This is a genomic window from Pseudomonas sp. JQ36, from assembly GCF_053851495.1.
Genome location: NZ_CM132642.1, coordinates 2570102 through 2625917 on the forward strand (window position 1 = coordinate 2570102; position 55816 = coordinate 2625917).

The window sequence follows — 55816 nt, forward strand, 5'->3', positions numbered from 1 at the left end:
ATTACCCACCACCGATTGCCGTGCTTGATCGTGCGCAGGCGTTGAGTTTTTCGGCACTGCAACTGTTTGCCGAACGCGCCCTGGCCGCGCACGAGGGCTTCGAATTGAGTGACTCCGAGCTGCCCGACGCAATTGAAATCTGTCGGCGTCTGGACGGCATTCCACTGGCGCTGGAGCTGGCGGCGGCGCAGGTCGGAGAACTCGGCCTGCAGGGTTTGCTCAGCCAGCTGCAAGGGCGTCTGCCGGTATTGGCGGCCGGCAATCAGAGCAGCGTGGAGCGCCATCAGACGCTGCGTGCCACGCTGGACTGGAGCTTCAACCTGCTCACCGATTGCGAACAGACCTGCCTGCGTCGACTCGGTGTGTTTCGGGGTGGCTTCACGCTGGAGTCCGCCGCTGCGGTGATCGGTGGACAGCACATTCAGCCCGGCGAGGTGTTCGGTTCGATCACACAACTGGTCGCCAAGTCGTTGCTCAACGTCGAAGTCGGTGACGAAGAGGTGTTCTATCGTTTGCTCGACACCACGCGCCGCTATGCCCTGGAAAAACTCGAGCAAGGCGCCGAACTCGCCGAAACCCGCGAACGCCACGCTGAACGCTGCCTGGCGCTGATGTATCAGGGGCAGACCGATTGGGAAACCACCTCAACCGCACTGTGGATCGAGCGCTACGCACGCGGTCTGGAAGACCTGCGTGCGGCGCTCGACTGGAGCCTGAACGGTGCAGGCCCCAACGATGTGGGGATTTATCTGGCCGCGACCTCGGCGCCCCTGTGGCAAGAGTTGTCGCTGCTCAAGGAATACGGCGGTTACGTGCGTCGGGCGCTGGCCCTGTTGGAAAACGCTGCCGAACCTTGCCCTCGGGTGAAGATCGCGCTGAAGCTGGCGCTCGGCAGCGCCTGCTACCACACTTGGGGTGGCACCCCGGAAACCATCGCGGCGTTCGTCGATGCCCATGCGCTGGCGCAAGAGTACGACGACGTGGCCGGCCAACTGCGTGCAGTGTCCGGGCACATGGCGGTCAACCTCAGCTGTGGCCACTATCGGTCGGCGCTGGAACAGAGCGAGCAGTTCGATCGACTCGGCCTGCACGGCGACCCGCAGCTGTCGCTGAGTACACATCGCCTGCGGGTGTTGGCGCTGCATTACGCCGGCGACCAGCAGCAGGCACGCCTGCATGCCGAGCAAGTGATTCAGCGCATGGCACAAAACGGCAACCCCAACCGCTTCACTCATGGCTTCGGCGTGCAGTACGACCAGAGCGTCGCCTCGCTGACGGTGCTTGCCCGGGTGTTGTGGCTGCAAGGTTTCCCTGAACAGGCCTGGCGTACGGCCAGGCAGGCACTGGACATCGCCGTGCAGATCAACCACGGCACCTCGATCTGCTACACCCTGGCGCTGGCCAGTTGCCTGATTGCTCATTACAACGGTGATCAGCAAAACGCCCGTGCTTTGCTGCAGCAGTTGCTGGAACAGGCGCAGAAGCACTCCGTATTGCTGTTCTATCGCTGGGCATGCCAGTACGCGCAGGTCCTCGACGCCGATGCTGCCGTGCCGATAGCGACCGAAGACAGCGGCCTGATCAGGGAGATCATGGTCACCCTGGACAGCAGTTTTGTTGATGACGCGTTGCTAGAGCGGGCACGCAGCGGAGCGGCAGGCTGGAGCACGGCGGAGATTCTGCGGGCTCGGGCCGATCGGATGTTGATTGAAGATTCGGCTTGCCCCGACAGCGACACCGGGCAGGCCGAAAAGGTCTTGCTCCAGGCACTGTCGATCGCGCAAACCCAGGGCGCCCTGGCCTGGGAACTGCGCAGCGCCACTTCGCTGGCGCAGTTGTGGCAACGGCAGAACCGCTACCGCGAAGCACTGGAGTTATTGAGCCCGATCTATCAACGCTTCACTGAGGGCTACACCACCCCGGACTTGCGCAAGGTGCGCTGGTTACTCGACGAGTTGGGCCGCCAGCTGCGTGCCTGAGACCCAACGACTGCGGCTGACGAAGCGCGCATGCCGACGCTCGTACTCGTTGGATTCACCGCTGCGTTCAAGTTGTTCGCGGGCGTAACGACGGGTGGTGTTGAGCATGCGATAGCGCAATCCGGCACTGCCCCGCTCCACCGCCAGCAAAGACTTCTGCGCCAACCGATCAATCATCAGGGCCAACGTCGACGGGGGTAATTGCGCGCAGCTGATGACGCCCATCGCCGCATCAATGGCAAACGCCGTTTTGAAAACCGACAGGCGTTGCAGCACCCGCTGCTCCTGCTCATTCAGCCGTTGATAGCTCCAGTCCAGCGCGGCTTTCAGGGTTTGATGGCGTGGCACGGCAGTACGCCGACCATGGCTGAGCAGCTGTAAACAATTGTCGAGTTGTGACTGCAAGCCGACCATCGCCAGCGCATCAATGTGCGCCGCCGCCAGTTCAATCGCCAGTGGCAGTCCATCCAGCCGCCGACAGATGTCGCGCACAGCATTGAGATCCTGTTCGCGCAGGGTAAAACCCTGCTGCCGGGCTCGGGCACAACTGACAAACAATTGCACGGCCGAATAGCTCATGGTCTCTTCGACACTGCCCAGCGCTGAGGATTTGGGAATGGCCAGAGGCGGCAAGGTCTGAACGGTCTCCTGACTGGCCTGCAATGCTTCGCGACTGGTCGCGAGAATCGACAACCGTGGCGCGGCCTCCAGTAAACGTTCAACCAGAGCCTTGCAGGCTTCACGCAGATGCTCGCAGTTATCCAGCACCAGCAAGCTGTGACGCGCTGCCAGCGTGACGAGATCGGTATCGAGGGTGTGCAACAGATAATCGAGCAGTGGCGTGGCGTCGTTGACTACCGCCAGATCCACCAGCCAGACCCCGTCGCGAAAATGCTGTAACAGCAACTCTGCAGCACGCAACGCCACCGTGGTTTTGCCAACCCCCGCAGGCCCCGTCACGGTCATCAATCGGCACAGTGGCAATTGCCGCACCATCGAGCCCATCACTGAATCGCGACCGGTCACCGGCGTCAGCCGCACAGGCAGGTTGTGTTGGGGTGCTTGCAGATTTTCCAGGGCCACGTGCTCGAAATTGTCGCCGTGCACGGGAGCAACGAAGCTGTAGCCACATTGCGGGACATTGACGATATAGCGTTGGCCGTTCTCACCGTCACCGAGCGCCCGGCGCAGGGCGGCAATGTGGACGCGAAGATTGATCTCTTCGACCACTGAAGTGGGCCAGACCCGTGCAATCAACTCTTCCTTTCCGACCACTCGGCCTGCGCGCTCGACCAGCACCTGCAGAATGTCCAGTGCACGCCCGCCCATACGCAGTTGCCGATCCCCGTCGAGGATCAGCCGTTGGCGCAAATGAAAGGCATAAGGCCCGAAATACAGGACTGACGCCGAGTACAAATCGTTGAGGCTGTTCATGCCAACTATCTTGGCAGCCTGCGATGACGGCACAACCTTCACACAGGGCGCAGCACGGACATCCGGGTGCGCACAACGGACAGAACCGCTCTAGCTGAACTGTTCGCGGTATTGCACAGGGGTAAGGCCAAGTTTTTCCGCGAACAACAGACGCATGTGCCGAACACTGCCAAAACCACTCTTGTAGGCCACGGTTTTCAAAGGCAGGTCAGTGGTTTCCAAAAGATTTCGTGCGCAGTCGATACGCGCACTTTGCAGGAACTCCATCGGCGTCATATTGATGTCGCGGACAAACGTCCGCGCGAAGTGCCGTGCACTCATGTTGGCCAATCCTGCCATGCGCTCGACACTGAACACTTCGTCGAGATGGTCCAGGACGTAATTCTGTACTCGGGTGATCGGTGTTTCCTGAGGCGCCACCGCCGCCATCAAGGGGCTGAACTGCGCCTGTCCGCCTTGACGTTTCATCACCACCAGCAGCACTTTGGCGACGTCCTGGGCCAACTTCTTGCCGTGATCCTGCGCCACCAGCGCCAGCGCCAGGTCGATGCCGGCCGTGACCCCGCCAGAGGTGATCAGATTGCGATCCTCAATAAAAATCTGGTCGGTGGCGACGCTCGCTTTTGGAAATGCCTTGATCAGGCGCTCGGTGTAATTCCAGTGAGTGGTCACCCGATAGCCATCGAGCAACCCGGCGTGGCCGAGTACGAAGGCGCCGGTGCAGATAGAACCATACCGCTCGGCACAGGGTACGGCCGCTTTCAGCCAAGCCAGCAACCCCGGGTGTTTTTCGTTGTAGGCCCCCGGCCCTCCTGGCACCAGCAGCAAGTCGTAGCGCTCAGTGGCTTGTTCGATATGCCGGTCGGTGTGTACCAGCACACCGTTGGACGCACGCAACGGCCCGCGCTCGGTGCCAAGCGTGGTCAGTTGATAGTGCAACTCCGGTTTCAGATAGCGATTGGCCACCGAAAACACCTCCAGCGGCCCGGCCATGTCGAGCAGCAGAAAGTCGGGGAACAACACCATTGCCACGGTTTTCATGGGATACACATCACTGATAATCAAAGGTAAACGGACAGGACAGGCTGAGCATTATGGCCAACTGCGGCACAGTCGTCGGAAAAAAATACGTGATCGAGCGCACACAACTGTCAACCAGAAACGGACAGTATTTCAATTTCCATCTACTTATTACCCCGCAGAGTAAACAGTAATCTTCTCCTCACTCGGACGAATTCACGTCCCCCAAGGAGATTTCATCATGCTGACTCTTCGCAAAGCCTCCGATCGTGGCCTCGCCAATCATGGCTGGTTGAAGTCGTTCCACACCTTTTCCTTTGCCAGCTACCGCGACCCGCGTGAACAGGGTTTTTCCGACCTGCTGGTGATCAACGATGACCGCGTTGCCGCCGGTAAAGGTTTCGGCCAGCACCCGCATCGCGACATGGAGATCTTTTCCTACGTGCTCGAAGGTGCGCTGGAACATAAAGACACGTTGGGCACCGGCTCGGTGATCCGCCCTGGCGACGTACAACTGATGAGCGCCGGCAGCGGCGTGGCGCACAGCGAGTTCAACCATTCGGCCACCAAACCCGTGCACTTTTTGCAAATCTGGATTGTGCCGGAGATCAGCGGCGCCAAACCGCGCTATCAGCAGGAGCACTTCAGTGCGCAGAAAAAACGCGGTCGTCTGCAATTGATCATCTCGCCGGACGGCAGCGATGGTTCGCTGACAGTGCGCCAGGATGCGCGGGTTTACGCCGGGTTGTTCGACGGCAAGGAAAGCGCCACCCTGAAACTGTCCGCCAACCGTTACGCCTACGTGCATGTGGCTCGCGGCAGTGTTGAACTCAACGGCCAGTTGCTGCAGGAAGGTGACGGCGTGCGGGTTCGCGAGGAACAGGCGTTGACCCTGAGCAATGGCGTGGATGCCGAAGTGCTGGTGTTTGACTTGCGTCCGCAAGAGCTGCCGCAAATGCCATGAGGCATGGGTTTCCAAATGCCAACAAAAACGGCCTTCAATTGAAGGCCGTTTTTTATTTTGGCAACACCGATGATGGCTGCTCGGCAGGCTTCGCTGCACCGACATCTTTGCCCGCCTGAACCACCGCCAATGTTGTTTGTATCGCTGCATACAGGTTGGCCTGACTGGCGAAATAGCCACCGACGACAATGCTGACCACACCAAACAGATGCACAGCCGTTGCCATCCAGACGTTGGCATTCACGGTACCCGCCTTTTTGAGTGCCTCTCTGGACTCGATGGCGATGCCTTGAATCACCGAGTCGTAGCGTTTATCCCGCTCGAAATGAATGCGCTCGTTCGCCTTGTCTCGCTCTGCCTGGGAGCAAAGGAACTCTCGAATATCGGCGTGCACTCGCTCTACCCGAGCATCCATCCTTGCCTCGATGGTCTCGATCCGGGCGTTGAATTCTTCACGGCTGATAGCGTTCATGATTTGTGTGTTACGACCTTTGCTCAATGTGTCGAAGCTTTGATATTGCTCGAATTCCCTGGCTTTCAATCCGATCCCCTTCCCTGGGTTACCGATACCTTCACTGGCGCACCGATTTCCTGGCGCTGCGAGTTGCATCAACCTTAAGGCTGGCGCTCCAAGCCCACAAGCCGGCAGATTCCGCTGTGGATGTAGGGCGTTTCGTCAGACGCTGTAGCTTGTCCAAAACGCTTTGAGCCGTCACTCATTCTCCAGTGCAAACGCCTCGACAATCTGCTCAATCACCGCCCTGACCCGTGCGGTGTGGCGCAAGTCCGCGTGGGTCACCAGCCACACCTCATACGGTTGCGGGCGATTGCGCTCAGGCCAAAGCCTGACCAGGCCATCGCGCTCGCCCATGTACAGCGGAATTTCTCCTACGCCCAGGCCAGCCGCAATCGAGCGGCGTACCAACAGACTGGAACTCAGGCTGGCGACAATCCGCCCGCGATGCAGCGGTTCGCAAACCAGCGTCATGTCTTTGTGCGCCTGCAAATACGGCTGGTAGACCACCAGGTCATGGCCTTCGAACGCCGTACCCTGCGGCGGGATGCCATGGGCGTCGATATACGCCTGTGAAGCGAACAATCCCACGGGCCAGCGTGCAATCCGCCGCGCGATCAGATCGGGATTGTCAGGCCGGGTATTGCGCACGGCGATGTCCGCCTCGCGCTTGGCCAGGCTAAGGATCTGGGTGGAGGCGTCCAGTTCAACGCGCACGTCCGGATGCTGCGCGTGCAGGCGGGTCATGGCCGGGATCAGGAAGTCGATGGCCAGTGAGTCGGTGGTGCTGACACGTACGTTGCCGGTCAGACGATCATCCAGGCCCTGAATCTGCCGCTCAAGTTCCAGCGCCGACTGCTCCATTTTTTCCACGCTTTTTAGCGCGGCTTCGCCGACTGCGGTCAGTGCGTAGCCGTCGGAGGTGCGCAGGAACAAGGTCGCGCTCAGGGACTTTTCCAGCGCCGTGATTCGTCGCCCGACGGTCGCCTGATCCACCCCCAGAACCCGCGCTGCGCCGCGTAATGTCGACTCCCTGCATACCGCGAGAAATACCCGCGCATCATCCCAGTTCATGCTGCCCGCCCCATGCAAATTTGCATCACTATAAAGCCAAATCGCTGCATTACCGCAGCAAAGATAGCCGATATTCTGAGCGCCATAGACCTTCCTCAGGATCGCTGTCATGCGTACATCAACCTCAGCCTTACCGATTTTCTCGGGACTCTGCGCCAGCCTGGTCGGCATTGGTCTGGCGCGTTTTGCCTACACACCGCTTATTCCCTCGCTGATTCAGGCGCAGTGGTTTTCTGCCAACGACGTGGTCTACCTCGGCGCAGCCAATCTGGTCGGCTATCTGATCGGCGCCCTGCTCGGCCGGCCGATCGCGCGGCAACTGGGCAATAAAAACGCCCTGCGACTGATGATGCTGCTGGTCACCGCAGCGTTTTTTGCTTGCGCATTTCCGTTGTCGGTGAGCTGGTTCTTTGGCTGGCGATTGCTGTCGGGGATTACCGGCGGCGCGATTATGGTGCTGGTGGCGGCGACTGTACTGCCCCACGTGCCGGCATCCCGCAAAGGGCTGGCCAGCGGTGCGATTTTTCTCGGTATCGGCCTGGGCATCGCCGCCTCCGGAACCATCGTCCCGCCCTTGTTGAATATGGGCCTGCACGCCACCTGGTTGGGACTGGGCGGATTGTCGTTGTTGCTGACCGCAATAAGTTGGTTTGGCTGGCCTGCTGATCTACCGCACCCGACCGCCATTCACGAAGGCGCGACGGTTGAGCCAACGCCCTCCGCCGTCTATTTGCTGTTCGGCCAATACGCATTCATGGCCGCAGGTCTGGTGCCGGCCATGGTGTTTCTGGTGGATTACGTGGCTCGCGGGCTTGGTGCCGGGGCGCAGATTGGTGCCCTGGTTTGGGTGATGTATGGCCTGGGCGCAATTGTCGGCCCGGTAAGTTACGGCTTTCTCGCGGATCGGCTTGGCGCGCGGATGGGCATCCGGCTGGTATTGGTGGTGCAGGCGATTGCGCTGGGACTGCTGGCGGTTTCCCACTCATTCATGGCGTTGGCCGTGCTGGCAGTGATCGTCGGTTCATTCCCGCCCGGCATCGTCCCTCTGGCCTTGGCCCGCGTGCATGAACTGGTGCCGGATCACCATCGCCAGCAAATCGCCTGGAGCCGTGCCACCGTATCGTTTGCCACGTTTCAGGCGCTGGCCGGATTTGCCTATTCGGCGCTGTTCAATGCCACGGGCGGTCAGCACGCAATGCTCTTCGTGATCGCCGCAGGGGCGATTGTCGTGGCGATTCTGTTGGAGCACGCCCTGAAATGGCTGCCCTCAGCGACTGAACCACGTGTCTGTGAAAATTGAAGGGAATCATTGCCTGCGGGGCGCGCTCCCATCTTCAGAACCTCAAGCAACAGGAATCGACATGACTTTGCCCAACGAAATGACCCGGATCGAAATCACTCAACCTGGTGGCCCGGACGTCTTGCAAGCCAAGCGTGTGCCCCTGCCCGTCGCTGCAGCCGGTGAAGTACTGATCCGCGTGCATGCCGCAGGGATCAATCGTCCCGACGCCCTGCAACGGGCCGGCAAGTATCCAATGAAGCCGGGGATGAATCCGATCCCCGGTCTGGAAGTGGCCGGCGAAGTGGTGGCGCTGGGTGCCGGTGTCAGTCAGTTTGCCGTCGGGGACAAGGTCTGCGCGCTGACCAACGGTGGCGGTTACGCCGAATACTGCAACGTCCCGGCCGGACAAACCCTGCCGATCCCCGATGGACTGGATTGGGTGCAGGCCGCCGCTATCCCGGAAACCTCCTTTACCGTGTGGGCCAACCTGTTCGGCCTCGGCGACGCACAGCGTGGTCAGCGCGTGCTGATCCACGGCGGCACCAGCGGCATCGGCACCACCGCACTGATGCTGTGCCGCGAATTCGGCATCGAAGCATTCGCCACCGCCGGCAGCGCCGATAAATGCGCAGCGATCAGCAAACTGGGTGGGCAGCCGATCAATTATCGCGAGCAGGATTTCGCCACGGTCATCGCCGAAAAAACTGCTGGCCAAGGCGTTAACGCGATTCTCGACATCATGGGCGCTTCGTACCTCAACGGTAATGTCAGCGCGCTGGCGATGGATGGCCGGCTGGTGATGCTGGGCTTTCTCGGTGGCGGCAAGGCCAACGACATCGACCTGCTGGCGATCATGGCCAAGCGTGCGGTGATCACTGGCTCATTGCTGCGTGCGCGAACCGCTGAGGAAAAGGCCGAAATTGCCGAGCAACTGCGCGAACACGTGTGGCCGGCGCTGGCCGCCGGACGCTGCCTGCCGATCATCGACAAGGTTTATTCGCTGAACGATGCGGCCCAGGCACATGCGCGCATGGAAGGTGGCGACCACATCGGCAAAATCGTTCTGCGCGTGGGCTGAGCCGCAGCATTTTGTAATCGTTGCGAGTAGACGGTGGTCGAAAAAGTCACGCGCAGACCGAGCCTTCTGGTAAAAAGCCTTCTTTGTCTGCGCTGTGGTGAACCGTTTAATGTTCCTGTCCTTCATGACCCGTTTGCGTCGTCGCCGTCTGGCGTTCGCCTGCATGGCTGCGCTGATCATTGGCGTGCCGACGAGTTGTGCGGTGCTCGAACACACCGAGCGCAAACTGCTGTTTCGCATCGAACCGGGCACGGCCGGCTGGTATCACGGCTTGCCGGGCAGCGTGCAGGAACTCGACTTGCAGCCCAAGAGCTTCAAGGCCGGGCAGAATATTCATGCCTGGTGGTGGCCCGCAGAACGACCGAACGCTCCAGCGATTCTCTATCTGCATGGCGTGCGCTGGAACCTCACCGGACAGCTGTTCCGCATCGAGCAGTTGCGCGCGGCCGGCTACTCGGTACTGGCCATCGACTACCGTGGTTTCGGCCAGAGCAAGGGCGATCTGCCTTCGGAAAGCAGCGTGTATGAAGACGCCCGCGTGGCGTGGGAGCGCTTCAAACTCCTGCAGCCCGACCCGAGCAAGCGCCTGATCTACGGCCACTCACTGGGTGGCGCCGTGGCTATTGATCTGGCCGCCGAACTCGGCCAGGACGCCGCACGGGACAAGACACCGCTGCCGGTCAAAGGTCTGGTGATCGAATCGACCTTCACCTCTCTCGCCGACGTGGCTGCCGCCGTGGCCAACACCTCGCTACCAGTGCGCTGGTTGCTGTCACAGAAATTCGACTCCATCGACAAGATCGCCGAGATTCACATGCCATTGCTGGTGGTGCACGGCATGGCCGACGCGTTCGTACCGCCGCGCTTCAGCGAACAGCTGTTCAACGCCGCCCAACAACCGAAACGACTGCTGTTGGTGCCGGGTGCCACCCATAACAACAGCATGGCGCTGGGCGGGCAGAATTATCGCAAGGCGCTTGATGCGCTGATGCAGTCCAAACCCGCGCCGCGCGTGGCCGGCCCCGCACTGGTGCGCAGCGCGCAGGATTCCTAGCGATAGCCGCGAGCCTGCAGATCGAACAGTCTGGCGTAGTGTCCGTTGGCGGCGATCAGGCTGTCGTGATCGCCCTGCTCCAGTATCCGTCCAGCCTCCAGCACCATGATCTGATCGGCGTTGCGCACACTGGAAAAGCGGTGGGAGATCAGCAAGGTCATGCGCCCTTCGGTGTGCTGGCTGAAATGCTCGAACACTGCCGCTTCCGCTGCCGGATCCAGCGCCGAGGTCGGTTCGTCGAGAATCAGGATGTCGGCATCGCGGCGCATGTACGCCCGGGACAAGGCAATCTTCTGCCATTGCCCACCGGACAACTCCTGACCGCCAGCGAACCATCGGCCTAGTTGCGTTGCATAGCCACGGTCGAGCCCTTCAATGAACGGCGCGGCCATGCCTTCGGTAGCCGCAGCCTGCCAGCGCGATTCATCGTTAAACGCCGAGGTATCGCCCACGCCAATGTTTTCGCCCACGGTGAACTGGTAGCGAATGTAGTCCTGAAAAATCACCCCGATACGCCGCCGCAAGGTGTTCTCTTCCCAATCCTGCAAATCACTGCCATCGAGCAGAATGCGTCCCTGATCGGGCCGATACAGGCGCGTCAGCAATTTGATCAGCGTGGTTTTGCCTGAGCCGTTCTCCCCCACCAGCGCCACGCTCTTGCCCGGCACCAGGTGCAGGTCAATGCCTTCCAGCGCCGCACGGTGGGCGCCCGGATACCGAAAACCGACGTTTTCAAAGCGCAGGCCATCGCCCGGTTGTGCGCCGACGGTGAGATGGCCGGAATCGGCGAGCACCGGTTCGGCCAGATATTCATACAGGTTGGACAGATACAGACCGTCTTCGTACAAGCCACTGATCGCGCTCAGACTGCTGCTGACCGCACTCTGCCCCTGCTTGAACAACACCAGGTACATGGTCATCTGACCAAGACTGATATTGCCGTGCACGGCATCGATCACCACCCAGGCATAAGCCAGATAGAACGCCCCGGTGCCGAGCAAGCCGAGACCGAAACCCCAGCCATCACGACGCAATGTCAGACGCCGATCCTCAGCGTAGAGCTTGGCAAAAGTGTCCCGATAACGCTGCAACAGCAACGGCGCAAAGCCGAACAGCTTGACCTCTTTGATGTAGGCCTCGTGGGACAGCAAGGTTTCAATGTAATTTTGCTGCCGACTCTCCGGGGCGCGGCGGGTGAACAGGCGGAAAGCGTCGCCGGAGAAATGCGCCTCGGCAAAGAACACCGGCAACGCGCCAATCACCAGCAACACCAGCGCCCACGGCGAAAAATGCACCAGCAGCACACCGAAGCTGATCAGCATGATCAGGTTCTGGATCAGCCCCAGCGACTTCATCACCAACGCCAGCGGCCGGGTCGAGGCTTCGCGGCGCACGCGCACAAGCTTGTCGTAGAACTCGGAGTTCTCGAACTGCACCAGCGACAGGGTCTGCGCTTTCTCCAAAATCAGCGTGTTGACCTTCTGCCCCAACTGCACCCGCAACAACGACTGCTGCACCGAGAGCGCCCGTTGCGTACCGGACAACAACGCCAACACCCCCGCCTCCATCAGCACATAACGCAACACCGGCCACAGCGGTGCAGCGCCCTGCTGCGCATGCAACTGCATCGCCGCCACCACCGCATCGACGATCCGCTGGCCCAGCCATGCGGCCAGCGCCGGCAGCACACCGGCAATCAGAGTGGCCAGCACCAGACCCAGAAACAAACCGCGAGATGTCGCCCAAACCAGTAGCAAGGCGCGCCGGGCCTGATCGAACAAAGCGTGGAAGCGGGAAATCAAAGGCATGGAACACAGAGCTCGACGGCGGATGGAGCGTGCCATGGTACTCCGCAGGTTTGATCCGTGCTGAAACTGCGCTTTTTCATGAGAAAAACATCTGGAAAAACTCTGGCCTTTGCAGCGTCCAAAGCTCTGCTATGTTTTAGCCGCCCTTAGCGGAACCTGGCGAAAATCGCCTCTCTCCGCGCCTACTGTCAGGAACCCCGCCATGCGAATCAATCCCTGCCTGATCTTCAACGGCAACTGCCGTGAGGCTTTCAATTGCGAGACTGACAAGTGACGCTGACTTTTCGTCAGGCATGAAAAAGCCCAACCTCTTCAGGTTGGGCTTTTTGGTTTATCGCTGGGCCAGCTCATGCCGCACGCATTGTTCGTAATAGGTCTGCTTGACCGCCGCAGGCTTGAGCTTCGACGTGCTGTTGTAAGTCTGCTCGGTAATCCCCATCGCCGTCATGCGCATCCACGGTTGCTGGAACTTGCGCACCTGCAACTGCTTGCGCGCGCCATACAACGAGATCCCCGACAGCTTCGACTGTTGTGCGCCGGCGGCGATGTCCGAGCCCCACGTACAGGCAAAACGATGGCTCTTGCTCAACTCCTTCGCTTCAATGGCCGAAGCGAAAGCAGCCAGGGAAAGCGTTGCAACGGTTATGACAATCGTCCGCATATAGCCAACCTAACCTTTTGAAAAAAGGCGAGTTTGCCGGGGAAGCCCAAGCCCGGGGGCCAGCAAATTGCCGCATTTGCGAGATTGATCCGGGCCTGCGACGCGATCAGCGACAGCTGCCTACCTCAACCCGCAGACGCTCGGCGCCCTCTTCCGAGCATTCGATAGTGACCGGCAAGAAGCGCTCGATCACCGCGATGTTGCTGTGCAGATGCTCGGTCATCCTTGGGGTGGTAAATGATCCACCGCCGGCCAGCGCCATCGGCAGCAGCAACTGATCGGCGAGGTGTTCTGCCACCGCTGCGTCACTGCGCAACCAGTCTGCCGCCTGATTGATTGCGCTATCAGCGACCTTCTCCGCCCGTAACAACACTTGGCCAAAGGCACTGAAAACTTCGGTGACGTGCTCGAACACGTACTCCAGCAACAACACATTACCGGGGCCACGCGCCGGATCGAGCGTGATCGGATGCAATGTTTCCGCTGCCCAGCGCAAGCGTTTGGCTACCTGATTCAATTCACGCTCGGCGACGCTCGGTGCGAGACCGGCCGTCAGCGCCAAGGCTTGCTGCGACAGCAGCGCCCCGCGCTCACACAGGTCCAGCGGCGTCAGTTGCGACGGCTGCACCGTGACGTCGATCTCACCGCCACCGGCCGGGACAAAGCCGTGACGCAGCAGATCCAGCTCAATGCCGGCACCCATGCGCCGCATCAACGGCAACCAGCTGCGCGTAAGGAAATCGACAGGCGGGGCCAACGGATTATGCGTACCGCCGCTGATCCGTACGCGACTTGTGCCCGGCGCCTGCAACAGCGCCGGCAGCAATGTCTGCAACACCAACGTGCAACTACCGGCCGTGCCGATCGCAAACCGGTAATCACCCGAACGAATCGTTCCCGGCTCAAAATACAGCTCCTGCGAGCCCAGTTCTGCTCCCGCGATCCGTGCGCCGCAGACTTCGGCAGCTGCCATCACTGCCGTCAAATGCTGTCGCAACAATCCCGGCCGACTGCGGCGGGCACGAATCTGTTTAATGCGAAACGCCTGGCCTGTCACCATCGACAGGCTCAGCGCGCTGCGCAATACCTGACCGCCGCCAATCGCGCCGTCCAGTTCAATCACTTGCGGTTCCATTTCAATCCTTACGCATACAGCCCGACGATGTCCCTGAGGTAGTCATCCAGTCGTCGCGAGTCTTCCTGAGTTCTGAGTAATGTGGGCGCATCGCGTTCGAGTTCGGCAGTGATGAACCTGTGCAGTGCCGGACGACGCGGGCCGTAGGCGCGCTCGTCGGCATTGCGTTTAAGTGCCAGCAGTTCGTCGACTTCAGCGAGCAGTGCGCGGTCGTCGACCGTGGTCAGCAGGTCGGCGAAGGTCATCGGTGGACGTCCACGCCCCTGATCGATCCAGCGTACCGCCAGCAACGGCCGCAGCACGTAGAAGTACTTCTTGAACCGCACGCTGTCGCCTTGCAGGTACTGGCGAAAGTTGTTTTTCGCCATCGACAGATAGTGGTTGCGGGCTGCCGGCGGGCTGTAGAACGCTTCGGCCAGCTCCCGCAGTTGCGCAACCTGCGCGCTTTCGCTGCGGTACACCAATGGCGAGTCGAGCCACTCCAGCAACGTCGGATTGGACTTGCGCAACAACCCGAGGGTCTTGCGCAGTTCCCAGCCGCTGACGTCCAGTTCATCGTCCAATGGCCGCTCGATCACCGCGCGCGGCGTGTCGACCTGAACGAACCACTGCGGTTTTTCCACGTACACGAACCGCACGTCGTAGTCGCTGTCGGTCGAGGCAAAGCCCCAGGCCCGACTGCCGGACTCACAGGCGTACAACACCGTGACATTGCGCTCGCGCTCTATACGCGCCAACTCTTCCAGTACCCGCGCACGCATCGTGGCGCACAGCGGGTGGCGTTCTGCAAATTCCATGACTGCTGATCCTTTTATCCTTTGACGCACACCACTTGCCGCAGGGTGTGCAGCACTTCCACCAACTCGCGCTGGGCGTGCATGACTTTGTCGATGTCCTTGTAGGCCATCGGAATTTCGTCGATCACCGCTTCATCCTTGCGGCACTCCACATGCGCCGTGGCGCGGATCTGGTCTTCGACGGTGAAAGTGTTCTTTGCCTTCGTTCGGCTCATGGTGCGGCCGGCGCCGTGGCTGCAGGAGCTGAACGACTCTTCGTTGCCCAGGCCGCGCACAATGAAACTCTTGGCGCCCATCGAACCCGGAATGATCCCGAGTTCACCTTTCTTCGCCGACACCGCACCTTTGCGGGTGACCAGGATTTCTTCGCCGAAATGCCGCTCTTTCTGCACGTAGTTGTGGTGGCAGTTGACCGCTTCCAGCGCCACCTCGAACGGCTTGCGAATGATCTGGCGCGTGGCCTGAATCACCGCGCGCATCATCAGTTCGCGGTTCTGTCTGGCGAAGTCTTGCGCCCAGCTCACCGCTTCCACGTAATCATCAAAGTGCTGGCTGCCTTCTTCGAAGTACGCCAGGTCACGATCCGGCAAGTTGGCGATGTGTTGCCGCATATCCGCCTGAGCCATCTGAATGAACAGGTTGCCAATGGCGTTGCCGACACCGCGAGAGCCACTGTGCAACATGAACCAGACCCGATTGGCTTCGTCCAGGCAGACTTCAATGAAGTGGTTGCCGCTGCCGAGCGTGCCCAGATGCCCACGGTTGTTGGTATTGGCCAGTTTCGGGTACTTGTCGGTGATCAGTTTGAAACGTGGCTGAAGCCCCGCCCAGGCCTGATCGGCTTGCTGCGGAATCTCGTCCCACGCGCCCTTGTCGCGCCGCGAACGGGTCGAACTGCGGCCATGGGGCACCGCTTTCTCGATGGCGCTGCGCAGGCCTTGCAGATTGTCCGGCAGGTCGGCTGCGGTCAGCGACGTGCGTGCGGCGATCATGCCGCAACCGATGTCCACACCGACGGCCGCAGGGATGATCGCGCCCACCGTCGGAATCACGCTGCCAATGGTCGAGCCCTTGCCCAGATGCACATCCGGCATCACCGCCAGATGCTTGAAGATGAATGGCATCTTTGCCGTGTTCATCAGCTGCTCGCGGGCCTCGTTTTCCACCGGGACGCCTTCGGTCCAGAGTTTGATCGGCTTGCCGTTGGCGACTTCGAGCAGTTGGTAAGTGTGTGCTTTCATTTCTCTATTCTTTATTCGTTGGCCGATGATTCGGCGTTGTTCCGTCATGTGCAGCGACAAAAAAACAGACACTGTGGCTCTGCCAGTCGAGCCCCCGTTGCCGGGGCGGGATTCGAACCCGCGTTCCGATGGAGTACCTGTTGCATTCGCTGCCCTCTTTTTCAATAAGGTGGCACGACAAAAGTTGATGACTGTTGCGCGTTGCCGCGCACCGGGGTTGACCGGTCTCAGATGTACAGCCATCAGGCATTCGTGCCGTCACACACGCTGACAAGGGTTTGATGAGACGTCTTGGATGTAGTCCCACCGGCATTCAGCGCCTGCGACAAATCAATTCATTGCATGTTCTCGATCGCTTCGACCCAGTGCTGCGCGCCGTAACGACCGCAGGTGAACTGCTCGACCACATCGAACACCGCATCGCTGAAACCACCGACATTCAGAATGTCATCGCGATCCGCTGCCTGCGTTGCATAACCCGGCTGGATATCGATGCACACCAGCCGCGCCTGCGGGTTGATCTGCTTGATTCGTTCCCATTGGCGCATGGTCTCGCTTGCTCCATGGCGTCGCGTATCGATCCAGGACTCGTTGTCCGATACCAGAATCAGCGTATCGACCTTGGCTTTGCTGTCCGCCAGTTTCTTCAGCGGCGCCGAGCAGTTGGTGCCTCCACCAAAGATACCGGCCAGTTTCTCCGCGTTGCTGATCACGCTGTCCCGTGGGTTGAGCTGGATGTCCACCACCTTCACTTCGAACGGCATCACCCGCGCCGCCGGCTGTTTGCGCAACACCGCTGCCGCGACCAGTGCCGCCACATCGATGCAACGCACTGCGGTGGTTGCACCCTGACGATAACCGGTCGCCGGGCTGCCCATTGAACCCGATACGTCCGGGCAAACCACCACCGCGCCTTCCAGCTTCGGCACGTTGGCCAGCGATAACTCAAGTGCGTCCTGCAATGCCTCGCGGATCTGCAGCGGCACGTTATCGCCAACCATCCGGTAGGCCGCCAGCAACTGGTACGGATAAACCCGCGCCTTGGCCACTTCTTGCGGATCTGCAAGTCGCGCTGCCACGTACTCGACGCAACCCGGTACCTCGAACGCGCCATGCCGCGCCAAGGTGTTGAGGTTGATGCGCAACCCCTGCCAGCCCATGTTGCAAGCCTGCGCCGCCCATTGCTCTTTGCTCAGGGTTTCGTTGCCGAGCAGTTGAAACGGTACTGCGGGTACTTCGTGACTCGCACCGCTGCGAAATGCCAACAAATCGCGGGTCAGTTGAGGCAATGCCTGCACATCCACCGGTTTGCCGATCAGCCAGGCGAAGAACGCTTCACGCCAAGCCTCAGCCGGTTTCGGATGAACCATCTTCACCACATCCGCCAGCGATGGCTGGTTGCCAATCGACGCTTGCAGCAGTTGACGTTCGGTCGCGCCGTTCAGCCAGTTCTGCACCAGACGCTTGGGTTGCGAACCAAGGGATTTGCGCCCGGTGGCGCCACTGCGCAGGATCTGCACGTAGTTGCGCAACATCTTGCCGCTGTCGATCACTTGTTCGAACACCTCAGGTACCAACGTCGAACGGTTCGCCGTCAACGCCGCCAGCAACAACGCCGGCATGTCTTTCATGTGGCCCTTTTGGCGAGCGTAGACAGCAGCCTTCGCCACGAAACGGCTGTCGAGTTCAGCCACCAGCTTCAACACTTGATCCAGCTGGCTTTCGGCGCTGGCGTAAAACGTCTGGTTCAGACAACCGGTGACCGCCAGTTGAGCCAGTTGATGCTTCGGGGTGTAGGCATATGCCGAGGCACCGGAGGCATTCAAAGTGTCGCAGGCTGGCAGCTGTTTCGATTGCGTGTTGAAGAGTTTGAAGTTGGCCATCGTGGCGTCTCGCTCTGTTGTCCTGTTCGTTGCGATAGGTATTGCAGCGCCTGTGCCAGTTTTTGAAAGGTACAGAATTTATTTTCTATCTTATTGATTTATATAGTTTTTTATTTTTTATCGATTTTTTTGAGCTGAACCGAAGACAAACCCCGCGTGAGAAACCTATCATTTGATATCGTCATTTATCTTTTGAGATAGGCATGCCCAACAAACGTACTGTCGCGATCGGTTTTATCGGCGCCACGCTGGATCGCGTTGGCAAGGGCGCCAATCGCTGGAGCCACTGGCGACCGAGCGTTGGCCTGTGCCAGCAACCGGAAGTGCTGATCCATCGCCTGGAACTGATTCACGGTATCGACGCACGCGACATCAGCCTCGCTGAACGGGTTCGCGCTGATATCCAGCAGATCTCGCCGGAAACCGAAGTCCACCTGCACCCCATGGCACTGCGCAATCCGTGGGATTTCGAAGAGGTCTACGGCGCGCTGCATGACTTCACGACGGCCTACAGCTTCGATACCGAGCACGAGGACTATCTGGTTCACATCACCACCGGCACTCACGTCGCGCAGATTTGCTGGTTCCTGCTGACCGAAGCACGCTATTTGCCGGCACGCCTGATCCAGACTTCCCCCGCCCGACGCAAAAGCGAAGATGAACAAGCCACCGGCACCCACGCCCTGATCGATCTCGACCTGTCGCGCTATGACCGCATCGCCTCGCGTTTCGCCAACAAACGCCTCGAAGGCCTGGAGTTCTTGAAGTCCGGCATCGCCACACGCAACGCGGCGTTCAACCGCTCCATCGAACAGATTGAACGGGTGGCTGTGCGTTCCAAGGCGCCTATGCTGCTGATCGGTCCGACCGGCGCCGGCAAATCGTTCCTCGCCCGACGCATCTACGAACTCAAGCGCAGCCGCCATCAAATGCAGGGCCGGTTTGTTGAGGTCAACTGCGCCACCCTGCGGGGCGACGGCGCGATGTCGGCTTTGTTTGGTCACGTCAAAGGCGCTTTCACCGGCGCGCAGAACGCCCGCGACGGCCTGCTGCGCGCCGCGGACGGCGGCATGTTGTTTCTCGATGAAATCGGTGAACTGGGCGCGGACGAACAGGCGATGCTGCTCAAGGCGATCGAAGAAAAGCGCTTCTTTCCGCTCGGTTCCGACAAGGAGGTCGATAGCGACTTCCTGATCATCGCCGGTACTCACCGCGACCTGCGCAGCCGCGTCGCCGAAGGCCTGTTCCGCGAGGATCTGTACGCGCGCATCAACCTCTGGACATTTGATTTGCCCGGCTTGGCCGGCCGCCGCGAAGACATCGAGCCCAACATCGATTTCGAGCTCGAACGTCACGCTCGCGATCACGGCCAACTGGTGCGCTTCAACCTCGAAGCACGGCGGCGCTACCTCGCCTTCGCCAGCTCTCGCGAAGCGGCATGGCTGGGCAACTTTCGCGAACTGTCAGCGTCGATTACCCGGATGGCCACACTGGCGGACAGCGGGCGAATTGATGAGGAGCAAGTGCAGGAAGAAATTGATCGGCTGCGTTATGCGTGGGGGCTGGTGCAAGCGGACGGCGTGTCGGATGACCTCCCGGGAGACGCCGATAGCCTCGACCTGTTTGATCGACTGCAATTGAAGGCGGTAATTGAAGTATGTCGGCAAGCGGACAGCCTGTCGGATGCCGGACGCAGACTGTTCGGCGTATCGCGCCAGGCCAAGGCGCAGCCGAATGATGCAGATCGCTTGAGAAAATACCTGAGCCGCTTCGGGATTGAATGGGCCGACTTGCAAGGCCGCAAAACATAGCGCCCTCGACTGGCGCACACAGCTTGCACGAAAGCAGATGCATTCATAAGCTCGACATTCATTGCCGGCCACCCGAAAAATAATGCCCCATGAGAGCCACTACAACTTGAGCGAGCTTTTTGATTTCCTGGCAGCACTCGTCGCTTACGATGACTTCAGATCAAGGCGGCGCAGTAATCGTGTGTTTTCGCGCCGCTTTGTCGCGGTCATGTTTGTGGTCGGCTTGGTAGAAATCCTTTTACTTTCACATTGGGCCGGGTATCTGTGACTCTACCGCTCGTCCAACGGATAGCACCTTAGGCCCGTTCATACCTCCAATGAGTTACCCCCCATCGCGCGGAAGACTCAGATATGAACAAGTCGATTGCAACCCTGACGCTTGCAAGCCTGCTGTTGACTGGCTCGTTCCTCACGCAGACCAGTTCGGCAGCAACACCGACGGCCTCCTCCGAGACAAATCAAGCGCACAGCTCCGAGTCCAACGAGGAAAAAGCCAATAAAAAGGGCGAAGAAGCGTCAGGTTCAAACTCCGGCGCCGAACCGCAAGAAACACAGAAAGACGCCGCAACCTCCAGTGACTCGGAGGACATTAAGCAAGATTCGAAACCTTAATACCTGGGCGGCTGCCGCCGCCCCACTTGACTCACCTGACACGAATCACAATTGTCGACGCAAGCATGTCGCCCAGGCGTTTGCGCGAGCCAAAGAAGATGAAAATCCAGTCGAGGATGTTCAGAAACGGCGTTGTGATGTTGCGTATGAACGATTGATACAGATTGCAGTTCAAGTAACTACGCTCATCAATCACCGACATCCCCAGCAGCTTTTTACCCAGGCTTTGCCCGTTGGGCATTGCATCGGAAAACAGGTAATACGACACACCCGTACCAAGAGCCAGGACAGCCACCACATTTGGCGGCAAACCAATAAACTCCGCCAGCCGTCCTATAAAGAGGATCAAAAAGTAGGTGATCAACGTATCGATGATCTGCCCACCCCAGCGACGGCCCAGCCCTGCGAGATTTTTCGGCTTTTGATATTCACTGCTGGTATTGCTGATGTCCATGCGGCTTCGCTCGATCAGAATTTAGATGACTGAGTATCGGCAACCGTCAGCCAATATTTAGTGGAGCTTCAGAGGCGAGCGCACTGACAGTACGGTCTATCAAACCCCGCAATACTGCTGCGCATGGCTCGGCTCGCTGAAGGTAAAGAAGTAGAAGGAAATTTTTTCGTCCTCTACGTCTCTTAATTCATATCTGATTCTGTCGAGCCCACGATCGATTCGGGTAACGACGAGCTCAATGAACTGAGTCAATCCGCCGCCAAATCCACTTAGATTAAGCGCACTGACATCCTGAAAATTTATGGTGATAGTGTTTTCTGCCGCGTCATCGAGCGACGACATCGTCAAGGCCAGGTTGTACTTGAAGTCTTGAATTTCGATATTCAGCGAAACGACCGCATTGTGCTGAATCAAAAGTGAATTCAAGCGAGATAACTTATCCATTTTCTTATGAACCAATGACGGAAAAGATGTGGCCTGCAACATTCGTGTATTTGAGCGAGCATCTTCGGCCCTGGCAGGCAGAGTATCAACCCGACATCAGAGTAACTGCGCAGAACCTTTGCCGAGCTTGCGTGCCAACTCGACATTCATTTCGAACTGTTCGCTAACATCAATCGCCGTACGGCGACTCTTTTCGACTGAGCCTTCCCGAGTCCAGAGAAACGGGAAAAACGAAAAGCACTGATCCGCTTCCAGCGCCTGCAGGTCGCGAATCCAGCCGTTCCAGCGCAAACCGTCGTAGAAGGTCGCGAGCCGATCACTCAACGCCCAACCCAGAAAGTCGGTGTAAGCAATGTGCAATGACTCCCACAACAGCGTGTCAGGCGCCCAGTAATACATCGCCCCAACCTCTTCCCCCAAACCACCGCCATTGAGAGCAAAAAAACCTCCAGCGGCATCGTCGGCGACCAACATATAAGCATCAGCACGGCCGCTATTCCAATCCAGAAGATTTCGCGGTAATTGCGGATGCCCGGAGCCGAGCAGGCGTAACCAGCCGTGATCAATCAGCAGCCCACCCGTTTCGAAGGCGATCGCACCCAAAGTCGATTTAGTCGTGACCTGAAGACCTGAAAGAACTCTGTCATTTTCGGCGGAGGGAGGGAGTAACTGATAGTTGAGTACGGCTTCCCCCAGCATTTTTTCAATGATGGGCAGCGCCGGATCCCGCCTGTCTATCAAGTGATCCAAACTTTTCATCCAGCGACCTTTTTTTGCGCAGGCACAAAAAAGCCGATCTAGATGATCGGCTTAAGTGTCTGATTTTACTCAGGAATAATGGTCGGGACGGAGTGATTCGAACACTCGACCCCTAGCACCCCATGCTAGTGCGCTACCGGACTGCGCTACGCCCCGACTGGTTTGAACCCGGCCCTTCATCTCGAAGAGCGCTCAAGAATATAGCGCAAGCTTTTGAAAACTGGAAGTATTCAAACGCAGCTTTTTATTTCTTGAGAACCACCAGTACATCTTCAAGCTCAGCGATCATCTGGCGGATCATTTGCTTGTATTGGGTGGTGTCGTCTTTGGCTTCATCGCCGGACAAACGCAAGCGTGCGCCGCCGATGGTGAACCCCTGATCATAAAGGAGCGCGCGGATCTGCCGGATCATCAGCACGTCCTGGCGCTGATAATACCGGCGGTTTCCGCGGCGTTTGACGGGGTTGAGCTGAGGAAACTCCTGCTCCCAGTAGCGCAGCACGTGTGGTTTTACCGCACACAGCTCGCTGACTTCACCAATGGTGAAGTAGCGTTTGCCCGGGATGACGGGTAGTTCGTCGTTATGACTTGGTTCCAGCATAAGCCTCAACTCGGGCCTTCAACTTCTGCCCTGGACGAAAGGTGACCACACGGCGAGCCGTGATCGGGATTTCTTCCCCCGTTTTCGGGTTGCGGCCAGGCCGCTGGCGCTTGTCCCGAAGGTCGAAATTGCCGAAACCGGACAATTTGACCTGCTCGTTGTCTTCAAGAGCGTGCCTGATTTCCTCGAAAAACAGTTCTACCAATTCCTTGGCTTCCCGCTTGTTCAGGCCCAGCTCTTCATACAGACGTTCCGCCATCTCAGCTTTCGTCAAAGCCCCCATACGTCACTTCCTTAACGTGGCGTTCAACCTTTGTTCGAGCGAGGTGAGGATATTTTGCGTCGTCGAATTCACCTCATCGTCATTAAGAGTGCGCGATGGATGCTGCCAGGTCAAGCCGACTGCAAGGCTTTTTCTATCAGGATCAATACCTTTACCCTGATACACGTCAAACAGCCTGAGATCCGTGAGCCATTCGCCTGCATTTTCACGGATTACGTCCAATACAGCCGAGGCCGCGACGTCTTTGTGCGCGATCAGTGCAAGGTCACGACGCACTTCAGGAAAACGCGACAACTCGTGGAATTGCGGCATTTTTCCGGAGGCGACTTCAGCCAGAACCAGCTCGAAGACGAAGACCGGACGATCCAGGCCCAGGGCTTTGGACAACTCAGGGTGAATCGCACCGATAAAGCCGACTTCACGCCCGTCACGTTCGATGCGCGCGGTTTGACCCGGGTGCAGCGCCGGGTGTTTACCCGGAGTGAAAGTGAAGGTATCCAGTGCACCGGCAAAGCCCAGCACCGCTTCAACGTCAGCTTTCACGTCGAAGAAATCGACGGTGTCGCGACCCTGCGCCCAACCTTCCGGCAGACGGCTGCCGCAAACAACACCCGACAGCATCGGTTCTTGCTTAAGACCTTCCAACTGACCGACGAAGCGCAGACCACTTTCGAACAGACGCACGCGATCCTGCTGACGGTTCAGGTTGTGCTGCAACGCCTTGACCAGACCTGGCCACAGCGAGGAACGCATGGCCGCCATGTCATTGGAAATCGGGTTGGCCAGCAACAGCGGCTCAACGCCCGGGTTGAACAGCTCGAACTGTTTCGGATCGATGAAGCTGTAAGTGATCGCTTCCTGATAACCACGGGCCACCAGCAGACGACGCAGTTCAGGCAATTCGCTGCGTGCTTCAGCCTTGGCTTGTGGCGCCAGACGCGCTTGCGGATAACGAACCGGCAGCCGGTTGTAGCCGTACAGACGCGCCAGCTCTTCGATCAGATCGACTTCCAGGCTGATGTCGAAGCGATGACTTGGCACTTCTACGCGCCACTGCCCTGCGCCGTCAGCGGAAATCTTCAGACCTAAGGCGCTGAGCAGACGCTCGACCTCAGCCGAATCCATCTCCATCCCCAGCATCTGAGTGATGCGCTGAGCACGCAGGGTGATCGGCGCGATCGACGGCAGGTGTTGCTCGCTGACAGTCTCGATGATCGGGCCGGCTTCACCGCCAGTGATTTCCAGCAGCAGGCCAGTGGCGCGCTCCATGGCTTCACGGGCCAGCTGCCAGTCCACACCACGCTCGTAACGATGCGAAGCGTCGGTGTGCAGGCCGTAGGAGCGAGCCTTGCCAGCCACAGCGATCTGATCGAAAAACGCACTTTCCAGGAAAACGTCGCGAGTGGTCGCGGACACACCGCTGTGCTCGCCACCCATCACGCCGGCAATCGCCAGAGCGCGGGTATGGTCGGCAATCACCAGCGTATCGCTACGCAGGCTGACTTCCTGACCGTCGAGCAAAACCAGCTTCTCGCCCTCTTCCGCCATGCGCACGCGGATGCCGCCATTGATTTCGGCGAGATCGAAAGCGTGCAGCGGCTGACCCAGCTCGAGCATCACGTAGTTGGTGATGTCGACGGCAGCGTCGATGCTGCGCACGTCGGCGCGGCGCAGACGTTCAACCATCCATAGCGGGGTCGGCTTGGACAGGTCTACATTGCGAATGACGCGACCCAGGTAACGCGGGCAGGCGGCAGGCGCCAGCACTTCTACCGGACGCACTTCGTCGTGCACAGCCGGAATGGTCATGACCACCGGGCGAGCGACCGGCGTGTCGTACAACGCACCCACTTCACGGGCCAGACCGGCCAGCGACAGGCAGTCGCCACGGTTCGGGGTCAGGTCGACCTCGATGCTGGCGTCTTCCAGATCCAGGTACACACGGAAATCTTCGCCCACTGGCGCATCGGCCGGCAGCTCCATCAGACCGTCGTTGCCTTCACCGACCTGCAGCTCGGATTGCGAGCACAGCATGCCGTTGGACTCAACGCCGCGCAGCTTGGCCTTCTTGATCTTGAAGTCGCCCGGCAGTTCGGCACCGATCATGGCAAACGGAATCTTCAGACCCGGACGCACGTTTGGCGCACCGCACACGACCTGGAAGGTTTCCGCGCCATTGCTGACCTGGCACACACGCAACTTGTCGGCATCAGGGTGCTGCTCGGTGCTCAGCACCTCGCCCACTACCACGCCGCTGAATACACCGGCGGCCGGGGTCACGCTATCGACCTCCAGGCCCGCCATCGACAGACGAGCAACCAGCTCGTCGCGACTTACCTGCGGGCTAACCCAGCCACGCAGCCATTGTTCACTGAATTTCATCCTGCTCTCCTAAGAATTCGTTACGACTAGCGAAATTGCGCGAGGAACCGCAAGTCGTTGTCGAAGAACAGACGCAAGTCGTTCACGCCGTAACGGAGCATTGCCAGACGCTCGACGCCCATGCCGAAAGCAAAGCCGGAGAACTCTTCCGGATCGATGCCGGACATGCGCAGCACGTTCGGATGGACCATGCCGCAGCCCATGACTTCCAGCCAGCCGGTCTGCTTGCAGACGCGGCAGCCTTTACCGCTGCACATCACGCATTCCATGTCGACTTCAGCGGATGGCTCGGTGAACGGGAAGTACGAAGGACGGAAACGTACGGCCAGCTCTTTTTCGAAGAACACCCGCAGGAATTCTTCGATGGTGCCTTTGAGATCGGCGAAATTGATGTCGCGATCGACCAGCAGGCCTTCGACCTGGTGGAACATCGGCGAGTGGGTGATATCGGAGTCGCTGCGATACACACGGCCTGGGCAGACGATGCGGATCGGCGGCTGCTTGGACTCCATGGTGCGGACCTGTACCGGCGAGGTATGGGTGCGCAGCAACATGTTCGCATTGAAGTAGAAGGTGTCATGCATCGACCGGGCCGGGTGATGGCCTGGGATGTTGAGCGCTTCGAAGTTGTGATAGTCGTCTTCGACCTCAGGGCCTTCGGCGATGCCGTAGCCGATGCGGGTGAAGAACTGCTCGACTCGTTCCAGAGTCCGGGTCACCGGATGCAGACCACCAGAGGTCTGGCCGCGGCCCGGCAACGTCACGTCAATGGATTCGGCAGACAGTTTGGCAGCCAGTTCGGCTTCTTCAAACAGAGCCATGCGCGCATTGAGAACGCCTGTAACACGCTCCTTGGCAACGTTGATCAGGGCGCCGACTTGCGGACGCTCTTCTGCCGGCAAATTCCCCAGGGTCTTCATCACCTGAGTCAATTCACCCTTTTTGCCAAGGTATTGAACCCGGATTTGCTCCAGGGCATTGATATCTTCAGCGCTTTGCACAGCCTCTAGTGCTTGAGAGACCAGCGCATCCAGGTTTTCCATGTACAGACTCCAGATACAAAATAGGGGAAGAGCTTGAAGGCTCTTCCCCTATTTATGACGTTTAACACCTGGCCCCACAGAGGTGAGGCCGGGTGACTGTCGGGGGTACTTAAGCCAAGGTGGCTTTAGCTTTCTCGACAATCGCAGCAAACGCCGCTTTTTCGTTCACTGCCAGATCAGCCAGAACCTTACGGTCGATCTCGATGGACGCTTTTTTCAGGCCAGCGATGAAACGGCTGTAGGACAGACCGTTAACACGAGCACCAGCGTTGATACGAGCGATCCACAGAGCGCGGAACTGACGTTTTTTCTGACGACGGTCACGGTAGGCGTATTGGCCTGCCTTGATTACCGCTTGCTTGGCAACACGGAATACGCGGGAGCGTGCGCCGTAGTAGCCTTTAGCAAGTTTCAGAATTTTTTTGTGACGCTTACGGGCAATGACGCCACGCTTTACACGAGCCATGAGTTACTTCCTCTATTCTTGACTAAAATTAACGAAGGCGCAGCATGCGCTCGACTTTTGCCACGTCAGACGGATGCAGCAAGCTGCTACCGCGCAGTTGACGCTTACGCTTGGTCGACATTTTGGTCAGGATGTGGCTCTTGAAAGCGTGCTTGTGCTTGATACCGTTAGCAGTTTTCAGAAACCGCTTAGCAGCACCACTTTTGGTTTTCATTTTTGGCATGTTCGGATACTCCGCATTCAGTTGATAAACATAATCAGAAGGCCTGCCGTGCCCTGTTGATTACTTCTTCTTTTTCGGGGCGATGACCATGATCAGCTGGCGTCCTTCCATCTTAGGATGCTGTTCGACCGAACCGTACTCGAGCAGGTCAGCTTCAACCCGCTTGAGGAGTTCCATCCCCAGCTCCTGGTGGGCCATCTCACGGCCGCGGAATCGCAAGGATACCTTGGCCCTGTCCCCGTCACTCAGGAAACGTACCAGGTTGCGCAGTTTTACCTGGTAATCCCCTTCCTCCGTCCCTGGACGAAACTTGATTTCTTTTACCTGAATCTGCTTCTGGTTTTTCTTCGCTGCTGCAATCTGCTTCTTCTTCTCGAAGATCGATTTGCCGTAGTCCATCACCCGGCAAACCGGTGGGACTGCGTCAGCAGAGATTTCTACCAGATCAAGCTTTGCTTCTTCAGCAATACGAAGCGCTTCATCAATCGAGACGATGCCAATCTGCTCGCCATCAGCGCCAATTAACCGAACCTCGCGTGCCGAGATATTCTCGTTGATCGGGGCTTTCGGTGCAGCTCGTTTATCTTGTCTCATTTCACGCTTAATAATAATTACTCCGAATCTGGGCGACCACGCCGGGAAACCGCTTGCGCGAGAAACTCAGCGAACTGGGCGACGGGCATCGAGCCCAGGTCAGCACCTTCACGAGTACGCACAGCGACAGTCTGCATCTCGACTTCCTTATCTCCGATAACCAAAAGATAGGGAACCTTGAGCAAAGTATGCTCGCGGATTTTAAAGCCGATCTTTTCATTTCTCAAGTCGGACTTGGCACGAAATCCGCTTTCGTTGAGAGTTTTTTCTACTTCTGCAACAAAATCTGCCTGTTTATCAGTGATATTCATGATCACTGCCTGGGTTGGCGCCAGCCACGCAGGGAATGCACCTTCGTAATGCTCGATCAGAATCCCGACGAAACGCTCGAAGGAACCGAGGATCGCCCGGTGCAACATCACTGGGTGTTTGCGGCTGTTGTCTTCGGAGACGTATTCAGCACCGAGACGGACAGGCAGGTTGAAATCGAGCTGCAAGGTACCACACTGCCAGACGCGACCGAGGCAATCTTTCAGCGAGAACTCGATTTTCGGACCGTAGAATGCACCCTCGCCCGGCTGCAGATCATACGGCAGACCCGCGGAATCAAGGGCTGCAGCCAGTGCCGCTTCGGCGCGATCCCACAGCTCGTCGGAACCCACGCGTTTTTCCGGACGAGTGGACAGTTTCATCTCGACATCGGTGAAACCGAAGTCGCGGTAAACGTCCATGGTCAGCTTGATGAACGCAGCGGATTCGGCCTGCATCTGCTCTTCAGTGCAGAAAATGTGGGCGTCGTCCTGAGTGAACGCACGCACACGCATGATGCCGTGCAACGCACCTGATGGCTCGTTACGGTGGCAGGCACCGAACTCGGCCAGACGCATCGGCAGCTCGCGGTAGCTCTTCAGGCCCTGGTTGAACACCTGCACGTGGCACGGGCAGTTCATCGGCTTGATGGCGTAGTCGCGGCTTTCCGACTCGGTGGTGAACATGTTGTCGGCGTAGTTGGCCCAGTGTCCGGATTTCTCCCAAAGGCTGCGATCGACCACTTGCGGAGTCTTGATCTCCAGGTAGCCGTTGTCGCGCTGCACTTTGCGCATGTACTGCTCGAGCACTTGATACAGGGTCCAGCCGTTCGGGTGCCAGAACACCATGCCCGGCGCTTCTTCCTGGGTGTGGAACAGGCCCAGGCGCTTGCCGATCTTGCGGTGGTCGCGCTTTTCAGCTTCTTCGATGCGCTGGATGTAAGCCGCCAGCTGCTTCTTGTCTGCCCAGGCAGTACCGTAAACGCGCTGCAGTTGCTCGTTCTTGGCATCACCGCGCCAGTAGGCGCCGGACAACTTGGTCAGCTTGAAGGATTTCAGGAAGCGCGTGTTCGGCACGTGCGGGCCGCGGCACATGTCGACGTATTCTTCGTGATAGTACAGGCCCATGGCCTGCTCGTTCGGCATGTCCTCGACCAGGCGCAGCTTGTAGTCTTCGCCACGAGCCTTGAACACTTCGATCACTTCGGCACGCGGAGTGACTTTCTTGATGACGTCGTAATCTTTGTCGATCAGCTGATGCATGCGCTGTTCGATGGCGGCCATGTCGTCCGGAGTGAAAGGACGTTCGAAGGCGATGTCGTAATAGAAGCCTTCGTCGATGACCGGCCCGATGACCATTTTCGCAGTCGGGTACAGCTGCTTGACCGCATGGCCAACCAGGTGCGCGCAAGAGTGGCGAATGATCTCCAGCCCCTCTTCATCCTTTGGCGTGATGATTTGCAGCGTCGCGTCGCTGTCGATGATGTCGCAGGCGTCGACCAGCTTGCCGTTGACCTTGCCGGCCACGGTGGCCTTGGCCAGGCCGGCACCAATGGATGCGGCGACCTCGGCTACGGAAACCGGGTGATCGAATGAACGTTGACTGCCGTCGGGAAGAGTAATAGTTGGCATGGCGCCTCCTCTCCTAGTGGTGACCCCTACCAAAGGTCACGTGGGTTGGGATGAGCCAGTACAAGATCCGATCCAGGCCATTCAATGACGAACGCCTGCCTTACAGCGGCAGGAGCCTTGCGGCCAACCGGAAAACCGAACCAGAGTGACTGGGATTCAAATCAGAATTTTTCGCACGCTGACCGCTGCCGGGGCTGAAGGCCGTCCGGAGCCTGAGAACGCTTGAGCCGGGCATGCTAGCACAGATGAGCGGTCATTTATGCCTCTGTTTGATCACAAGGCAAATCGTCTGTTTTTATGCCAGAGTGCTGAACTTGATTGGCCTTTCAGCCCTCAGATAACAAGACATTGACCCAAAAGGAGCATCCTCGCATGCGTCTGAATACCCTGTTCGCCGTAGTCGCCCCTATCGTTTTGCTGCTGCCGCTGAGCGCCCACGCCGACTGGCCGAAGGGCGAGCGCGAGAAGTATATGGCGCAGTGCACTCAAGCGGCGACTCCGCAAATTGGCGCAGCTGCGGCCAAGTCGCACTGTGCTTGTGGTGCTGATGCCATCAAGTCGTATCCTGCCGCCGACATTCAGGCACTGATGGACAACAAGGCCACCCCTGAACTGCAGCAGAAAGCGCTAGGCCAAATTGCCAAATGCAAGGCAAATACACCGGCGAAAAAGTGATTGAAAACGTCTTCTGAGCGGGTTCAGCGCTCCTGAAAAGGGCTGAATTTGCGCCTTTTCAGACGATTTATGCAGGTTTTACAGGTTTTTTTATTGTCTTTACGTTCTGCCAAAAGCCTTGTAAACCGGGGCTTTCAGTCGAATAAGGCGGTAAAGAAAACACGACTGATTGGCAAACAGCACGTCCGGGGGGCTACCAAAGCGAACATTTCGACTATGATACCCGGGTGTGCCCAGTTGGCCTGAGCAGCACAGTACTACTGAAAATATATGTTTCTTGGAGATACACCATGTCTAATCGCCAAACCGGCACCGTTAAATGGTTCAACGATGAAAAAGGCTTCGGCTTCATCACTCCTCAAGGTGGCGGTGACGACCTGTTCGTACACTTCAAAGCTATCGAATCCGACGGTTTCAAAAGCCTGAAAGAAGGCCAGACCGTCTCTTTCGTGGCTGAGAAAGGCCAAAAGGGTATGCAAGCTGCACAAGTTCGCCCAGAGTAATTTCCTGGCGCACTAAAAAAACCCCGTCCATGTGACGGGGTTTTTTATGCCTGCAACAAAAGCGCTCTGTGATCAGCCGCAGTTGACGCGGGTGACCACCAGGTTGTTGTCGGTGTTCAGATTCAAGCGATCGGAACGGTACTCCAGCGTGATCATGTCGGTTGGCTTGAGGAAGCGAGCGTTTTGCGCGCCAGCCTTGGCACGAGCCTGATCGAGCAGTTCCGGCGACGCCTTTTTACCGATGGCAAATTCCGCTGCCTTTGCTTCACAGCGGCTGTGACCGGCATCGGTCGCCACGGAATCCTTTGCCGACTCGCTAGAGGTTGTGCTGCAGCCGGCCAACATGGCAACGGTCATAAGTGCACCCAGAGACGCGAACTTCAAAGGCATGAAGCCTCCTTTTTTCAAATGGTTAAGCTGAGATCGTGCGACCGCCAATCCGGCATTTGGTTTCACAGCCGGTGCCATCACCCTGCCCCACGACCCGGAAAAATGCCGAGTCTGCCTGAAGAGCGGGCATCGCATCTTCAGACAATCGTCACCGAATATTAACGCAGCTCAATAGACGTCGATGTAATCGAGCGGCGGATTCGGCCAGTTGGCTTTCAGCGCGTTGAAAATCTGCATCACCCAGACCTCATCACTGGCCGCGACGTTGCCGACATACCCCGAACCCTTGGCCCAGGTCTCCAGGCGAAACAGTAGGCCATCTATGTCCTGGCCACCCGTCACGCCGGAAGAAATATAGGCAATCCCGCCCTTGGTCACACGCAGCTGCGTGTGCACACCATCGCTGGCCGACGCCAGTAACTGGCGCACAGCGTCGAGTGTCAGGCCGTCGGGGGTGTTCAAATCGATCTGCACAGCACATTCCTTGGATCAACCGGAAAAGACCAAGTGTCGCATAGCGACGCGCTCATGCCTAAGTCGCAGTGCCAAACGCCCGCCAAAGTGGTTAACTCGCTTTCAGACATTCCCGACTTTTCGAGCGCACTCATGAGCACCGTAAGCATCAACGCCGATATCAGGGCCACCTGGCCACAGGGGCACAGCTCGTACAGCCCGAGCAGTCCGGAAGAGTTGGCTTTGATCAGTATCGACTTGCTGGTCAAGACCTTGGGGACACAAGGCGCACAAACGTTTGTCGCCCAGATATTCGAGAAGTACCCCAGCGACGACAAAGGGACGCAGGACACCGAGAGAAAATGAAAACCCGCAGGCTGGCACCTGCGGGTCCAGGCCTTACTTCAAGCGCTTCAGACGCTCGGTCAGCAGATCGAAGAAGCCCTGGGCATCGCCGTTCTCGACCCAGAATGCATTCTTCGGTTGCTTCAGGCCGTCGTACCAGTCGACGACCGTCTGGCCGAAGGTGATCCCTTCGCGGCTGTCGATGGCCACGTTCACCGAGCGACCGGTAAACAGCTCAGGCTTGAGCAGGTAAGCGATGACGGTAGCGTCATGCACCGGGCCGCCCGGGATGCCGTAATGCTCCATGTCGCCCTTGATGTACTCGTTGAGAATGTCGCCAACGATCTTGCTCGCGTTGTTGTTCAGCGCGGCAATCTGCTTCAGGCGTGCGTCGCTGGTGAGGATCTTGTGGGTCACGTCCAGCGGCAGGTAGGTCAGTTTCACGCCGCTCTTGAGCACCACTTCCGCCGCTTGCGGGTCGGCAAACAGGTTGAACTCGGCCACCGGGGTGATATTGCCGCCATTGAAGTGCGCGCCGCCCATGATCACCACTTCCTTAATGCCATTGACGATCTCCGGCTCCTGGATCAGCGCCAGCGCCAGGTTGGTCTGCGGGCCAAGCATGGCGATGGTGATGCTGTGCGGCTTGGCTTTTTTCAGGGTATCGATCAGGTAGTTGACCGCATTGCCTTCGGCCAGGCCTTTTTTCGGCTCATGCACGGTGACACCCGACAGGCCTTCCTTGCCATGGATGTTCTCGGCGTAGATCGGCGTACGCATCAGTGGCTTTGGCGCACCGGCATAGACCGGAACATCCTCGCGCCCTGCCCACTCGCGGGCCAGGCGCGCGTTGCGCGAAGTCTTGTCGAGGCGCACATTGCCGGCCACGGTGGTCAAGGCGCGGATGCTCAGTTCATCCGGCGATGCCAGGGCGAACAACAAGGCGACCACGTCGTCGGCACCCGGGTCGGTGTCGATGATCAGGTCGATCTTTTCAGCAGCCTGAGCGCCGGTGGCGGTAATAAAAGACAAAAGCAGCAGACTCCGAAGCAATTGGTGGAGTTTTTGAGCATAGCGGTGCATGGCGCATTCCTTGTGCGGATGAAAATGAAAGGGTCGAAAACCCGATTAGAACGTTACCCCGGCCACCAGCACGATGTTGCAGTACGGCTGACATTCGCCTGTACGAACAATCGCCCGTGCCTGTCGGCTGAGAACCTTGAATTGCTCATGCTTCAGCAGATCACGCCGACCGAGGGCGCCCTCTTCTTGCAACTCGTCCAGCGCGACCAGCGCGGTCGGCTGCTTGTCGAGGATTTCGTTGGCCAGCACATGGCTTTCCACCTGCATCTCGCTGAGCACGACTTTCAGGGTACTGACGAAATCCGGAACGCCGTGGGTCAGCGCCAGATCAATCAATTCAACGCCAGGCGGAACCGGCAGTCCGGCGTCACCGATGACCACCATGTCACCATGGCCCAGGGAGGCGATCAGCCGCGACAACGCGACGTTGAGCAGAGGAGTCTTTTTCATGCGGGTTTGAACGCCTGTACGTCGGACATGGTTGGAATGGAAGGTTGTGCGCCGGCCCGGGTCACAGACAGCGCTGCCGCGATCTGCCCATAACGGATCGCCTCGGCCTCGAATTTGCCACTGGCGAGCGCCGCGGCAAAACCGCCGACGAAGGTATCGCCCGCAGCAGTGGTATCGACCGCCTGCACCTTTGGCGCCGGGAAGTGCTCGAAACCTTTGCCATTGGCAAACAGTGAACCTTGCGCACCGAGGGTAATGATGACCTTGCCCGCGCCCATTGCGATCAACTGGCTGGCAGCGCTTTCTGCGCTTTGCAGCGAATCGACCGGCAACCCGCTCAATGCGGATGCTTCACTTTCGTTGGGGATCAGGTAGTCGATGGCGGCAAACCAGTCCGCCGGCAGCGGACGACTGGCCGGCGCCGGATTGAGGATGACCGTCTTGCCCAGCGCACGTGCGCGTTTGAGCGCATGCCCCACCGTTGCATCGGGGATCTCGAGCTGGCAGATAATCACATCGGCCGCCTGCAGCACCGCATCAAAGCGGTCGATTACCGCCGGGGTCATTGCACCGTTGGCGCCGGCAACGATCACGATGGCGTTCTGACTGTTGTCATCGACTACAATCAGCGCAACGCCACTGGAATCTTCAACCGTGCTCACCGCCTGACAATCGATCTGCTCGGCCAGCAATGCCTCACGCAATTGCACGCCGTAGTCATCGTTGCCAACACAGCCGACCATCGCGACCTGTGCACCCAGGCGCGCAGCAGCGACTGCCTGATTGGCGCCCTTGCCGCCGGACACGGTGGCAAAGGAATGACCGATCAGCGTTTCACCACCCTTGGGCAGCCGTGGCGCCCGGGTGACCAGATCCATGTTCAGGCTGCCTATTACCACTACATTTGCTGGCATACATCACTACTCGTCAATTCGGTTTCAGCGGTACTCGGTGAACACGCCGGACAGCGGCGCAGTCGATTCGCGCAAGACAATACTCGGGGTCACGATCCGTTGATCGGTAACCAGACTCGGGGTAGCAATCCTTCGCAGCAACACTTCGGCAGCCATTTCGCCCAACTGCAGGATCGACTGGCCGACCGTGGTCAGTGCCGGGTACACGTAGCGACTCATCTGGATATCGTCGAAGCCGATCACCGACAGCTCGCTTGGCACGCGGACATTGCGTTCGGCCGCCGCGCGCAGCACACCGATACCGATCATGTCGTTACCGGCGAAGATCGCGCTCGGCGGATTGCTTTCGAGCAGGGTCGCCGCGGCGTTGTAACCGCCAGTGCTGGTGAAATCGCTTTCCAGCATGCGCTCGGGGCGCACCGTGATGCCCGCCTCTTTCAGCGCCCGGCAAAAACCGGCCTGACGCATTTGCGCCACGCTGGTGCTCGACGGACCACCGATGGTGGCGATGTCACGATGGCCCAGCTCCAGCAGGTGCCGCGTCGCCAGATAAGCGCCATATTCATGGTCGATGCGCACCAGATCGGCATCCACGCCATCCAGCCCGCGGTCGACGATGACCATCGGTGTTTTCACCCCGGCCAGCCCTTGCGCAAGTCCGATGTCGCCACCGGCGGAGGCGACGATCAGGCCGTCGATGCGTTTTTCCAGCAGCACGCGCAAATAGCTGCGCTGTTTTTCCGGGTTGTCGTCAGAATTGCACAGGATCACGCAGTAGCCGTTACGCTCGCAGTAATCCTCGATGCCCCGTGCCAACTCGGCAAAATACGGGTTGAGGCTGTTCGGTACCAATAAGCCAATGGTCGCAGTGGTCTTGGCTTTCAGCGAACGCGCCACCGCACTCGGCACATAGTCGAGGCTTTTGATGGCGGCCTCGACCTTCAGCCGCACTTCCTGGCTGACCGGGCGCGTCTTGTTCACCACATGCGAGACGGTCGTGTAGGAAATCCCCGCGAGCGCCGCCACATCCTTGATCGTTGCCATCTGTTAGCCCCGTCGGCTGGCGCGCTGGCTGCGATAGGTATCGAGCACTACCGCGATGACAATCACCGCGCCGGTGATGATGCGTTTGGTTGGCTCGGTCGCGCCGATCTGCGCCAGACCGGCGGCCAGTACCGAAATGATCAACACACCGAAAAAGGTGCTGATCACCGAACCACGCCCACCCATCAGACTGGTGCCACCGATCACCACGGCGGCGATCACTTGCAATTCGAGACCGGAGCCGGCATTCGGGTCTGCAGCTTCCAGACGGGAAATCTGGAACAGTGCGGCGATCCCGGCCAGCAGACCCATCAGGCTGAACACCAGAATCTTGTAAGGCTTGGGATTGATCCCGGCCAGCCGTACTGCTTCCTCGTTGGTGCCGATACCGATCAGATAGCGACCGAACACCGTGCGGGTCAGCACAGCTTGCGCGATGAAGATCACCAGCAAGGCAATGATGAACGACGGCGAAATGCCGAACGCGATCGGGTTCGACAGCCAGGCAAACGAATCACCGATGTAGGCGGTGCGCGAACCGGTCATCTGATACGCCAGGCCTCGGGCCATTTCCAGCACGCCGAGCGAAACGATGAACGACGGAATGCGCCACGCCACGGTGATCGAACCGGTCACCGTACCGGCCAGTGCCGCCACCGCCATACCCAGCAACGCGGCTGGCAACACACTCCAGCCCCAACCGAGAATCGCCACGCTGACTGTCGAGGCGGCAAGCGCCAGCACCGAACCCACCGACAGGTCGATGCCGCCGATGATCAGTACAAAGGTCATGCCCACCGCCAGCACCATCAGATCGGGAATCTGGTTGGCCAGCGTGCTGAAAGTGTCATAGGACAGAAAGTGGCTGCTCATCATCGAGAACAGCGCCACCATCGCCAACAGGGCCCCGGCCAGGCCCAGATAGGTGCCCAGTCCGTAGAAATTGCCACTACGTTTGCCGGCGGAAGATGCAGTTTTCATGGGAGATCCCTAGGCGCCGCTTCATTGAGCAACGCATCACGTTTTTGGTAGCCGGCGAACGCGGCGGCAAGCAAATCATCTTGGGTCCAGCTGTCGCGCTCGAAGGTATCGATCAGACGCCCTGCCGACAGCACACCGATCCGGTCGCAGATCAGCATCAGTTCGCGCAGGTCACTGGATACCACCACCAGCGCCTTGCCCTGGCGCGTCAACTCGCCCAGCAAGGCATAGATATCGAACTTGGCACCGACGTCGATGCCGCGGGTCGGCTCGTCGAACAACAGCACCGAGCAATCACGCTCCAGCCAGCGGCCGATCACTACTTTCTGCTGGTTGCCGCCGGACAATTCCGACACCAGTTGTGTCGGGCTGGAACTGCGGATGCGCATGGCGTCGATCTGACGCTGCGCCAGGGAAATTTCGTCGCTGTTATTGACGATCCCGGCCCTGGAAATCTCCGGCATGTTGCCCAAGGCGATGTTGGCGCTGATCGACTGACTGAGCAGCAGGCCTTCGCCCTTTCGGTCTTCAGTAATCAAGGCAATGCCATGGTTCACCGCATCAACCGGCGAACGCACACTGACCACCTGCGCCGGCGAACCCAGCGCGATCGTGCCGCTGTCGGCCAGGTCGGCGCCGAAAATCAGCCGCAGCAATTCCGTGCGCCCTGCCCCGATCAACCCGGAAATCCCGAAGATCTCGCCGGCACGCACTTCGAAGGAAACATCGCGCACCTTGTCGGAGCGGGTCAGGCCCTTGACCGTCAGTGCCGGGGCGCCAATCTTGCGTGGGCCCATGTCGATGTGTTCGCCCAGTTCTCGGCCAACCATCAAGGTGACCAGTTGCTCGCTGTTGTAGTTGGCCATCGGTTCGACGCAGACCAGATTGCCGTCGCGCAGCACGGCAATGCGTTGCGCGACTCGCGCCAGTTCTTCTAGACGGTGGGAGATATAAATGATCGAGACACCACGAGCCTGCAAGCGAGTGATCTGCTCGAAGAGCATTTCCACTTCACGGGCGGTGAGCATCGCGGTCGGCTCATCGAGGATCAGCACGTGGCAATCGCCGATCAGGTTGCGCGCGATCTCGACCATCTGCTGATGGCCGATACCCAACTCACCGACCAAGGTGTCCGGATCGATGGCATCGAGGCCAACCTGCGCCATGGCTTCGATGGCGGCTTTGCGCAATTGCTTGCGACTGATCCAGCCGCCGTTGCTGGGCAGGTTGTCGAGAAACAGGTTTTCCGCCACCGACAGGGTCGGCAACAGATTGAGTTCTTGCATGACCATGCGCACGCCAAGCTCTTCGGCCTGGGTACGACTGCCCGGACGGTAGTCCTTGCCCTGGAATTGCATCTGACCGGTGGTGGGCGTAACCAGCCCCCCAATGATCTTCGACAGCGTGCTTTTACCGGCGCCATTCTCACCGGTCAGCGCCAGCACTTCACCGCGCATCAGCGTCAAGTCGATGCCTGTGAGCACCGGTTGCGCATAGGTCTTACCGATACCGCTGACCGAGAGGACAGCGTTCGGGGCGGAAACTGACATAAAAAACTCTCCATGCGCTCGTCCGGACGGACGAGCGCCGTTGTGTCGCCGGAAGACTTACTTGGTGACCAGCTCGACTGGCGTTTCGATCACGCCATTGGCGCCGCTGTCGACTTTCTCGCCCTTGAGGATTTTCAGCGCGGTCTCGATACCGAACACGGCCTGTTTGGCAGCGAACTGATCAGCCGTCGCCAGCACACGACCGTCCTTGAGCATCGGCTTGATCGCATTGATATTGTCGTAGCCGACCACTTGTACCTTGCCTGCCTTGCCGGCAGCACGCACAGCGGAAACAGCGCCAACGGCCATGCTGTCGTTACCCGCCAGCAGCGCCTTTACATCCGGGTATTCGCTGAGAATCGAAGCAGCAACCTTGTTGCCCTTGTCGATCTCCCAGTCACCGGATTGCAAGGAGACCACCTTGATCTGCGCCGCCTCCATCGCATCCTTGAAGCCTGCGGTGCGTTGCTGGGCGTTGGTGGTGGTGGACACGCCTTCGATGATGCCGACTTCGTCACCGGCCTTCAGTTGCTTGGCCAGGTATTCGCTGACCAGACGCGCACCTTTGCGGTTGTCCGGACCTACGAATGGCACGCTGATGTTTTTGCTTTTGACGATCTGCGGATCGAGCTGGTTGTCGATGTTGATCACAGTGATGCCGGCATCGACGGCTTTCTTGATCACCGGCACCATGGCTTTGGAATCGGACGGTGCGATGACCAGCGCGTTGACCTTGGCCAGAATCATCTGCTCGACGATACGGGTCTGGCCGGCGGTATCGGTCTCGTCCTTGATGCCGTTGGAGATCAGGTCGAAATCGGCGGAGTGTTCTTTCTGGTAGGCCTTGGCGCCATCTTCCATGGTCAGGAAGAATTCGTTGGCCAGGGATTTCATGACCAGTGCGACTTTGGGTTTTTCCGGGGACTCGGCGAAGGCCGAAGAGACAGGTAGTGCGGCGGCTGCAGCAGCCAGCATAGCGACAGCAAGAAGACGTCCAGCGAATGGCAGCTTCATGGGTTCACTCCGATCTTATGATTATTGTGAGCAACGCTCGCGCTGGCGTAAGCTTCAGCGCTCTCTTCCGGATAATGATGCACCGGGGAAGCCGCGCAAACGTTTGCGTAGACCGAACTATGCGAATCCCGCCGACATTTGTCAACAATCAGAAATCGTCGTTTATGGCAGGAGGACGAGTCTTGTGACTCGCCTCTCATTGCTTAGGCCGTGGTGCTGACCAGGTTGCCGCTGGTGGAATCCTTGGACATTTCCTTGACCAGTGCCGCGGCGACTTCCATCAGCGCACCGCTGGTTTGCGCGATCTGCCCCTGAACGGACATGACGGCCTGCGACTTGGCCTCGGGCGTCGGATAGCTCGCAGCCTGGGCCGCCGCCAGCTGCTGTTGCTGCTCCTGCAGTTGCTTCTGCAATTCCTGCATGCGCTTGAGCAGCATTTTCACCGTGACGCTCAAGTTATTGCCGCTGTCAGCGCTGTCCGCCTTTTCGGCTTCCTGTGCCGGACCACCGGTGCGGACTTGATTGCTCTGGTCTTTTTCAACGCCCAGCGCTTCGGCAGAAGCTTCCTCTTCCGCCTGACTCATTGCGTTGATTGTCGCTGCGGTTTTACCGCCGATGGTGACTGCACCAGGGTTTGAAAAACCGATCGTCAGTGACATGTGAACTCCATAGGTTTTCAGTTTCCTTGAACACCCATCGGCCTGCTCGCAGGTTTCTTTAACAACAAATCCACAAACGGCATGCGGATTTGTTCGCCAGAAGCCGTCGCCCCTTTCGGAGAGCCGAACACGAGAGCCTCCATTGTTCGGAAACCCGGATAAACGATTCACCCTGAAATTAATCACTCCACAAAATCTTGATGTAAATCATCAAGTTAAACATTTCTCTCACGCAAAGTACGGCTGGTACAGATCCTGCTCCGTTCACCGCACCCCGAGTCTCCAGATCGACCCGGGGCGCATCTAGATGAACCTGCATCAGCACCGTCTCACTACTAGAGAGAAAAATAATGAAATCTGCTTTCAACACCTTGGTTCCGGGCGCTTTGGCCCTCCTCCTGCTCCTGCCCACCGCCCTCCAGGCAAAAGAAGTCGAAACCCAGACCAAACTCGCCAACGTCGTGGTGCTTGCCACGGGCGGCACCATTGCCGGTGCCGGCGCCAGCGCAGCCAACAGCGCCACCTATCAGGCGGCCAAGGTCGGCATTGAACAACTGATCGCCGGTATCCCCGAGCTGAGCAAACTGGCAAACGTGCGTGGCGAACAAGTCATGCAGATCGCCTCGGAAAGCATCACCAACGACAATTTGCTGCAACTGGGTCGCCGCGTATCCGAACTGGCCGACAGCAAAGACGTCGATGGCATCGTCATCACCCACGGCACCGATACTCTGGAAGAAACCGCGTACTTCCTGAACCTGGTGGAAAAAACCGACAAGCCGATCATCGTGGTCGGCTCGATGCGTCCGGGCACCGCCATGTCGGCGGACGGCATGCTCAACCTGTACAACGCCGTCGCCGTGGCCAGCAGCAAGGAAGCGCACGGCAAAGGCGTACTGGTGACCATGAACGACGAGATCCAGTCCGGTCGTGACGTCAGCAAAATGATCAACATCAAGACCGAAGCGTTCAAAAGCCCTTGGGGCCCGCTGGGCATGGTGGTCGAAGGCAAATCCTACTGGTTCCGCCTGCCAGCCAAGCGCCACACCATGGATTCGGAATTCGACATCAAGAACATCAAGAGCCTGCCTGACGTAGAAATTGCCTACTCCTACGGCAACGTTGATGACACTGCCTACAAGGCTCTGGCCCAGGCCGGCGCCAAAGCGATCATCCATGCCGGTACCGGTAATGGTTCAGTGTCTTCGCGCGTAGTGCCGAGCCTGCAAGCCTTGCGTAAAGATGGCGTGCAGATCATCCGCTCGTCCCACGTCAACGCCGGTGGTTTCGTCCTGCGTAACGCCGAACAGCCTGACGACAAGTACGACTGGGTGGTCGCTCACGACCTGAACCCGCAAAAAGCCCGCATCCTGGCCATGGTCGCCCTGACCAAAACCAACGACAGCAAAGAGCTGCAACGGATGTTCTGGGAATATTGATTGCCCCTCGCCTGAGCCTTTCCGGCTCAGGCAGCATGCTCACCACTCGCCTGCGGCGGGTGGTGCCGCCATCTACGCCAAGCGCGACTTTTTCGTACAAATTAATCGACCCGACCTACACCAAAACCGGAAAAGCGCTGTCAGAGGATTTTCTTGAATTTTAAGCAGTTGCGAAAATGCCTACAGTTAAATACTGTATGCCCGTACAGCTTAATAAGGATAACCTCGTGGCCACCTCTCCTGATGCTCCTGACGCTTACGAACGCATGGGTATGCGCGTTCAGAAAATCATCAATTCCCCTACCGCACAAAAAGCCAAAGCCGCACTGATCTTCCGTCTGCCGGACGAGCCTGTGGATGCATGGGAGCAACTGCTCGAGGAAATCGACGAAAACGACAACGTCACACTCGCCTATCGCGACGATGGCGGCGTGCAGATTTTTTGGGTTGTGCCGAAGGAAGATTGATTCAATGAGTGTCCGCTGTTTTGCTTTGCTGTTGCTGTTCATCGCTTTTGGCGCCCAGGCTGGCGCACCCCGCACTTTTACCGAGGCCAAAAAGGCCGCCTGGAAACTGTATGCACCGCAGTCCACCGAGTTTTACTGCGGGTGCAAATACACCGGCAACAAGGTGGATCTGAAGGCTTGCGGTTATGTGCCACGCAAAAATGCCAAGCGTGCTTCGCGCATCGAATGGGAGCACATCGTCCCGGCGTGGGAATTCGGCCACCAGCGCCAATGCTGGCAATCGGGCGGACGCAAGAACTGCACCCGCTATGACCCGAGTTATCAGAAAGCCGAAGCCGACCTGCACAACCTGGTGCCGAGCATTGGCGAGGTCAACGGTGATCGCAGCAATTTCAGTTATGGCTGGCTACCGGTGCAATCCGGGCAGTACGGCTCGTGCCTGACCCAGGTCGATTTCAAGGCCAAGAAGGTCATGCCGCGTCCGTCGATTCGCGGCATGATCGCGCGCACCTATTTCTACATGAGCAAGCAGTACGGCTTGCGCCTGTCGAAACAGGATCGGCAGTTGTACGAAGCGTGGGACAAAACTTATCCCGTGCAGGACTGGGAACGTCAGCGCAATCAGAGCGTGGCGTGCGTGATGGGACGCGGCAATGAATTTGTCGGCCCGGTAAACCTGAAAGCCTGCGGCTGATCCTCCAGCGCAAAAGAAAAGGCCTCGAACGTGATGTTCGAGGCCTTTTTTGCTTTTAGCTTCCAGCTTTGTTGTAGCGCCAGTAACCCATCAGATTGAGTGACTCGCGGGGAATACCGCATTCCTTGATCAGGTATTTGCGCAGGCGCATGACCGCAGCGCTTTCTCCGGCGATCCAGCCATAGAATCCTTGAGGGGCCGTGTTGGCGATCTCCCAGAGTATGTCTTTGTCGATATCGACTTCAGCGAGTTCGGCGGCTTTCCCTGCTGATGGATCATCTGTGGGCAGGAAGGCTTGCTGCACCGCCTCCACCATCAGCGTCCCAGCCACTGTGGCCAGCGCCTGATCGCGAACCAGCCACTGCACCGACAGCCCGGGCCAATCCGGCACCGGGAGCATGTCTGGCGCACTGTCCACCTCAAAGTACGCCTGAGTCTGAGGCGGTTCAGCCATGGCAGCCAACTCGTCAAGAATACCCATGGCGGCCGGCAATGCCGTGGCATCCGCCACCAGCAAAACCTCCTTGAGCAGCTGCGGCGGTTTCCATTCGAACCCTCCGGCGTCCTGTGCCGAAAAATTACTGTCGGGAGCGAGAATCTGCATCGACGCTCCCGGCTGCGCACGCAGCGCCCAGCGCGACGCGGGGCCGGTCTCGCCGTGCAGAACAAAGTCGATGTCGACCTCGCCCTGATCGGCGCGCAAATGACGAATGGTGTAGGTGCGCATTGCTGGTCGCCGGCTCGCCAGCATCGAACGAAAACGGGTGTACCAGCCCTCCTCCTGCGCAAGCCTTGCAGGCGATCCATCCTCAGCAGGAAAGAACAGTTTGACGCGCTGATCAGGCGCCCAGGTGGCCATGTCACCTATCGAAGGGTCGGCGAGCGTGATCCGCATCATGTGCGGACTCACCAGCGTCTTGCGGTGCAGAACCGCATTGAAGAGTTTGTAGGGAGCGGCGGAAGCCATGCGGAGCTCCTTCAAGAAATCGTGGTTGACTCGTATAAGACGAATCGCCTGCGATGTCCTTTAGGCCGCTCCGCTGAATGCGCTGCTTAAGGCGCGAGCGGGTGCTCGACGATTACCGACTCGATATTCTGCTTCTTGGCCTTCACCAATGCTGCATCCACTTGCACCTTGCGCGCTTCAGCTTCGGCCTGCGAGTTGAACGGGCCAATCAGGATCCGCGTCTTGCCGCTGCTGTCTTTGATCACGGTCGGCACGAACGCATGCTCGATCAACCAGCCACTCAGGTCACTGACAGCCTGAGGTGTTTCGCCACGCACTTCGAGATCCCATTGCGGGGCGGACGCTGCCGCAGGGGCGGCCGTGACTGCCGTTTTCGGCTTCTGCGCGTCTACACTCTTGCCTTCACCACATCCTGCCAATGCCAGTGCCGCGACCATCCAGACCAATTTGCGCACAACGCTTTCCTCGAAAATCACAAAGCGGCGATCTTAACATTCATAAATACTTCGCGAGGCCCGCAAAATGGGCACAAAACAACGAGATTGATGATTGCAGCCTCTGTATAGTTACGCCCTGGGAATTAATGCCGCATCTGCGCGTCAGAAAGAGGCACCCAAACCGTGAGACTTCGCACTAATCTATACGTACCACCGACCTCTGCACTGTCTGAATCAGGTGCCCTACAAAGCAATCAAGGAGAAGACCATGCTGATACTCACCCGCAAAGTCGGTGAAAGCATAAACATTGGTGATGACATTACGATCACCATCCTCGGCGTAAGCGGTCAGCAAGTCCGTATCGGCATCAACGCCCCGAAAAACGTTGCCGTGCACCGTGAAGAGATCTATCAGCGCATTCAGGCTGGCCTGACCGCCCCGGACAAGCCACAAACGCCCTGAGCCACCCCGCAGTCAGTAGCCAGTCCGTTTGCCTTCGCGTAAGACTGGCTAAAGATTCACGCGCCGTACTGCCATCCGCGCCCCACTCCGCTGGGCACGGCGCCTGACACCCCTCCTCGCCTTTACTCCCTCTTCTGCTGCAGCGCGATACTACCTGCGACTACCCAGGCTGGCTGTCAGACGTTTCCGAGAGAACACAGGGAATTGCTCCTTGTTAGCCGAACGTCACGCCGCGCGCCATGCCGCTAGCTGCAATCGCCATCAATACCAACAGCAGCGCCTCGACATGGCTGATCCGCGCGAACAGCTTTGCACGTCCAGTATCGAGCGCCTTGCCCCGCGCCAATGCGATCCGCCATTTGACCAGCGTGATCATCGGTGCCAGCTCTGCCAGCAGAATCAGCACGAACAATGCCATCTTCAAATGAAACAGCGGCTGGTGCAGATAGTAGTCAGTGCCCTTTTCAAAGCCACCGAAGGCGCGCATGGCACCGGTCACAAGCAACACCAGCGCAGCAATCCCCCACAGATTATCCGCAAGCAAAACCCGCTTGGCCTCGCCGACGCCAGCGGCCAGACGACTGAACGCCGTGCCACGGGTCAACACGGCCCAGAGGCCCAGTGCAAAAGCCAAGAGATGAATAGCGGCGAGAAACCAGTGAACCAGCATCGACGAACTCCTTTGAGAAAGCCCTGGAAAACGCCAGTCAGTAGTAGTCGAAAAAAACCGGTTACGCCCGCACACGATCGTGGGGTTGGAAAGCTTCGCACTGGAAGCCGGGAGACAGAAAGCGCGATTCACCAAATCGCAGGCAAAAAAAATCCCAAGCAGCTGATGGAAGCTTGGGATTTAAAAATGCATAAACCGTGGTGGTGAACGCGGGGCAGATGTTACTGAAGTTCACGAACTGCAACAACATTTTTTTGATAACCGGTCGGTTAAAAATACCGGTAACCCCTTCAATATCCACACTTTTTCGACGGATCCAAAAAAGCACAGACCGCCATATCAGCACGTCGTGTTATTTCGAAACACGCTAAGCGCTTGGGTAACGGAAGAGGTGAGGTGTCGAGGGGATCGCCTTGAGCGGCGTTCTGAGGAGGGAGTTTTACAAAAGTTTTGCAATCGCAGAAAACAAAAAAGGGCCCACCTTTCGGTGAGCCCTTCCAGACCGCCCAGCAGAGCGGATTTTGTTTGGTAGGCGCGATTGGACTCGAACCAACGACCCCCACCATGTCAAGGTGGTGCTCTAACCAACTGAGCTACGTGCCTGCTGTGAGGCGGCATTCTACGGAATTCCGGAGGGGTGTCAACACCTTTTTTTCACCTAACCCTATGAATATGCAAAATATTTAATTTCGGGCCGGCAGATAAGATTTTTCCGGTGGCTGGCGGAGGTTTTTCAACTCGGGTAGGATCGGCGCACTCGTAAAATATATTAAACAGAGGCTGCAGGATGGCGAACACCCCTTACCCAGAGTCTTATTACGCTGCGTCGGCCAACGCCGTACCGCCACGTCCGCCCTTGCAGGATGATGTGGAGACGGATGTCTGTGTGATCGGCGCCGGGTACACCGGGCTGTCCTCGGCCTTGTTTCTGCTGGAGAACGGTTTTCGCGTCACGGTCCTGGAAGCAGCCAAGGTCGGCTTCGGTGCGTCGGGGCGTAATGGCGGGCAGATCGTCAACAGCTATAGCCGCGATATCGACGTCATCGAACGCACGGTTGGCCCGAAGCAGGCGCAACTGCTCGGGCAGATGGCCTTCGAAGGCGGCCGGATCATTCGTGAGCGCGTGGCCAAATACAACATCCAGTGCGACCTGAAGGACGGCGGCGTGTTCGCCGCCCTCTCCGCCAAACAGATGGGTCACCTGGAATCGCAGAAGCGCCTTTGGGAGCGCTTCGGCCACACCCAACTGGAACTGCTCGATCAGCGCCGCATTCGCGAAGTGGTGGCCTGCGATCAATACGTCGGCGGCATGCTCGACATGAGCGGCGGCCATATTCATCCGCTGAACCTGGCGCTCGGTGAAGCCGCTGCGGTCGAGTCCCTCGGCGGCACCATCTATGAGCAATCGCCAGCCGTGCGCATCGAGCGCGGCGCCAACCCGGTGGTGCACACACCGCAGGGCAAGGTCAGGTCCAAGTTCATCATCGTCGCCGGCAATGCCTACCTCGGCAATCTGGTGCCGGAACTGGCGGCCAAATCGATGCCGTGCGGCACCCAGGTGATCACCACCGAACCGCTGGGCGATGAGCTGGCGAAAACTCTGTTGCCGCAGGATTACTGCGTCGAAGACTGCAACTACCTGCTCGACTACTATCGACTGACCGGCGACAAGCGTCTGATCTTCGGCGGCGGCGTGGTTTACGGTGCGCGGGATCCGGCGAACATCGAAGCGATCATCCGCCCGAAAATGCTCAAAGCGTTCCCGCAACTGAAAGACGTGAAGATCGACTACGCCTGGACCGGCAATTTCCTGCTGACCCTGTCGCGCCTGCCACAGGTCGGACGCTTGGGCGACAACATTTATTACTCGCAAGGCTGCAGCGGCCACGGCGTGACGTACACGCATCTGGCCGGCAAAGTGCTGGCCGAGGCATTGCGTGGCCAGGCGGAGCGTTTTGATGCGTTTGCCGATCTGCCGCACTATCCGTTCCCGGGCGGGCAGTTACTGCGCACGCCGTTTGCGGCGTTGGGTGCGTGGTATTACGGGTTGCGTGACAAATTGGGTTTCTGATCAGTTTTCTTGACTGCCAAACAACTGTGGCGAGGGAGCTTGCTCCCGCCGGGTCGCGCAGCGGCCCCTCTTTTATCTAGAAAGAAGGCCTGCTGCGCAGTCCAGCGGGAGCAAGCTCCCTCGCCACAAGTATTTGCAGAATTCAGATCAGAGCTGGTCTCGGGTAATTCCGCTACGGATCCGCAAGATATCCGCCAGCACCGCCAAGGCGATCTCCGCCGGTGTCTTGCTGCCCAGGTTAAGCCCGATCGGCGCATGAATCCGCGCCAGTTCGGCCTCCCCCAGCCCACCAATCCTGCGCAGGCGCTCGAAGCGTTTCTGCGAAGTCTGCTGCGAACCCATGACGCCGATGTAAAACGCCTCGGTGCGCACCGCCTCCATCATCGCCAGATCGTCGATACGCGGATCGTGAGTCAACGCGACCACCGCGGTATCGCGATGACAACCGCCATCGGCGATGAACACTGACGGCAACTGTCGACGAATCTCCACGCCGCTGAGCACCACGCCTTCGAGCACTTCATCACGTGGATCGCAGAGAATCACTTCGAAACCCAGACCCACCGCGAACTCGGCACAGGCCTGCGCCACGCTGGAGTATCCCGCTAGCAACAGACGCTGAGCAGCACCCACGCGAATCCGCACCCGATCAATCTCGCGCTCGATGCGCGCACCCTGCTCGCGATCAGCGAACAGACTGCGCGCACCGCTGGCCAGATCGACCTCGCGAATCAAACGGCGCTGACCGAGCAGCGCCGATTCAAGCTCACGCAGATGCGCCTGCACCTCACAGTCGGCGTCAAATTTCTCTACCAGTACATCGAGAATGCCGCCACAGGGCAGGCTGACCCGCGAGCGCGGATCATCACCTTCGCCGTAACGCACCACGTTGACCGCATCGAGAAACGCGCCCTCGGCAACGCGCTCGAGAAAGTCTTCCTCGACGCAGCCACCGGACAGCGACCCGATCCACTGGCCGTTATCGTTCACCGCCAGCAGCGAACCCGGCGCACGCGGCGCCGAGCCGTAAGTGGTCAGCACCGTGCAGAGCCAGATGCGCTGCCCCGCCACCGACCACTCCAGTGCCCGCCGCACAACCTGTAGATCGAGATGCTGCATGTCAGTGCGCCTTGTGCTCGACCGCCGGAACTTCCGCTTGCAGCTTCTGCACGTCGCTCACCGCCAGCTCTGCCGATTGACCGCCCCAGCCTTGACGCAGGTAGTTGAGCAGATCGGTCAGTTGCTCAGGTTTGAGCTTGTCGGCGAAACCCGGCATTGGCTGCATGTGTTCGAACCCGGCGAATTTCTGCTCACCGATACCGTCCTCGATCACCCGCACCAGGTTGCGCGGATCTTCCAGGCGCAGCGTGGTATTGCCACGCATGGCCACGGCGATGTGCGGTTTGCCTTCACCACCAGCGGCATGGCAACCGGCGCAGACGTTCAAATATTCCTGACGACCACGCTGAGCGCTCGGGCTGAGTTTGTCCAGCGACACTTCAGTCAGCTCTTTGGCTGCAGGTGGTTTGTCACCGAGGAGGAACGTCGCCATCGCTGCCAGATCCTGATCGTTCAGGCCCTGGGTGCTGTTGTGGAACACCGGGAACATCTCGTTGAACATCGTGCCCTGGGCGCTCATGCCGTGCTTGAGGAACGTGCTCAGGTCCTGCTGATTCCAGCCGCGCGCCGCCAGATCGGTGGCGAGCAGGCTCGGTGCCAGATAACCGTTGAGGATGCCGCCGGTCAGGCGCTTGTCCAATTGCATCGCGCCCGGCAGGCCGCGTGGCGTGTGGCATTCGCCGCAGTGACCGAGCACTTCGACCATGTACTGGCCGCGCTTCCAGGCTTCGCTTTTGCCTTCGGCAGATTCCAGCTTCAAGGCTTTGCCGTACAGCATGTTCCAGCCGATCAGACCCGGACGCACGTTGAACGGAAAGCTCAGGCTGGTGACCGGCGCGGCGCGCTCGATTGGCTCGATGGTTTTCAGGTATGCATGAATCGCATCCGAGTCTTCCCGCGGCATCAGGTGATACGAGGTGTACGGCATCGCCGGATACAGATTCGCCCCGTCGCGACGCTTGCCTTCGGTCAGCGCAGCGAAGAATTCGTCATCGTTGTACAGGCCGATGCCGTGCTCTTTGCTCGGGGTGATGTTGGTGCCGTAGATCGTGCCGAACGGCGAAACGATCGGCAGACCGCCGGCAAACGGCGCGCCGCCCGGTGCGGTGTGGCAGGCCATGCAATCGGCAGCGCGAGCAAGGTATTCGCCGCGCTTGACCTGATCATCAGCGTGAGCAAACAACACTGGCGCAGCCAGCCCGACCGCCAGGGTCAGGCGGGTCAATAGATGCTTCATGCTCAACCCTCCTTGACCAGGCCGAGATCGGTCAGCACGTTGCGCGTGGCGTTGTAGTAACGCACGTACCCGGTGCAACGGCAGATGTGATGACCGAGGCTGTCCTCGATGACTTTTTCCAGCTGGCTTTTGACGATTGGCTGGCGCTGCAGCTTCTCCACCAGCACCGTCGCAGCGTTGACGAAACCCGGCGCGCAGTAGCTGCACTGGAAGGCGAATTCGTCGACGAAACGTTGCTGGATCGGATTCAGCTCAGTGACCTGCCCTTGCTCGTCGCGCTTGGCGTGAGCTTCGATGGTGCGGACTTTCTTGCCTTCGAAGTAATGCGCGCCAGTGATGCAGGTGCGCACTTCTTCGCTGGTGCCGTCCGGGTTGTCGACGATTACCACGCAGGCGTGGCAGATGCCCTGGCCGCAGCCCAGGCGCGAACCGGTGAGGTTCTTGTATTCGTGCAGGTAGTCGATCATCGGCAGGTCATCAGGGATGTCCAACGGACCGACGGATTGACCATTGAGGGTCAGTTGAAGCGGACGGTTAGCCATTGAGGGCCTCCTTGATGCGCGCAGCAGTGATTGGCAGATCGCGAACACGTTTACCGATGGCGTGCGCCACGGCGTTACCGATGGCACCGACCACCGGGATCATCACCACTTCGGCGATGCCTTTGGACGGATCGCTTGGCGACAGCGGCGGCAGAATCTCCGCGGTCTGCTTCCACACCGCCACGTGACGGGCCATCGGCAGGCGATAACGGTTGAAGTTCCAGTCACCCTCCCCCGGCCCGCCTTCGTACAGCGGCATCTCTTCCATCAGTGCGTGACCGATGCCCATGGCGATCCCGCCTTCGAGCTGGCCCTTGACCAGTTCTTCGACCAGCACCCGACCGCACTCGACCCACGAATGGTGGTTGAGCACTTCGACTTCCGCCGAGCCTTTGTTGACCTTCAGCTCGACCAGCGTGGCCACCGGGCTGTAGTAAGTCACAGCCGCGTTGTTCAACTGGACCACCGGATAGTTGATGTTCTGGCGATCCAGCAGATGGAAACCCGCCGTGCTCATCAGCGCTTTCTTCGCTTTCGGCGCACCATCGCCGTACTTCACCGCCAGACCGTCGAGCGGCAGACGCTCGCGCACGCCGTCGATGCTGTATTCGGCCTCGGCCCAGCTCCAGCGGTTGAACGCGTGCACGGTGGCGCCGGTTACCAGACCACGCTCGTGAGCGTGCTTGGCCAGCTCTTCGAAGCTCAACGGCTGCATGCCATTGGCGGTGAGTTTGCCGTCGACCCAATGCGCATCTTCGCGACGTACCACGTAAGGGTTGGCTTGTCCGCCGTAAGGGCCCTGACGCCAGATCTCCATGGCCGCCGGCCACAAACCGTTGTTGAACAGCACGCGCGCCGCTTCACGGGTGGCGTGGCTGAAGTAATAAGCCGAGTTGGTGGCAGACGAAGCGGAGGCCAGCTTGCCGACCCAGCGCGGGTTGCGCAGCAGGTTGTCCTGCTCGGCCTGACTCATGATGTAAGGGTTGCCGCTGGTGATCAGCTGCATTTCCTGCCATTCGGTTTCGCCGGTCTTCACCTCATGTGCCGGGCTGCCGAGGAAATCGGCAACGACCAGCGCCTGCGAAGTGGACATGCCGGTGCCGATTTCGATACCGATGTGGCGCAGGGTGATGCGACCTTCAGCAGTGAATTCAATGCTGGCCATCGGCGCTTCGGAACCGGTGCCGAAGTCTTTCTGGCAAATGGCGAAACCGACGCCGTACCAGTTGTCCGGGTCGGCGGCTTCGCGCTGTTTCTTGATCGCGTCGCGGTTTTTCCAGACTTCGTGCACCGAGGCCTTGTCGAGAATCTCGTGCAGGCGCAAGGCGCCCGCCGGGATCGCGCCCTGGGTGTTTTTCATGCCCGAACGCAAGGCGTTCTTGCGACGCAGATCAATCGCGTCAACACCAAGGCGATTGGCGATTTCGTCGACCATCATTTCGGTCGCCGCCATGCTTTGCAGGGTGCCGTAACCGCGCATCGAACCCGCTTCAACACCACGCGAGTGGTAAGCGGTGACCTGCAGATCGTTCTGCGGCATGTAGTAGATCGACTGCGCTGCGGTGGCACCGACTGCCGCTACCGACGGGCTGTAGTTGATGCGGCCGCCACCGTCGACGCTCATTTCGGCACGGAAAATCTTGAAGCTGTAGTCGTTCTTGTCCACTGCGAGCTGGTAGCGGATATCGAACGGGTGGCGCTTGATGCCGCTCTGGAACTGCTCGTAGCGGTCATTCGCCAGGCGCACCGGCACACCGGCGCCATACAGCGCAGCGAGGGCCGCGTAGTAGACGAAGATGTTGTGGTCTTTGGAACCGTAGCCCACGGTGTAACCCGGGTGCATGTTCAGGTTGGCCAGGCCGAAGCGCGACGGCGCGATCATTTTCGCGGTCTCGGTCGCGGCTTCCAGCGGGCACTGAGTAGCGACCACGAAGTGCAGGGTCTTGGTTTTCGGGTCGTACCAGCCGTTACCGTTGTCCGGCTCCATGGCGGCCGGTTCGATCGACGGGGTCTTGTAGCGCTCGTCGAACACTAGCCAGTTGTCCGGCGGCGTGTCGATCTGCTGCTTCATGCGGTCAGCGTAGAACAGGCCGCGCTCGGTCAGATTGCCGTGCAGGTTCGGCTGGGAATTCCATACCGGGCGCCGGTTCTTCAGCATCGGGAACAGGATCGAATCCTTGAGGCTGGCGAATTCGTCTTCGTCGGCCGAAGTCGGGCCACCTACGCGCACGTAGCGGAAGCTGCCATAAGGGTCGCCTTCGTAGTACGGCACTTGTGCACCGTAACGAATCGCCTTGTCATTGAATTTGAGTTTGTTCTTGGCCTGGCGGAAACGCTCGAAATCGTTCCAGATCAGGATCGCTACCGGGTGGCCGATGAACATCGGCACTTTGCCTTCCGGCAGCAATGGGTCCGGCGCGTGTTCTTCCGGGAAGACGATGCCGTCCTTGTCCAGATCGGCCGCAGTGACGATGCGGTCAGGTTGCAAGTCGGCGCCCAGCCACGACAGGTCGTAGCCTTCGTAGATTCGGTCGGCCTTGATGGTTTTCAGCAGCATGGCGTGGCCTTGCTGTTCAGGCCAGCCCGGCATGTCCTTGGAGCGAATGTCGCGGGCAAACACTTTGTTGCCGCAGACCTTGGACAGGGCGTCGTTACGTTGGCGTGCCTTGCCGTTGTTGCCGAGCCACTTCTCGGACGGCACGGTTACGCTGTTTTCCATCAAGGCAGCCAGCGCCTGACTGCTGAGCGGCGTGAGCGTGACGCTCACACCCGCCACCAGCCCGCCCTGGAGGAACGAGCGCCGGGATATATCACGGTTGGACATGGATCATCCTCTGGGCGGTTATGTGTCCGCCCTTCTGGTTATCTACTGGGAATCTCGAGTCTTGCAGAAGCCCTTCTTGGCGAAACAAAGGGCGTGTTGACAGTGCAAAGCTGACCGAAAGGTTAACTTTAAAGGTTTCCGGGCTCGTAGCAAACAACCAGTTACAAAAATTTGACTAAAGAATCAAAAAATCAATGCGACGTGGCACCGCAGCAGATCGCCGGGCAATTCGACAACCCCCTGTGGGAGCGGGCTTGCTCGCGAAGGCGTGGTGTCAGGCAGCCCTTTTTCAACTGACATACCGCTTTCGCGAGCAAGCCCGCTCCCACAAGGGAATTTGTATTGGATTCAGGGTGTGGGCAGGAGGAAAAGGAGGGAAATACCAAATTTCAGACACAAAAAACCCCGGTCTTTCGACCAGGGTCTTTGCTATCGATTCCGAAACAACCAACGGCTGCTTTCGGTGCTTCAAGGCGTTCAGTAGTCCTTGAAACAGATATGGCGCAGCGGACGGGACTCGAACCCGCGACCCCCGGCGTGACAGGCCGGTATTCTAACCGACTGAACTACCGCTGCGTATCGCTTTGAGCTTGCGCTCAAGTAACTCGTTTTGACTGAAAGCTTCGGTGCTTTGCAATCGCGAACCAGACAATGCCTGACTCGTAAAATATGGCGCAGCGGACGGGACTCGAACCCGCGACCCCCGGCGTGACAGGCCGGTATTCTAACCGACTGAACTACCGCTGCGCGTCGGTGGAGGCACTTTCAGCCTACCTCTTGCTTTCGCAAGTTTCTCGGGGAGTGGTGGGTGATGACGGGATCGAACCGCCGACATTCTGCTTGTAAGGCAGACGCTCTCCCAGCTGAGCTAATCACCCGTTTGCATCTCCGAGGCCGCGAAATTTACGCAGGTAGCGAACCTAAGTCAATAGCAGGATTGAAGTTTTTCTGAAAAAGACAAAATTGTTTCCACCCTGCAAGACCGCATTCGCGAGCAAGCCCGCTCCCACAGGGGGATTGCATTCCAAATGTGGGAGCGAGCTTGCTCGCGAAGACGGCAGCCCATTTGACGCAAATTCAGGAGAAGAACGCGATCTACTCGGTATAAATCATCTTCTTGGTCATGCCACCGTCCACGACGAACTCCTGCCCGGTGACAAACCCGGCATTGCGCGACAACAGCCACGCGACCATCGCCGCCACATCCTCGACCGTCCCCACCCTGCCCGCCGGATGCTGAGCATGATCGGCATCGGCCAGAGGCTCAGCTCGACGCGCAGAAGGATCCCGCGCATCGATCCAGCCCGGGCTGACCGCATTCACGCGAATCTCCGGCCCAAGGCTGATCGCCAGTGCATGGGTCAACGCCAACAATCCGCCCTTGCTCGCCGCATAAGCCTCGGTATCCGGCTCCGACTGCGCCGCACGGGTCGAGGCCAGATTGACGATCGAGCCGTTGTGCGCCCGCAGATACGGCGCACAGTGCTTGGCCAGCAGCATCGGCCCACTGAGATTCACCGCCAGCACCCGATTCCAATAGGCCAGATCGAGACTTTCCAGGGTGATGTTGTGCGGGTCGGCCACCGCCGCGTTGCACACCAACGCATCGAGACGACCGAATTGCCCGAGCACTTCGGCAACGCCGAGCGCCACCTGACTTTCATCCGCCACGTCCATGGCGATGAACCAGGCATTCTCGCCCAGCACCTTCGCCACTTTCGAACCGCGCACCCGATCAAGATCGGTCAGCACGACTTGCCAGCCTTCGCTGATCAACCAGGCCGCGATACCCAGACCGATGCCGCGCGCAGCACCGGTAACCAGCGCCACGCGGCCATGGGTGCCCGCCTTCGGAGTAGACAATTCGATCACAACGCCGCCAGACCGCGCGACAGATCAGCCTGCAGGTCCGCCACGTCTTCCAGTCCGACCGCGATGCGGATCAGGCTGTCACGAATCCCCGCCGCTTCCCGCTCCTGTGGCGCCAGGCGGCCGTGGGAGGTGGTGCTCGGGTGAGTGATGGTGGTTTTGCTGTCACCGAGGTTGGCGGTGATCGAGATCAAGCGGGTGGCATCGATAAAGCGCCACGCACCCTCCTTGCCGCCCTTGACTTCGAAACTCACCACCGCACCGAAGCCCTTCTGCTGACGCTGGGCCAGTTCGTGCTGCGGATGGCTCTTGAGACCGGCGTAATGGACTTTCTCGATACCGTCCTGCTGCTCCAGCCATTCAGCCAGTTGCTGGGCGTTGGCGCAGTGCGCCTTCATCCGCAGGTTCAGGGTTTCCAGGCCTTTGAGGAAGATCCACGCGTTGAACGGGCTCAAAGTTGGCCCGGCGGTGCGCAGGAAGCCGACGACTTCTTTCATCTGTTCGCTGCGACCGGCCACCACACCGCCCATGCAGCGGCCCTGGCCGTCGATGAACTTGGTTGCCGAGTGCACGACAATGTCCGCACCGAGTTTCAGCGGCTGCTGCAAGGCAGGCGTGCAGAAGCAGTTGTCGACCACCAGCATTGCGCCTTTGGCGTGAGCGATTTCCGCCAGTGCGGTGATATCCACCAGCTCGGCCAGCGGATTGGACGGCGACTCGACGAACAGCAATTTGGTGTTCGGCTTGATCGCCGCATCCCACGCCGAGAGATCGGCCAGCGGCACGTAGTCGACTTGCACGCCGAAACGCTTGAAGTACTTCTCGAACAGGCTGATGGTCGAACCGAACACGCTGCGCGACACCAGTACGTGATCGCCGGCACTGCACAGGCTCATCACTACCGCCATGATCGCGGCCATGCCCGTGGCGGTGGCGACCGCTTGCTCGGCACCCTCCAGCGCAGCGATGCGCTCTTCGAACGCGCGCACGGTCGGGTTGGTGTAGCGCGAGTACACGTTGCCCGGCACTTCGCCGGCAAAGCGCGCGGCCGCATCGGCAGCGGTGCGGAACACATAGCTGGAGGTGAAGAACATCGGATCACCGTGCTCGCCTTCCGGCGTACGGTGCTGACCGGCACGTACGGCCAGGGTATCGAACGCTACGCCTTCGAGGTCGCTGTCCAGCCGACCGGCATCCCATTCCTGACTCATGCTGTCACTCCTTGCCCTGTTCTTGAAAATTAAAAGTCAGATACAAAACCGGCCCCTCAGGGCCGGTAGAAACTCAGTTGTTGTACAGATCGATGATCGCACTGACCGCCTGGGTCTTGACCTTGGAGGCATCGTTGCGTGCCTGCTCGATCTTGTCCAGGTAGGCCTCATCGACGTCGCCGGTGACGTACTTGCCGTCGAACACCGCG

56 protein-coding genes and 5 tRNA genes (2 of these 61 cut by a window edge) are annotated in these 55816 nt (G+C 58.9%); 15 read left to right on the plus strand and 46 right to left on the minus strand.

Going from position 1 to position 55816, the window contains the following annotated elements:
* Positions 1–1979, plus strand: partial view of an ATP-binding protein gene (locus tag ACS4NR_RS11345; protein ID WP_456020137.1) — the 3' portion only. 829 nt of this gene lie to the left of the window's left edge; the window shows 1979 of its 2808 coding nt (coding positions 830–2808); its start codon lies off the left edge, out of view; the stop codon is at positions 1977–1979.
* Here the strand turns inward: ACS4NR_RS11345 and ACS4NR_RS11350 are convergent.
* A complete protein-coding gene (locus ACS4NR_RS11350) occupies positions 1944–3413 on the minus strand; it encodes an ATP-binding protein (RefSeq protein WP_456020138.1) in 1470 nt (489 codons plus the stop codon). The genes ACS4NR_RS11345 and ACS4NR_RS11350 overlap by 36 nt on opposite strands.
* Positions 3414–3503: 90 nt before the next feature.
* Positions 3504–4454 (minus strand): GlxA family transcriptional regulator, encoded by a 951-nt coding sequence (locus ACS4NR_RS11355; RefSeq protein WP_456020139.1) that lies wholly within the window; start codon positions 4452–4454, stop codon positions 3504–3506.
* A 220-nt stretch (positions 4455–4674) separates the two neighbouring features.
* Between ACS4NR_RS11355 and ACS4NR_RS11360 the strand changes: the two genes are divergently transcribed.
* On the plus strand, positions 4675–5397 hold the full coding sequence (locus tag ACS4NR_RS11360) for a pirin family protein (RefSeq protein ID WP_095136690.1): 723 nt from the start codon (positions 4675–4677) through the stop codon (positions 5395–5397).
* A 52-nt stretch (positions 5398–5449) separates the two neighbouring features.
* Here the strand turns inward: ACS4NR_RS11360 and ACS4NR_RS11365 are convergent, their stop codons facing one another.
* Complete coding sequence (locus ACS4NR_RS11365; protein WP_456020140.1) at positions 5450–5938, minus strand: hypothetical protein; 489 nt, start codon at positions 5936–5938, stop codon at positions 5450–5452.
* Positions 5939–6109: 171 nt separating this feature from the next.
* Positions 6110–6985, minus strand: a complete 876-nt coding sequence (locus ACS4NR_RS11370) for a LysR family transcriptional regulator (protein ID WP_456020141.1) — start codon at positions 6983–6985, stop codon at positions 6110–6112.
* 109 nt (positions 6986–7094) lie between these two features.
* Here ACS4NR_RS11370 and ACS4NR_RS11375 point away from each other — a divergent pair, with 109 nt between their 5' ends.
* The 3 genes from ACS4NR_RS11375 to ACS4NR_RS11385 all read left to right on the plus strand — a co-directional run bounded on the left by ACS4NR_RS11375 (position 7095) and on the right by ACS4NR_RS11385 (position 10399).
* Positions 7095–8285: a YbfB/YjiJ family MFS transporter gene (locus ACS4NR_RS11375; RefSeq protein ID WP_456020142.1), complete on the plus strand. Its 1191-nt coding sequence runs from the start codon at positions 7095–7097 to the stop codon at positions 8283–8285.
* 61 nt (positions 8286–8346) lie between these two features.
* On the plus strand, positions 8347–9345 hold the full coding sequence (locus ACS4NR_RS11380; RefSeq protein ID WP_456020143.1) for an NAD(P)H-quinone oxidoreductase: 999 nt from the start codon (positions 8347–8349) through the stop codon (positions 9343–9345).
* 109 nt (positions 9346–9454) lie between these two features.
* Complete coding sequence (locus tag ACS4NR_RS11385; protein WP_204896304.1) at positions 9455–10399, plus strand: alpha/beta hydrolase; 945 nt, start codon at positions 9455–9457, stop codon at positions 10397–10399.
* Here ACS4NR_RS11385 and ACS4NR_RS11390 read toward each other — a convergent pair.
* From ACS4NR_RS11390 to ACS4NR_RS11415, 6 genes are all read right to left on the minus strand, one after another.
* Positions 10396–12207: an ABC transporter ATP-binding protein gene (locus ACS4NR_RS11390; protein WP_456020144.1), complete on the minus strand. Its 1812-nt coding sequence runs from the start codon at positions 12205–12207 to the stop codon at positions 10396–10398. The genes ACS4NR_RS11385 and ACS4NR_RS11390 overlap by 4 nt on opposite strands.
* A gap of 331 nt (positions 12208–12538) precedes the next feature.
* Positions 12539–12868 (minus strand): hypothetical protein, encoded by a 330-nt coding sequence (locus ACS4NR_RS11395; RefSeq protein ID WP_041066178.1) that lies wholly within the window; start codon positions 12866–12868, stop codon positions 12539–12541.
* 106 nt (positions 12869–12974) lie between these two features.
* Complete coding sequence (rtcA, locus tag ACS4NR_RS11400) at positions 12975–14003, minus strand: RNA 3'-terminal phosphate cyclase (protein WP_456020145.1); 1029 nt, start codon at positions 14001–14003, stop codon at positions 12975–12977.
* 8 nt (positions 14004–14011) lie between these two features.
* Positions 14012–14800: a nucleotidyltransferase domain-containing protein gene (locus tag ACS4NR_RS11405; RefSeq protein ID WP_456020146.1), complete on the minus strand. Its 789-nt coding sequence runs from the start codon at positions 14798–14800 to the stop codon at positions 14012–14014.
* A gap of 14 nt (positions 14801–14814) precedes the next feature.
* Positions 14815–16041, minus strand: a complete 1227-nt coding sequence (locus ACS4NR_RS11410) for an RtcB family protein (protein WP_456020147.1) — start codon at positions 16039–16041, stop codon at positions 14815–14817.
* A 335-nt stretch (positions 16042–16376) separates the two neighbouring features.
* Positions 16377–17924 (minus strand): RNA-binding protein, encoded by a 1548-nt coding sequence (locus ACS4NR_RS11415; RefSeq protein ID WP_456020148.1) that lies wholly within the window; start codon positions 17922–17924, stop codon positions 16377–16379.
* 203 nt (positions 17925–18127) lie between these two features.
* Here ACS4NR_RS11415 and rtcR point away from each other — a divergent pair, with 203 nt between their 5' ends.
* Positions 18128–19735: an RNA repair transcriptional activator RtcR gene (gene rtcR, locus ACS4NR_RS11420; protein WP_456020149.1), complete on the plus strand. Its 1608-nt coding sequence runs from the start codon at positions 18128–18130 to the stop codon at positions 19733–19735.
* Between the two features lie 351 nt (positions 19736–20086).
* Complete coding sequence (locus ACS4NR_RS11425; RefSeq protein ID WP_095136701.1) at positions 20087–20347, plus strand: hypothetical protein; 261 nt, start codon at positions 20087–20089, stop codon at positions 20345–20347.
* 31 nt (positions 20348–20378) lie between these two features.
* On the opposite strand, the gene ACS4NR_RS11430 is transcribed toward ACS4NR_RS11425, so the two are convergent.
* The 12 genes from ACS4NR_RS11430 to thrS all read right to left on the minus strand — a co-directional run bounded on the left by ACS4NR_RS11430 (position 20379) and on the right by thrS (position 29536).
* On the minus strand, positions 20379–20801 hold the full coding sequence (locus tag ACS4NR_RS11430; RefSeq protein WP_166497506.1) for an RDD family protein: 423 nt from the start codon (positions 20799–20801) through the stop codon (positions 20379–20381).
* A 99-nt stretch (positions 20802–20900) separates the two neighbouring features.
* Positions 20901–21245, minus strand: a complete 345-nt coding sequence (locus ACS4NR_RS11435; protein WP_166497507.1) for a hypothetical protein — start codon at positions 21243–21245, stop codon at positions 20901–20903.
* Between the two features lie 96 nt (positions 21246–21341).
* The gene (locus tag ACS4NR_RS11440) at positions 21342–22004 is read right to left on the minus strand and encodes a DUF2625 domain-containing protein (RefSeq protein WP_456020150.1); all 663 of its coding nucleotides are present in this window, start codon (positions 22002–22004) and stop codon (positions 21342–21344) included.
* A 79-nt stretch (positions 22005–22083) separates the two neighbouring features.
* Positions 22084–22160, minus strand: a tRNA-Pro gene (locus ACS4NR_RS11445).
* 88 nt (positions 22161–22248) lie between these two features.
* The gene (locus ACS4NR_RS11450; protein WP_003179985.1) at positions 22249–22605 is read right to left on the minus strand and encodes a MerR family transcriptional regulator; all 357 of its coding nucleotides are present in this window, start codon (positions 22603–22605) and stop codon (positions 22249–22251) included.
* A complete protein-coding gene (gene ihfA, locus ACS4NR_RS11455) occupies positions 22586–22888 on the minus strand; it encodes an integration host factor subunit alpha (RefSeq protein ID WP_002553164.1) in 303 nt (100 codons plus the stop codon). Before ihfA ends, ACS4NR_RS11450 begins: the two co-directional genes overlap by 20 nt.
* A gap of 3 nt (positions 22889–22891) precedes the next feature.
* Complete coding sequence (gene pheT / locus ACS4NR_RS11460; protein ID WP_456020151.1) at positions 22892–25270, minus strand: phenylalanine--tRNA ligase subunit beta; 2379 nt, start codon at positions 25268–25270, stop codon at positions 22892–22894.
* A gap of 26 nt (positions 25271–25296) precedes the next feature.
* Positions 25297–26313 (minus strand): phenylalanine--tRNA ligase subunit alpha, encoded by a 1017-nt coding sequence (gene pheS, locus ACS4NR_RS11465; RefSeq protein ID WP_003226365.1) that lies wholly within the window; start codon positions 26311–26313, stop codon positions 25297–25299.
* 109 nt (positions 26314–26422) lie between these two features.
* Positions 26423–26779 carry a 50S ribosomal protein L20 gene (gene rplT / locus ACS4NR_RS11470; protein ID WP_002553161.1) on the minus strand — a complete coding sequence of 119 codons (357 nt, stop codon included), beginning with the start codon at positions 26777–26779 and terminating at the stop codon, positions 26423–26425.
* Between the two features lie 28 nt (positions 26780–26807).
* Positions 26808–27002: a 50S ribosomal protein L35 gene (gene rpmI / locus ACS4NR_RS11475; protein WP_002553160.1), complete on the minus strand. Its 195-nt coding sequence runs from the start codon at positions 27000–27002 to the stop codon at positions 26808–26810.
* Between the two features lie 60 nt (positions 27003–27062).
* Positions 27063–27614: a translation initiation factor IF-3 gene (gene infC / locus ACS4NR_RS11480; protein ID WP_170929410.1), complete on the minus strand. Its 552-nt coding sequence runs from the start codon at positions 27612–27614 to the stop codon at positions 27063–27065.
* A complete protein-coding gene (gene thrS, locus ACS4NR_RS11485) occupies positions 27614–29536 on the minus strand; it encodes a threonine--tRNA ligase (RefSeq protein ID WP_003226368.1) in 1923 nt (640 codons plus the stop codon). The genes infC and thrS overlap by 1 nt, the downstream gene beginning before the upstream one ends.
* 372 nt (positions 29537–29908) lie before the next feature.
* Here thrS and ACS4NR_RS11490 point away from each other — a divergent pair, with 372 nt between their 5' ends.
* Positions 29909–30211, plus strand: a complete 303-nt coding sequence (locus ACS4NR_RS11490; protein ID WP_095136705.1) for a hypothetical protein — start codon at positions 29909–29911, stop codon at positions 30209–30211.
* A 290-nt stretch (positions 30212–30501) separates the two neighbouring features.
* Entirely contained in the window at positions 30502–30714 is a 213-nt protein-coding gene (locus ACS4NR_RS11495) for a cold-shock protein (protein WP_003179963.1), read from the plus strand.
* 72 nt (positions 30715–30786) lie between these two features.
* Here ACS4NR_RS11495 and ACS4NR_RS11500 read toward each other — a convergent pair whose 3' ends face one another.
* Both ACS4NR_RS11500 and ACS4NR_RS11505 read right to left on the minus strand, forming a co-directional pair.
* Positions 30787–31104 carry an I78 family peptidase inhibitor gene (locus ACS4NR_RS11500; RefSeq protein WP_095136706.1) on the minus strand — a complete coding sequence of 106 codons (318 nt, stop codon included), beginning with the start codon at positions 31102–31104 and terminating at the stop codon, positions 30787–30789.
* A gap of 168 nt (positions 31105–31272) precedes the next feature.
* Positions 31273–31578, minus strand: coding sequence for a hypothetical protein (locus tag ACS4NR_RS11505; RefSeq protein WP_456020152.1), 306 nt, complete (start codon positions 31576–31578; stop codon positions 31273–31275).
* A 132-nt stretch (positions 31579–31710) separates the two neighbouring features.
* Between ACS4NR_RS11505 and ACS4NR_RS11510 the strand changes: the two genes are divergently transcribed.
* Positions 31711–31923 carry a hypothetical protein gene (locus tag ACS4NR_RS11510; RefSeq protein WP_115987059.1) on the plus strand — a complete coding sequence of 71 codons (213 nt, stop codon included), beginning with the start codon at positions 31711–31713 and terminating at the stop codon, positions 31921–31923.
* Positions 31924–31956: 33 nt separating this feature from the next.
* On the opposite strand, the gene ACS4NR_RS11515 is transcribed toward ACS4NR_RS11510, so the two are convergent.
* The 8 genes from ACS4NR_RS11515 to ACS4NR_RS11550 all read right to left on the minus strand — a co-directional run bounded on the left by ACS4NR_RS11515 (position 31957) and on the right by ACS4NR_RS11550 (position 39597).
* Positions 31957–32985 carry a nucleoside hydrolase gene (locus ACS4NR_RS11515; protein ID WP_456020153.1) on the minus strand — a complete coding sequence of 343 codons (1029 nt, stop codon included), beginning with the start codon at positions 32983–32985 and terminating at the stop codon, positions 31957–31959.
* 45 nt (positions 32986–33030) lie between these two features.
* Complete coding sequence (rbsD, locus tag ACS4NR_RS11520) at positions 33031–33435, minus strand: D-ribose pyranase (RefSeq protein WP_095136709.1); 405 nt, start codon at positions 33433–33435, stop codon at positions 33031–33033.
* Positions 33432–34349 carry a ribokinase gene (rbsK, locus tag ACS4NR_RS11525; protein ID WP_456020154.1) on the minus strand — a complete coding sequence of 306 codons (918 nt, stop codon included), beginning with the start codon at positions 34347–34349 and terminating at the stop codon, positions 33432–33434. The genes rbsD and rbsK overlap by 4 nt, the downstream gene beginning before the upstream one ends.
* A gap of 24 nt (positions 34350–34373) precedes the next feature.
* Positions 34374–35393, minus strand: coding sequence for a LacI family DNA-binding transcriptional regulator (locus ACS4NR_RS11530; protein WP_456020155.1), 1020 nt, complete (start codon positions 35391–35393; stop codon positions 34374–34376).
* 3 nt (positions 35394–35396) lie between these two features.
* Positions 35397–36374, minus strand: a complete 978-nt coding sequence (locus tag ACS4NR_RS11535; protein ID WP_007961238.1) for an ABC transporter permease — start codon at positions 36372–36374, stop codon at positions 35397–35399.
* Positions 36371–37924, minus strand: coding sequence for a sugar ABC transporter ATP-binding protein (locus ACS4NR_RS11540; RefSeq protein ID WP_166497513.1), 1554 nt, complete (start codon positions 37922–37924; stop codon positions 36371–36373). The genes ACS4NR_RS11535 and ACS4NR_RS11540 overlap by 4 nt, the downstream gene beginning before the upstream one ends.
* Before the next feature lie 57 nt (positions 37925–37981).
* Positions 37982–38938 carry a substrate-binding domain-containing protein gene (locus ACS4NR_RS11545; protein ID WP_456020156.1) on the minus strand — a complete coding sequence of 319 codons (957 nt, stop codon included), beginning with the start codon at positions 38936–38938 and terminating at the stop codon, positions 37982–37984.
* A gap of 203 nt (positions 38939–39141) precedes the next feature.
* Complete coding sequence (locus ACS4NR_RS11550; protein WP_456020157.1) at positions 39142–39597, minus strand: hypothetical protein; 456 nt, start codon at positions 39595–39597, stop codon at positions 39142–39144.
* A 350-nt stretch (positions 39598–39947) separates the two neighbouring features.
* Between ACS4NR_RS11550 and ACS4NR_RS11555 the strand changes: the two genes are divergently transcribed.
* The 3 genes from ACS4NR_RS11555 (at position 39948) to ACS4NR_RS11565 (ending at position 42197) form a co-directional block, all read left to right on the plus strand.
* Positions 39948–41036, plus strand: a complete 1089-nt coding sequence (locus ACS4NR_RS11555) for an asparaginase (protein WP_027611548.1) — start codon at positions 39948–39950, stop codon at positions 41034–41036.
* A 197-nt stretch (positions 41037–41233) separates the two neighbouring features.
* Positions 41234–41503 carry a DUF1654 domain-containing protein gene (locus ACS4NR_RS11560; RefSeq protein ID WP_371917862.1) on the plus strand — a complete coding sequence of 90 codons (270 nt, stop codon included), beginning with the start codon at positions 41234–41236 and terminating at the stop codon, positions 41501–41503.
* A gap of 4 nt (positions 41504–41507) precedes the next feature.
* Positions 41508–42197 carry an endonuclease gene (locus ACS4NR_RS11565; RefSeq protein ID WP_003226397.1) on the plus strand — a complete coding sequence of 230 codons (690 nt, stop codon included), beginning with the start codon at positions 41508–41510 and terminating at the stop codon, positions 42195–42197.
* A gap of 55 nt (positions 42198–42252) precedes the next feature.
* Here ACS4NR_RS11565 and ACS4NR_RS11570 read toward each other — a convergent pair whose 3' ends face one another.
* Both ACS4NR_RS11570 and ACS4NR_RS11575 read right to left on the minus strand, forming a co-directional pair.
* Entirely contained in the window at positions 42253–43164 is a 912-nt protein-coding gene (locus tag ACS4NR_RS11570; protein WP_456020158.1) for a siderophore-interacting protein, read from the minus strand.
* An 86-nt stretch (positions 43165–43250) separates the two neighbouring features.
* Positions 43251–43619, minus strand: a complete 369-nt coding sequence (locus ACS4NR_RS11575; RefSeq protein WP_456020159.1) for an SPOR domain-containing protein — start codon at positions 43617–43619, stop codon at positions 43251–43253.
* A gap of 250 nt (positions 43620–43869) precedes the next feature.
* Between ACS4NR_RS11575 and csrA the strand changes: the two genes are divergently transcribed.
* Positions 43870–44064, plus strand: a complete 195-nt coding sequence (csrA, locus tag ACS4NR_RS11580) for a carbon storage regulator CsrA (RefSeq protein ID WP_003179932.1) — start codon at positions 43870–43872, stop codon at positions 44062–44064.
* Between the two features lie 214 nt (positions 44065–44278).
* On the opposite strand, the gene ACS4NR_RS11585 is transcribed toward csrA, so the two are convergent.
* Together ACS4NR_RS11585 and ACS4NR_RS11590 are read right to left on the minus strand one after the other, a co-directional pair.
* Positions 44279–44734, minus strand: a complete 456-nt coding sequence (locus ACS4NR_RS11585) for a DUF2214 family protein (RefSeq protein WP_456020160.1) — start codon at positions 44732–44734, stop codon at positions 44279–44281.
* A 526-nt stretch (positions 44735–45260) separates the two neighbouring features.
* A tRNA-Val gene (locus ACS4NR_RS11590) sits at positions 45261–45337 on the minus strand.
* A gap of 184 nt (positions 45338–45521) precedes the next feature.
* On the opposite strand from ACS4NR_RS11590, the gene ACS4NR_RS11595 reads away from it, so the two are divergent.
* Positions 45522–46805, plus strand: a complete 1284-nt coding sequence (locus ACS4NR_RS11595) for an NAD(P)/FAD-dependent oxidoreductase (protein WP_456020161.1) — start codon at positions 45522–45524, stop codon at positions 46803–46805.
* A 147-nt stretch (positions 46806–46952) separates the two neighbouring features.
* Here the strand turns inward: ACS4NR_RS11595 and ACS4NR_RS11600 are convergent, their stop codons facing one another.
* The 10 genes from ACS4NR_RS11600 to purF form a co-directional block, all read right to left on the minus strand.
* On the minus strand, positions 46953–47924 hold the full coding sequence (locus ACS4NR_RS11600) for an XdhC family protein (protein ID WP_456020162.1): 972 nt from the start codon (positions 47922–47924) through the stop codon (positions 46953–46955).
* Between the two features lies 1 nt (position 47925).
* Entirely contained in the window at positions 47926–49161 is a 1236-nt protein-coding gene (locus ACS4NR_RS11605; RefSeq protein WP_456020163.1) for a c-type cytochrome, read from the minus strand.
* 2 nt (positions 49162–49163) lie between these two features.
* Positions 49164–49703: a (2Fe-2S)-binding protein gene (locus ACS4NR_RS11610; protein WP_456020164.1), complete on the minus strand. Its 540-nt coding sequence runs from the start codon at positions 49701–49703 to the stop codon at positions 49164–49166.
* Positions 49696–52527: a xanthine dehydrogenase family protein molybdopterin-binding subunit gene (locus ACS4NR_RS11615; RefSeq protein WP_456020165.1), complete on the minus strand. Its 2832-nt coding sequence runs from the start codon at positions 52525–52527 to the stop codon at positions 49696–49698. The genes ACS4NR_RS11610 and ACS4NR_RS11615 overlap by 8 nt, the downstream gene beginning before the upstream one ends.
* 499 nt (positions 52528–53026) lie before the next feature.
* Positions 53027–53103: transfer RNA gene (locus tag ACS4NR_RS11620), tRNA-Asp, on the minus strand.
* Positions 53104–53197: 94 nt separating this feature from the next.
* Positions 53198–53274 (minus strand) — tRNA-Asp (locus ACS4NR_RS11625).
* A gap of 55 nt (positions 53275–53329) precedes the next feature.
* A tRNA-Val gene (locus tag ACS4NR_RS11630) sits at positions 53330–53405 on the minus strand.
* A 217-nt stretch (positions 53406–53622) separates the two neighbouring features.
* Positions 53623–54399 carry an SDR family oxidoreductase gene (locus ACS4NR_RS11635; RefSeq protein ID WP_095136725.1) on the minus strand — a complete coding sequence of 259 codons (777 nt, stop codon included), beginning with the start codon at positions 54397–54399 and terminating at the stop codon, positions 53623–53625.
* On the minus strand, positions 54396–55607 hold the full coding sequence (locus ACS4NR_RS11640) for an O-succinylhomoserine sulfhydrylase (protein ID WP_027611539.1): 1212 nt from the start codon (positions 55605–55607) through the stop codon (positions 54396–54398). Before ACS4NR_RS11640 ends, ACS4NR_RS11635 begins: the two co-directional genes overlap by 4 nt.
* A 73-nt stretch (positions 55608–55680) precedes the next feature.
* A protein-coding gene (purF, locus tag ACS4NR_RS11645; RefSeq protein ID WP_003226416.1) for an amidophosphoribosyltransferase crosses the window boundary here: on the minus strand, positions 55681–55816 show its end. It continues 1370 nt past the right edge of the window; the window shows 136 of its 1506 coding nt (coding positions 1371–1506); the start codon falls outside the window, past its right edge; its stop codon occupies positions 55681–55683.

Excerpts from the sequence above, each read along its gene's own strand:
- ACS4NR_RS11350 (WP_456020138.1), bottom strand. The coding sequence starts at position 3,413 with ATGAACAGCCTCAACGATTTGTACTCGGCGTCAGTCCTGTATTTCGGG.
- ACS4NR_RS11355 (WP_456020139.1), bottom strand. The coding sequence starts at position 4,454 with ATGAAAACCGTGGCAATGGTGTTGTTCCCCGACTTTCTGCTGCTCGAC.
- ACS4NR_RS11360 (WP_095136690.1), top strand. The coding sequence starts at position 4,675 with ATGCTGACTCTTCGCAAAGCCTCCGATCGTGGCCTCGCCAATCATGGC.
- ACS4NR_RS11370 (WP_456020141.1), bottom strand. The coding sequence starts at position 6,985 with ATGAACTGGGATGATGCGCGGGTATTTCTCGCGGTATGCAGGGAGTCG.
- ACS4NR_RS11375 (WP_456020142.1), top strand. The coding sequence starts at position 7,095 with ATGCGTACATCAACCTCAGCCTTACCGATTTTCTCGGGACTCTGCGCC.
- ACS4NR_RS11380 (WP_456020143.1), top strand. The coding sequence starts at position 8,347 with ATGACTTTGCCCAACGAAATGACCCGGATCGAAATCACTCAACCTGGT.
- ACS4NR_RS11385 (WP_204896304.1), top strand. The coding sequence starts at position 9,455 with ATGTTCCTGTCCTTCATGACCCGTTTGCGTCGTCGCCGTCTGGCGTTC.
- ACS4NR_RS11390 (WP_456020144.1), bottom strand. The coding sequence starts at position 12,207 with ATGCCTTTGATTTCCCGCTTCCACGCTTTGTTCGATCAGGCCCGGCGC.
- ACS4NR_RS11395 (WP_041066178.1), bottom strand. The coding sequence starts at position 12,868 with ATGCGGACGATTGTCATAACCGTTGCAACGCTTTCCCTGGCTGCTTTC.
- rtcA (WP_456020145.1), bottom strand. The coding sequence starts at position 14,003 with ATGGAACCGCAAGTGATTGAACTGGACGGCGCGATTGGCGGCGGTCAG.
- ACS4NR_RS11405 (WP_456020146.1), bottom strand. The coding sequence starts at position 14,800 with ATGGAATTTGCAGAACGCCACCCGCTGTGCGCCACGATGCGTGCGCGG.
- ACS4NR_RS11410 (WP_456020147.1), bottom strand. The coding sequence starts at position 16,041 with ATGAAAGCACACACTTACCAACTGCTCGAAGTCGCCAACGGCAAGCCG.
- ACS4NR_RS11415 (WP_456020148.1), bottom strand. The coding sequence starts at position 17,924 with ATGGCCAACTTCAAACTCTTCAACACGCAATCGAAACAGCTGCCAGCC.
- rtcR (WP_456020149.1), top strand. The coding sequence starts at position 18,128 with ATGCCCAACAAACGTACTGTCGCGATCGGTTTTATCGGCGCCACGCTG.
- ACS4NR_RS11425 (WP_095136701.1), top strand. The coding sequence starts at position 20,087 with ATGAACAAGTCGATTGCAACCCTGACGCTTGCAAGCCTGCTGTTGACT.
- ACS4NR_RS11430 (WP_166497506.1), bottom strand. The coding sequence starts at position 20,801 with ATGGACATCAGCAATACCAGCAGTGAATATCAAAAGCCGAAAAATCTC.
- ACS4NR_RS11435 (WP_166497507.1), bottom strand. The coding sequence starts at position 21,245 with ATGGATAAGTTATCTCGCTTGAATTCACTTTTGATTCAGCACAATGCG.
- ACS4NR_RS11440 (WP_456020150.1), bottom strand. The coding sequence starts at position 22,004 with ATGAAAAGTTTGGATCACTTGATAGACAGGCGGGATCCGGCGCTGCCC.
- ACS4NR_RS11450 (WP_003179985.1), bottom strand. The coding sequence starts at position 22,605 with ATGCTGGAACCAAGTCATAACGACGAACTACCCGTCATCCCGGGCAAA.
- ihfA (WP_002553164.1), bottom strand. The coding sequence starts at position 22,888 with ATGGGGGCTTTGACGAAAGCTGAGATGGCGGAACGTCTGTATGAAGAG.
- pheT (WP_456020151.1), bottom strand. The coding sequence starts at position 25,270 with ATGAAATTCAGTGAACAATGGCTGCGTGGCTGGGTTAGCCCGCAGGTA.
- pheS (WP_003226365.1), bottom strand. The coding sequence starts at position 26,313 with ATGGAAAACCTGGATGCGCTGGTCTCTCAAGCACTAGAGGCTGTGCAA.
- rplT (WP_002553161.1), bottom strand. The coding sequence starts at position 26,779 with ATGGCTCGTGTAAAGCGTGGCGTCATTGCCCGTAAGCGTCACAAAAAA.
- rpmI (WP_002553160.1), bottom strand. The coding sequence starts at position 27,002 with ATGCCAAAAATGAAAACCAAAAGTGGTGCTGCTAAGCGGTTTCTGAAA.
- thrS (WP_003226368.1), bottom strand. The coding sequence starts at position 29,536 with ATGCCAACTATTACTCTTCCCGACGGCAGTCAACGTTCATTCGATCAC.
- ACS4NR_RS11490 (WP_095136705.1), top strand. The coding sequence starts at position 29,909 with ATGCGTCTGAATACCCTGTTCGCCGTAGTCGCCCCTATCGTTTTGCTG.
- ACS4NR_RS11495 (WP_003179963.1), top strand. The coding sequence starts at position 30,502 with ATGTCTAATCGCCAAACCGGCACCGTTAAATGGTTCAACGATGAAAAA.
- ACS4NR_RS11500 (WP_095136706.1), bottom strand. The coding sequence starts at position 31,104 with ATGCCTTTGAAGTTCGCGTCTCTGGGTGCACTTATGACCGTTGCCATG.
- ACS4NR_RS11510 (WP_115987059.1), top strand. The coding sequence starts at position 31,711 with ATGAGCACCGTAAGCATCAACGCCGATATCAGGGCCACCTGGCCACAG.
- ACS4NR_RS11515 (WP_456020153.1), bottom strand. The coding sequence starts at position 32,985 with ATGCACCGCTATGCTCAAAAACTCCACCAATTGCTTCGGAGTCTGCTG.
- rbsD (WP_095136709.1), bottom strand. The coding sequence starts at position 33,435 with ATGAAAAAGACTCCTCTGCTCAACGTCGCGTTGTCGCGGCTGATCGCC.
- rbsK (WP_456020154.1), bottom strand. The coding sequence starts at position 34,349 with ATGCCAGCAAATGTAGTGGTAATAGGCAGCCTGAACATGGATCTGGTC.
- ACS4NR_RS11530 (WP_456020155.1), bottom strand. The coding sequence starts at position 35,393 with ATGGCAACGATCAAGGATGTGGCGGCGCTCGCGGGGATTTCCTACACG.
- ACS4NR_RS11535 (WP_007961238.1), bottom strand. The coding sequence starts at position 36,374 with ATGAAAACTGCATCTTCCGCCGGCAAACGTAGTGGCAATTTCTACGGA.
- ACS4NR_RS11540 (WP_166497513.1), bottom strand. The coding sequence starts at position 37,924 with ATGTCAGTTTCCGCCCCGAACGCTGTCCTCTCGGTCAGCGGTATCGGT.
- ACS4NR_RS11545 (WP_456020156.1), bottom strand. The coding sequence starts at position 38,938 with ATGAAGCTGCCATTCGCTGGACGTCTTCTTGCTGTCGCTATGCTGGCT.
- ACS4NR_RS11550 (WP_456020157.1), bottom strand. The coding sequence starts at position 39,597 with ATGTCACTGACGATCGGTTTTTCAAACCCTGGTGCAGTCACCATCGGC.
- ACS4NR_RS11555 (WP_027611548.1), top strand. The coding sequence starts at position 39,948 with ATGAAATCTGCTTTCAACACCTTGGTTCCGGGCGCTTTGGCCCTCCTC.
- ACS4NR_RS11560 (WP_371917862.1), top strand. The coding sequence starts at position 41,234 with ATGCCCGTACAGCTTAATAAGGATAACCTCGTGGCCACCTCTCCTGAT.
- ACS4NR_RS11565 (WP_003226397.1), top strand. The coding sequence starts at position 41,508 with ATGAGTGTCCGCTGTTTTGCTTTGCTGTTGCTGTTCATCGCTTTTGGC.
- ACS4NR_RS11570 (WP_456020158.1), bottom strand. The coding sequence starts at position 43,164 with ATGGCTTCCGCCGCTCCCTACAAACTCTTCAATGCGGTTCTGCACCGC.
- csrA (WP_003179932.1), top strand. The coding sequence starts at position 43,870 with ATGCTGATACTCACCCGCAAAGTCGGTGAAAGCATAAACATTGGTGAT.
- ACS4NR_RS11585 (WP_456020160.1), bottom strand. The coding sequence starts at position 44,734 with ATGCTGGTTCACTGGTTTCTCGCCGCTATTCATCTCTTGGCTTTTGCA.
- ACS4NR_RS11595 (WP_456020161.1), top strand. The coding sequence starts at position 45,522 with ATGGCGAACACCCCTTACCCAGAGTCTTATTACGCTGCGTCGGCCAAC.
- ACS4NR_RS11600 (WP_456020162.1), bottom strand. The coding sequence starts at position 47,924 with ATGCAGCATCTCGATCTACAGGTTGTGCGGCGGGCACTGGAGTGGTCG.
- ACS4NR_RS11605 (WP_456020163.1), bottom strand. The coding sequence starts at position 49,161 with ATGAAGCATCTATTGACCCGCCTGACCCTGGCGGTCGGGCTGGCTGCG.
- ACS4NR_RS11610 (WP_456020164.1), bottom strand. The coding sequence starts at position 49,703 with ATGGCTAACCGTCCGCTTCAACTGACCCTCAATGGTCAATCCGTCGGT.
- ACS4NR_RS11615 (WP_456020165.1), bottom strand. The coding sequence starts at position 52,527 with ATGTCCAACCGTGATATATCCCGGCGCTCGTTCCTCCAGGGCGGGCTG.
- ACS4NR_RS11640 (WP_027611539.1), bottom strand. The coding sequence starts at position 55,607 with ATGAGTCAGGAATGGGATGCCGGTCGGCTGGACAGCGACCTCGAAGGC.